Origin of the sequence: Enterocloster citroniae (genome assembly GCF_040545455.1) — a bacterium.
GTDB classification, from domain to species: Bacteria; Bacillota; Clostridia; order Lachnospirales; family Lachnospiraceae; genus Enterocloster; species Enterocloster citroniae.
Map to the genome: position 1 here is coordinate 57,672 of NZ_JBEPLZ010000017.1, position 57,671 is coordinate 115,342.

Here is a 57,671-nt window from a genome sequence, read left to right on the forward strand (position 1 = left end):
GATATGGACCGCGTCCGGCTGGAAATCCTCCAGGACCCGCGTAAGCTTCTGCCTGGCTTCCCTGGAATACAGGACCCGCAGGGGGTAGGCCAGGCGGCCAAAGCCCCTGGTGTGGAAGTCCATGTTTGATGTGTACTGGTTGATACGGTTTCCAAGGGTGCGGCCCGGTTCATCCATCCCAAAATACTGGACATCATGGCCCATTTGCTCCAGGCAGTTCCCGATCTGGATGATGTAAGTCTCAGAACCTCCTTTTGGCATTAGGAACTTATTTATGATCAGAATTTTCATTAATCTATCTCCTCATAATGCCAATGGGTCCGGCCCACGTACTCGGCCATCACCAGGTCCTCCTCCGTGTTGATGTCAATGGCTTCAAACTTGTCCACAAAGAATATGCAGGGTTTCCTGCCGATACGGCAGCGGTACCGCTGGAGGGAGTTTTTTGAGATGCCGTATAGGCCCGTGGTTTCCTCAATGATCGGCTGCATATCCTGGCTCCTGGGCAGGATGCCCGGGCGGTAATTCACCGGATGGGTATCCAGCCAGTAAAACCCGTGGTTTTTTAATGCCGTAAAACAGGAGTCATAGGTTTCGCTGTCCACCAGCGCGTTGACGCAGCCTTTTATGGAGTCCGGCTGAAGGTACGGCGCGGTGGCAAACAGCTGGAAATAGTAATCATATTCCGGGTGGAGCTGCTGATGGTAAACTAACAGGTCGTTCCCATTGGCGGTATTCTGGGCAAGGGCTTCCAGGCGCTCGATCACCTGAAGCCCATGGTCCAGGGCATATTCAGTGATCTCAGGGCTGTTTGTGTCAATATAGATGGCGTCAAAACAGCATGCTTCCATGGCATGGCTGATGATATATTCATATAACTTTCTGCCGTTAAGGACCCGGAAGTTTTTGCCGGGAACACGTTCCGAATTGGCTTTAATGGGAATAAAACAGGCAGTTTTCATAAGACGGTTCCTCCTTTATCATACCTTGCTCCGAAATCCCAGGCTCCAGGCAATCTTTTTAACCACATGATACACCCGCATGAACAGAGGGCCGGAGGCGCTGATCAGCAGTACGCTGATCACATTGATCCATTTTTTCGGATATTGGTCCCTTGTAAACAGATACTGTTTTGCATGTTTTCTTACATCTTTGGAAATCTCCTTTACCTTTTGATGGCGGAACAATCCAAAGTGGGCCAGGCGGTTCAGGATATCGATGCAGGTTTCCACATGTTTGAAGGCAAATGCATGCAGCACCGCGGATGATTCCCTGCTGATACAGGTGTAAACAGCCTTTTCCGCTTCATACAGGATCAGGTAGTTGTCATTAAATGCATTGACATGGTACATCTGCCTGCAAAGGGAATTGGGGTTCTCGGCATACATGTACACCAGCCTGGGATCCACACAGATACGGGTGCACTGCTTCAGATATTCCGTCACAAAGACCAGGTCCTCCCCATGGGTATAGCCGGCAGGGAACCTGATGTGGCTTTCCTCCATCCTCTCCCTTACAAAAATCTTATTCCATAACACGCCGCGAAAGGCCGGGTTCCTGAACACCTGGATAAACGCCGCATCCCGCCCCATGGTCTCAGGCGCTTCAAAGCGTTTTTCATACTTCACGCCATTCTTTTCATTGATATATCCGAACACGGCCAGGTCCGCTTTGTTGGATGATATGGTATCATACATGGTTTTTAATGCATGGTCCAAAAGTTGGTCATCCGCGTCCATAAAGATAATATATCTTCCCTGTGCCAGGTCCAGTCCGGTATTCCTGGCCCATGACACGCCCTTTCTCCCCTGGCTTACCAGCCGGATCCGGCCGTCCCCAAAGCTGCCGGCCACAAGGCAGGAGTCATCGGCGGACCCGTCATCCACCACAATGACCTCCAGGTCCTCAAATCCCTGGTCTAAGACGGAGCCAATACAGCGCTTTATGTATGCCTGGGCATTATACATGGGAATAATAATGGAAATCTGTTTCGTCATCTGTTTCATCATTTGTATTGTCATATCACCTGTTCCAATCTGACCCTTGGGAACACCTCCAGCTCACCGCCCCTGGTGGCATTGAATATCCCAACTCCCCTGCTGCCCGCTGCCGCCAGTGCGCTTTTATAAGCCGCTTCCGCCATCTCTTGATCATAGACGGCAAGGACGATCTTCCTCTTTTGCTCCACGGTCTCATAGATGTCCTTGTATCTTGGGTCAAAATGTGACCGGACCGCGGCATCATATGTGATCCTCCTGTTTTTATCAATGGTATGTGGAAAGTGGTGGTCCATTCCCAGAAGATAGATCCTGGTAAACCCCATATACACTGCCAGCTGGATGCTGGAGTAGGTGACCGTGGTCCCGTCAGCCACTTGCCTTTCGCAGTCAAATGAAAAAGGAAGCCCCTCCTTCCTCCACAGGGCCGCCCGGTTATCCATCAGGTATGGATTGGAATCCGGAAACCGGGTCCCGGTCTTTTTCATGGAGTTATAGCCGATAAAGCAGCTGCAGGGATCCACCCCGGCCTTCCCTCCTGTGATATTCATTTGTTCCGCCTTCAGCATGTCCTTGTCCTGGCAGACATAAAAGGTGGGCCGCCACAGGGTCCTGCCATACATGAGGTAAATGCGGTTGGCCCCAAAGGTGTATTCCTGTTTCAGCAGATCCAGGTCCTCGGGTCTTAAGCTGGGCCCGTTTCCTATGATAAAACACCGTTTTCCCTCATATCTTCCCCTGAATGCCCTGATCCTGTCTCCATAGGCGGTCTGCCCATATGACCGTTTCATAATGCGGAATGAGATTTCCCCCATTCCCGCCACGGCCCGCCTGCGAAACGCTGATAAGATATCAGAGCGTACCACAGCGGCTTTAATCCGCGCCTTGATGTTCCCCTCCTTCATTGCCCGTTCCTTCATCTTCCCTCCCCCGCCGCATCCTCCGGCATCTGTCCTGCAGCCAATTCCTGTCTGAATATTTTGCAACTGTTTAATACCAGTTCACATCCACGATCACGATCTCCGGTTTGTTATTGATCCTGGGTATCTTATGGCTCTCTCCCAGCCCCCTGCTGACAATGACCACGGATCCATTTACTTCGTGCTGCCCTTCTGTGAACGGGGGGAAAAATCCCTGTTCCGTTGCGTATACCCCGCCTATATAAGGCAGACGGACGATTCCTCCATGGGTGTGGCCGCATAACGCCAGGTCAACTGGCATGTCCTCCAGTTCCCCCATAAAATACTCGGGATAGTGGACCAGAAGCAGCTTAAAGTCCTCACTCCGGACATATTCATCCATAAACTTCTTTCCCCCATACTCCACATAGTTGTAGGGTTCATTGATCAGGCCGCCTATACAGATCTCATTGCCATTTACCTGAATCATCTCTGCATGGTTAAAGAGCATATGGACACCGGTCTTTTCTATATCATCCCTGATACCGGTCTTCCGGTGGGCGTAATCCACCAGCTCGTGGTTTCCCATCACATAGTAGACATCAGTGATCTCCACCAGCTGCCTGCACAGGTCCAGGACCACATGGTAATCGTCATTGTGCTCCATGTTCATATCCCCCGTGACCGCAATGATATCCGGCGACAGGGCGTTCACCCTTTCAACAAGATCCCGGTTCTTTTCCCCGAATTCCTTCAGGTGCAGGTCTGAAAGCTGGACGATACGGAACCCCTCCTTGACCTTTTCCGACTTTACATGGTAAAAGGAAAGTTCCAGCGTGTTCTGGTCCGCCTGTATTTTCTGCCAGGCGGCAAACAGGAGAAGCGCAGACAGGAGAACGGCCAGCAGCCATTTAATGACGCGGCGGAGTTTCCCCATAAGCCCCTTTTTCAGCACAAATCCGGGGTTCACAAAAAACAGCCTGACCGCGTACACCATACTCTCCGGGTACCGGTGGGCCTGCTTCCATAATCTCCAGCATATCTCATTCAGCATGTTGGTACGGGCCGCTTTGTTTTTCTTAAAATCCTTTTTGTACTTCCGGTAAACTTTCTGGTATCCCCGGATCCCCTTCATGGGATGGGAGGTGATCCTCTCCCCCTTATGGATCCTCATATTAAACAGGGGGACATCCACCCCTGCCCCCTTGTACCTTTTCAGGATCCGCAGCCACATTTCATAGTCCTGCCTGGCTGGGAGGGCCACGTCAAACATTCCGCAGTCATCCAGCGCCGACCTTCTTACAACCGCCTGGGAAGTGGTTCCCACGGTGTCATTTTCCAGCATCCCGTCAAAATCCACGGTTTCTTTAAAGGTCCCCTCCCGGTGGTATAAACGCCTGTGTTCCATGTCACCGTCTTCAAATACATAGCCCTGGCAGAACACCAGTCCCACCTGCGGATCTTCAAAACAGGGGATCTGCATTTCCAGCTTTTTCGGTTCCCAGAGATCATCATCATCCAAAAACGCAATAAACTCACCGCTGCCGGCCTGGATCCCGGTATTTCTCGCAACCTGGGCCCCGGAATTATCAGGCAGCTTTATATACCGGACCTGGGGGTATGCCTTCAGCCCTTCCTCAATCTGCAGGGACCTTTCTCCCTTTCCCCCATTGTCATCCACCACAATGATCTCCATCCGGGCGTATGTCTGGGCCAGCACACTGTCCAGGGCCTCCTTCAGCATGGAGAATTCCCGTTTATACGTGGTGATTATTACACTGACTAAACCTGTCTCCATCATCTAACCTATCTTTTCCCCTTCCATTTCATATGCTTTTGAAATGAGTTTATTGATCTGATAAATCCCCGTCTTTTTTGAGTCCGCGATCCGGGCTTTCATCTCTATCATGACCCCGGGATTCCCCTCGTTGAACTGCTTAATGGATTCGCTTAATAAACTCAGCATGAACTCCGCTTTTTCACCGGTACAATTGTCAAGAAGGCACAAAAACTGGTTTGCCCCATTATAGCCGATAAAGCCGTATTCCCTTGATAATGCCTTCAATGTATCTCCAATTTCTTCCAATATTTTATCTCCGGCAGCATATCCGATGGCGCGGTTCACCTCTCTCAGGTTGTCAATGGAAAGCACCACACAGGTAAATGTCCCCAGCGCCCCTCTTTTCTTAATGCTCTCGATCCGCTCATCACAGCTTAAACGGCTTGGGAGTTTGGTCTTTCGGTCCACGTACAGGGTGTATTCCACAATATCCCCGATCCGCCCAATGACGATCGCCCCGCAGCACCCGATCCCGAAGAACAGCACAAAAGCCATCGCCATATAGATCTTCAGGTTCAGCTGGGAAAATGCATCCACGCTGTTCTGCATTGCAATGTTCTTGCTGACCAAATAGCCGTTATACTCCCGGCCGGTCTGGGCCACGATCTCATGGAGGGAATTCAGCTTTTCGGCCAGACGGTTGATCCCCTCCATCAGCTCCTCATCGCTTATGCCCTCATTTATGCGCTCACTTTCGGAAGCCGCCCCGCTGTCCTCTGCCTGAAAACACGACAGGATATACTGCTTTTCCTCGATCTGCTGCTCCAGGCTGAATATCTCTTTGTTATAATCCACATACCGTGAGATCAGGGTATCATAGGTATTCTCACTGTATAGGATATTTCCCTCCTGGTCCTTTCTCTCATAAATGTCCTGAAGGATGATGGAATTGGCAGTCTCCGCATCCTTTGTATCCGTACTGTACTCCTGGGCTTCCAGGATCTTTGGGTTGTACTGGGCAATGGTGAGGAGAAGTTCGGCAGACTGGGCCTTCATTTTTTCCAGCTGGATCTGAAGGCTTTCAATCTCTGCATTGTTCTTTTCAATGAGAACCGCCCTGTCCCTTGTTTTCTGTCCCGACAGCACGTTCACATACAGCCGGTCCAGGCTCACTGCCTCCAGCAGCTGGTAGGACGTGATCAGATCATAAAAGCTGTATCCTGTCCTGGAGGAACGGAAGCCGGCCTGGTTGCTGTCCAGATACTCCAGTATCTCACCTATGGACTGCTTCATGATCTCAATGATCTCAATATAATCGTAATTGTCATTGCCTATATTCACCACATTGTTTGGTATGACCGCCCTTGCAACATACTTTTCGCTGTAAAAATCGAAATAACTGCTGAGCACGGTGTTCAGCATATTTTTTGCAAAGTCCTCGGAGTAATCGCTTTCCACGGAAAAGGTAATATAATAGTCTGTGGGATACTCCTCATACTCCTCCCCCTCTTTTAGGATCGCCTCCTTCCGTTTCTGCTCCTCATCTGAGACAATGGGCTCCACCTTTATCCTGCTCCTGACAAAATCCACACTGACATTGCTTTCCAGCTTTTCAATTGCATCCGCAACCACATTGGGGGAGTATATTTCACTGACATCAATGTCGGCTCCCGATGGGGTTTTTCCGCTTTTAGCATCCAAATTTGTGTAGGAAATAATTGCGTAAGCAGTGTACACCTGCTGCCGGCTGAAGTAGCTGTAAAAAACCACGCCTCCTATGACCGTACATAAAGCGATCAGGTATTTCCAGCTGCTTACATACCGGACAATCTGGAAATCTTTCACTTCCCATCCTCCCTTGCATTGCGCTTTTTCTCATTGTGCATTACAGCCATTGCCGCCATTGTTGTAAACGCAGCCCCTATGATAACGGCCCTTACAAAACCCATTCTGGTAAGAGGGCCGACCTCGTTATCCTTTACCGTGACATAGTCCTTGTTTTTGTACCTGGAATATTCCATGTCGATCTGTACGGCCTGCCGGGAAATATCCCTTAATTCCAGATCAATGGCCTGGATCATCCCTTCCGCCTTTGTAAGGTCATCCGCCTGGTTTACGGATACGCTGATATGGTCAATGATGGATTGCCTGTTTTTAATATCCGATTGTTTCTTTTCCGCTATCTCCTCCGCATCCACTGCATATTCCGCCAGATGGTCGATGCCCGTCTTTGTCTTGGACATATAAAAATCCTGGTTTTTGTCCACGGAGGGCACCAGCACCACCCCTGTCATCTTCGGATCGTACCGGTCAATGCAGCTTTTATATAAACCGTATGTTTTGGTGTTAATGGAGTATATGTTTCGGTCCTTATAATTTTTGTAATCCAGCAGGTCCACATAGGCCTGCCTGTTTTTGTATACCCCCTTCTCTGTGACAAATGAACGGAAATTAGCAAGGTTGATCTGAAGGAGATTATCGATCCGGGCCCCGATATCCTGAAAGGTGATGCCGTCATCTGAGATAAAACTTTTATTCTCATCAATCCTGCCATTCACATAATTCTTCAGCTGGATCAGTTTTGTGTTGTAGTAGCTGGCGATCTGGCGGTACTCCAATCCCTCCAGGTCCGCCGGTTCATATTGGAGCACGGAGAGATTGTCCGTATAATTGGCATAAAAATATTCCAGGTAAGCATAGGCAACCATCTGAAGCATGGACCGGGCATCCACGGATGTTAAGTCCCCGTTGGCCGTATATGTGACCTTATACTGGGTAGCAATATAGTCCCGGCCGCTTTTTGCAGGCACCTGGATGGTTATATGCTCTCCCAGCTCTTCCGGGGTTATCTCCGTGACCCCGGCCAGGGTAAGGGCCCGCCTGAGCACCTCCTCCGACTTGATCTCATAGGCGTTAAACCGGGACCCGTTGGGATTCAGTCCCTTGGATGCCCTCTCATAATTGTAGGCAAACCAGATGGTTGAGACTTTAAAACTGCTCTCATAAAACTTACATCCCAGCACCAGCACGGTTGCCGCCATACACAGCATCAGTTTCCACTTGTACATTCGGATCGTATTCAGGAATACAAACATACTGCTTTTATTGATCATGTGCCGTCTCCCCCTTCTTTTGTCTTGCGGTGTTGGTCTGTGTATGCGATCACGGTGATATGCGCCATCATGTTGATGGAATAATAAAAAAATGTATTGTCAGTTATGTATGTGACAAAAGAATATACCACTGTCATCAGCATGAATGCAGAGGCGCGTGATCCGAATTTCTTTCTCACAGCCATGACCTTATACCAGGTATTGCTCCACAGCCAGTAAATAAATCCCCAGAATCCCAGTTCTATAAAATGGGTCATGATATCGTTGTGGGCCATGCCCGGAACATAGGGACCCACATTATATTGTTTGTAGTCGTATCTTATTTTGAAAATATACCGGATCCCATATCCCAAAAATGAGGGGGACATTTCATAGTACTCTTTAAAGAAATCGTATATGTACCCCCTGCTCATGGTATCGATCCCCAGGTGATCCATAAGCGGCTGATACCAGCCCTTTTTTATGAGGAACAGATACAGATAGGAAAATACAAACAACCCTGCCACCAGGACTGCCACCAGGGCTGTCTTCATTTTTTCAGACACAACATCATACAAAAGTCCCACTGCAATCGCTGTGAGGATTGCCAGCACATCGATCCTCTTCAGACCTGTGGAAAAGAAAAATGCTGCCGCCATCAGCTCCCCAATGTGCCACTGCCTGTTTTTGATGCAGTACAGATAATACATTACAAACACGCCCAGCCCCTGGGTCAGGTCATGCAGCTCCAGCTTTCTCATGATCGGGCCGGTATTCTTTGAAAATGTGGTGATCAGCATCACATATTCCGACAGGACATTTCCCGCCCCATAGGTCTTTATAAGATCCAATGCAATGATGACAATGGTGGCGCATGCGGCATAGAGCATATAAGAAACGGTCCTTTTTCCAAACATATAGTACCCCGCGCCGGCGCACAATATATTTAAAAGCAGGCATACGATATTGATGGTCCCCCTGGTGACAAAGGATGTCTCCTGGCACCGGATCAGCCATATGGCCATGGATATCAGTCCAATGCCCATGACCGGGACCATCATGACAACAGAGATGGAATATAGAAACCGGATCTTAGGCATATCCACCGTGACCATGATCCATAAAGCACCCATGCCTATGACCAGCACATCCGCCGCATAGCGTATTCCCACAGGCAGGACCGGCAATCCCCCCTTATATTCAGCTGTGGCATAAAACGCAGCTGTCATGATCAGGATAAATATCCCTGCCATGAATCTTTCGATCCCTCTACTTTTTTTCACATCCAAATGATCACCTGGTCCCATTGTACGCTTTCCAAAAACACTGCAGCAGGAAAAAAGACGGCAGATTATAGGTCAGGAATAATATGACCCCGTATCGTCCGCTCTTTTTCCATATATGTTTATAACTGTGCTTTCCCAGATATTGGGCATAGGCCGTGTGCTTGACCAGCCGGTTCCACTGTACCAGCTTCTGCACCCTGGCGCCTGTCCATCCGGGATTAAAATAATATAAGCGCAGGATCTCGCAGTAATTCCTGGTCATCTTATATTCAAACGCCTGCTTCCATTCCCCGGGTTTTCCCTGTATGTATCGGTACAGCGCCTCATTAAACGCCAGTATATGATCCTGGATCCCAGGGTTATACCGGTTGCAGACAGAGGAGGGGTTTTGCCGGTAGTGGTAAAACACCCGGTCCAATACCCCCATGCGCGGGGCTGCTTCCAGGGTCTGAAGATTAAACATGGTGTCCTCCATCCTGCGCAGGTCAGGCGGGAACATCAGATGCCCTTTTCCCAGGAAATCCGCCCTGTAAAACTGGGTGCACACCGAACCAAAGGAGCAGGGCAGGCTGCAGTATGAAGGATCCATAAGTCCCAGACAGATGGTATCTATGACCTCCGGGCCCAGATCCCGGTACTCTGACCAGCCGTATCCATAGGAAATGGACTCCTGTCCGTATTCCTCCTGATACGCAACGCAGAGAATATCCAGCTGATGCTGCTCCAATTGCTCCGCCGCGCTTTTAAGCGTATCCGTCTGGATCCAGTCATCGGGATCCACAAAATACAGCCATTCCCCTGACGCCCTGCAGATTCCCTGGTTCCTTGCCTCGGAAACGCCCCTGTTCTCCTGGTGCACCACCACGACCCGCGGATCCCTCCGCCCGTACTCATCACATATCCTGCCGATATCCGTGGTGGACCCGTCATCAATGAGGATCACCTCATATCTTCCCCTGTAATCCTGTCCCAATATGGATTCCATGCACTGGTGGAAATAGGCTGGTTCCGTGTTATACACAGGAACCACAATGGAAAATTTCATTGTTTTCTCCCTTTTGTACAGACGGCTTCTGAGCCGTTTTCTTTACGTATTCTTCTGAAACATTCCGGCTGCCAGATCCCTGCAATAGCGGAACTCTTCCATTTTATGGAAACATACAACGGACAATATCATCGAGACACTCCCCGCCACCGCAAAGTAAACGCCCAGCCTTCCATAGGGAGATGCCAGGGTAATCCTGTCACAGAGCATTTTGCAGACCAGGACCGAAGACAGGCCCGCTGCGGAAATCTTTACCATAAGCCCTTGATAATAGGCCGGATCCATGTAGAAGAACTCCCGGTAGAGCAGCCTGGTCTTTAAAATGATCTGGATGACAAGGGTGCACGTGGTCCCCAGCATAATTCCCAGAATCCCCCATCTCAGCCCCAGCGCCACGGAGACAATCAGGTTTATGCTGCTTCCGGCAATGGATATGTTTTTATCCTTGGAAAATAATCCTGACACCAGCATCATCCGCCACAGCGGCTCCCTGACCACATAGTAAAAAAAGTTCACCACAAAGGAGTATTTCAGGATATCGTCCATAAGATACTCCCTTCCAAACAGGATCTCCACAAAGGGATCCGACATGCACATGATGCAGGATGCGCAAAATGATGTGACCATAAAAATAATGAACGTCATTCGGCACAGGACCTGGTGGCACCGCTCCCTGGTCTCAGACACTGCCAGGTTCCCAATGCTTCCCGCCGCCGCATCGGGGATCAGGAGCAGTATCCTCCTTACATTGGAAATGATCAGGGAATAGTTGGAATAAAGTCCAACCTGCAAGGTTCCCACCAAAACAGAGATCAGGATATTGTCCGTGGAATTGGTGATCTTGCCTGATAATGTCCCGATAAACAGCTGCCTGATATGGAAGAATATCTTCTTCTGCTCCTCCTTTGGAAGTTTCCGTGCCTCTTTTAAAAAAGGATACTGCCGGTCCGCAATATGGGCGATGGCAATGTTATTGGCCACCGTGACGATCCCGTCAGACAACAGGTAGGCGATAAAATTTTGTGTGAGGATCAAAATCCCCAGATTGGAGGCCACGGTAATAAACCGAAAGACTGTATTGGTCATGGAGATCAGATACATTTTCTGGTCCGCGTCCAGAAGCGTCCTCTTATAGGAGAAAAAATAGGAGCTGACTGTTTTCAGCAAAAATATCACATACACCAGCCTCAAATATCTGACATTAAACGCCGCATCCTTGATCAGCCAAGGTACAAAGGGCAGGAAGACCAGGCCGGAGATCAGGATCACTCCTGCGATCATCCGGTATGCGCTCCTGTAAAACCACATCAGCTGTACCACCTTTTTCCTGTCATGTTCAGCCAGGGGCCGGTACAGATGATAAGTGATGGCAGAACCCACCCCCAGCTCCGCAAGGGACAAAACAGCGATCACTTCCGTAAATAACCCGTTCAGGCTCACTGCTGAAAGTCCCAGGATACGGACCAGCGCGGTTCTGGTGACCATGCTCAGCAGCACGGTAAAGATTATGTTGACCTCACCATAAAATAGATTTCGGATACTTTTTTCAGTTCTCATATTTGTACTGTGGTTTTCTTTCTTACATTTTCGTAGACATGCAAAAGTTCCTGTACTGCGGTATCCCAGCTGTAACGCTCCCTTACAAAGGACATCTGCCCTTCCCGGTCATGGAGATCCTCAACTTCGCCCAATATGGATTCCAGGCAGGAGCCCAGCACGGGGACATTCCCTTTTGGAAAATACCTGGCATATCCTCCGGCAGTCTCCACGTTCTCCTCTATGTCGCTGACCAGGCACCTGGCTCCGCAGCTCATGGCCTCCAGCAGGCTGATGGACATGCCCTCAATATCACTGGGAAGCACATAGACCCGGCAATTGGACATAAGCTCCTCCAGCACACGGCCCTGGACAAAATCCGTGAACAGGATTCTCTCATCCCCCTCTGCCATGCGGCGTATTCGGTTTACATAATCATTGTTTTTTGTAAGTTCACCCGCTATGACCAGGCGGGTTTGGGTATTCATGTTTTTATATGCTTCCAGCAGGTAGTGCAGGCCCTTTTCCGGTACCAGCCTTGACAGAAAAAGGATATAGGTGTTTCTCTTAAGGCCCCACCTGCGCCCGATCTCCTCCGGCTCCCGGCAGGGTATCATCTCCACCCCGTTAGGTATATAGACGGACTCCCTTCCATATGTATCCATAAAGTAGCGCTGGTTCCCACGGGACAACACCACCAGGGCATTGGAGTAACGGGCCGCATTTTTCTCCCCCCACAAAAGGTAACGGGTGGCAAACCTTCCCCATTTGGCCCTCTGCCAGTCCAGCCCATGTATGGTTGCCACCACGGGGATTCCCAGCAGTCTGGGCAGGAAGGTCATGGCGCCGGGCCCTTCCGCATGAAAATGCAGCACATCATACCCTCCGAACACAGCACGTATGGCAGCCAGTACGGAGTAGACAAATGCATTCAGGGACGGATGGGACAGGGTGGGGATCCGGATCAGGCGGATCCCCCTGTACTCCCTGGGAGCCCGGTCCTCCTTCCTGCTAAAATCCTGCCACCGGTTGTAACAGTCCACCTGATGTCCCATGGCTGCCAGGCGCAGGGCTGTCTCTTCCACCGCAATCTCGATCCCGCCCTCCCTGGAGGGAACCCGTTTATGTCCGATCATTCCAATCTTCATGCCCATCCCTGCCTTTATCCTCATCTTTATCTTTCTTAATCCGTAACTACTCAGTCACACAGGAACAGATCCCTGGTATATACCTTGTCCCTTACATCCTCCAGCTGCCTGTCATACCGGTTTGCCAGGATCACATCCGATCTCTGTTTAAACTCCTCCAGATCAGAGATGATCTCCATGCCTAAAAATGCTCCGGCTTTCAATGCGGGTTCATAGATAACCATCTTAACGCCCTTTTTTTCCAGCCGCCGCATAATCCCCAGGATGGAGGAATGGCGGAAGTTGTCCGAATCCGCCTTCATGGTCAGGCGGTAGATCCCTGCAACCTTTGGGGATCTGCTTAACACCTGTCCTGCAATAAAGTCCTTCCTGGTCTGGTTGGCCTGTACAATGGCTGTCATAATACAGTTGGGAATGCCCCCATAATTGGCCAGCAGCTGCCTTGTGTCCTTGGGCAGACAGTATCCCCCATATCCAAAGGAGGGATTGTTGTAATGGGTGCCGATCCTTGGATCCAGGCACACGCCCTCTATTATGTTCCTGGTGTTTAACCCGTACACCTCCGCATAGGTATCCAGCTCATTAAAAAAAGCCACCCTCATGGCCAGATATGTGTTGGAAAACAGCTTAACGGCCTCCGCCTCGGTTGCATCCATGTAGCGGACAGGGACATCCTCCTTCAGGGCCGCCCCCTTTAGAAGGCCGGCAAACATGCGGGCCTTCTCCATCTGGACAGGGTCCCCTGTATCCAGCCCCAGGATGATCCTTGAGGGATACAGGTTGTCATAAAGAGCCCTGCCTTCCCTTAGAAACTCCGGGGAAAACAGGATGCATCCGTCCGGGTACCTGGAACTGATCTCCTTTGTAAACCCCAGGGGAACCGTGGATCTTATGACAATGCAGGCGTCCGGCTGGATCCTTAATGCCGCTTCCACCACGGCTTCCACAGAGGATGTGTCAAAATAGTTCTGCTCCGCGTCATAGTCAGTGGGCGTTGCAATGATCACAAAATCCGCATCCCCATACGCTGCCCTGATATCTGTTGTGGCTGACAGCATCAGGCCTTTTTCACCCAGGCGGGATTCCAGCTGCGGGTCCGCGATCGGCGACCGCCCCCTATTGACCTTATCCACCTTTTCAGGCTGTATATCCACTGCGCATACAGGATTGTCCCGTGCAAGCAGCGCGGCATTGGACAGCCCCACATATCCCATGCCGGCCACCGCTATCTTTTGCTGTTTTTCCATCCGACCTTCCTCCTTGCCGTATTGGAGCGTGTTAAAGATTGTTCTTTGCACACTCTAGAGTGTGTTTGAAAATTGCTTTCTGGCAGCTGTGCGTCACAGTTTGTGGGGGATTTGGGCTAAATGAAGGCGGCGTAGCGGGCTACGCTAACTGAATTTGGCCCAAATAACCCGCGAAATGGGGCGTGCTTTGTCCTAAGGGGTACCGGGCAGAGCCTGGGGGATTCCTTAGGGCAGATGACGGGAATGAATTTACAAACACGCTCTAGTAGGAGACCACAGCCTCCGGTTCCAGGATCTCCGCCACCTCATTGGAACCATAGCTTACTATCTTTCCTCCTGAGCCAAGGGTCCACCTCTGGTCATTTCCGTCCGTCACCTTTGTATTCTTCATGATCTTCCCGCTGGAATTGATCAGGCGCTTTCCTTCCCCGGGTATATCAAATACCTCGTACTTTGCAGCGGAGTCCGCCTTTTGAAGTTTTCCCTTGTAGTAAAAGCTTCCGTCTTTTATACCCGTGATCCCTTTTCCCTTCAGGTCAAAATAATACCGGGACCGGGAGGAATCCATGCCATCGTCCACCATTGTTTTTCCAATAACGCATTTCCTGTCCCCCTCCGGCGCTCCGCAATAATAAAACTCGCCCTTCACCTCAACCAACCCGTATTGGGCGGCTCCATACATGTCAAATACGTAGTAGCTGTCGTGGATCTTTTCCACGGCGTAGCCGTCTTCCGGCCCGCATATGGGTTTCCCCGACCGGTCAAAGTAGTACCATTCCTTTTGCCCCGCGCTTCCAAGGTCGGGCGGTCCCTCCAGCTTTAACCATGTCCCGGCTGCCTTTTCTCCCTCTGTAAACGCCTTATCCCCCTCTGATTCCTGCTGGTAAAAATAGCGGTATCCCTTTATCTGCGGTGTTGTGCCGTTTAGCTTCACCCACCCCAGATGCATGATCCCCTTTTCATCAAAGCAATAAGTCACCCCATCCACCTTGACTTCCTTTTTCCAGCCTGAGGAACGTTTTTTATTCCCCGTGGACCGGTTAAAATAAAAATAGGCGTACTGTCCGTGCTCCTGCACATAATCCAGCACGTAGGACTGATCCAGCCAGCTGTCCGGGATCTTCAGCCACTGCCATCCCGCGGCCCTGGCGCCGTCCTCCCCGCAGTAGTAATAGGAATCCTCGTCATCATCACGGTCAGCCTCCTTTGTCAGCCAGCCCGTACGCATCACGCCGGAAGAATTAAAACAGTAGGATTGCCCATCAATCTTATACCAGCCGTCACTGCGTACATATCCATCGCTGCCCGCGTAGTACCAGTTATTGTACTCCGAATTTCTGGAATCCAGGCCGCTCATGACAAACCACCGGTCCTGGTACAGGAACCCCTCCTCCCCGATGTAGCGTCTCCTGCCATCCTCGTCATTCATCCACCGCTTCCGGTAATTATAGCCGTTGGAATCAAAATAGTATTTCCTTCCCTCCAGTTCCTTAAAACCGCCTTTGAGCACCGCACCCGATTCTAAGGCATAGTACCAGCTCTCGGACACGGCGCCGGTGCTGCTGTTGGTATTCTCAATCTTAAACCAGCCATCCTCCTGAAGGACTCCATTTTCATCCAGATAATACCGTTCCCCGTTTCCGTCCGTGTACCAGCGCTTTCTGTAATTCAGGCCGTTGGTGTCAAAAAAGTACCAGTTTCCGTCCATCTCCCTCCAGCCGTTGCGCCAGAGCACGCCGTTGGAGCCGCCGTAATACCAGTTGGTATATTCCTGTCCATTGCCCCCCGTGCCGGAAATGGAGAACCAGCCGCTTTGGCGGGCTCCGTTTTTATCCGCATAATACCGGTCATCGCCCAGGTTAAACCATCGGTTGCGGTAGGCTATGCCGTAGGTATCAAAATAGCAGGTCATGCCTTCCACTTCATGCCACCCGTCCCTTAAAAGGGAGCCGTCCCCGGTCACGTAATACCAGTTGCTGTAGGGGTTCCCCCTGCTGTCCACTTTGTCAATGGAAAACCAGCCCGGGGCCTTCCTGGCCCCTTCCTCATCCACGTAATACCGCTTGTCCTCCAGATTAAAGAATGCCTTTCTGGGAGAATTGCCCCACTCATAGAAATAGTAGTCCTTTCCTCCCAGCTCATACCATCCGTTTCTCAGAATGATTCCGTCATTTCCCGCGTAGTACCAGCTGGTGACAGGGGAGGCTGAGGGCAGCGACGGCTTGGATACAAGGCTGAACCACTCATTTTCATACCTGGAACCGTCTGAGCGCACACGGTACCGGGCTTCTCCCACATTGACCCAGCGGTCCGCAGCGATCCGGCCGTTGTCCCCCACATAGCGCATGGTTCCGTCCGGCCAGAGAACCCATTGGTTCACCAGTTTTTTATCGTGTTCCACATAGACCCACTCCTGGGCCGAGTCCTGCTGCCAGCCATCCGCTGCCTTTGCAGGGATAGCCGGCATGATCAAAACCGCGGCAGCAAATGCAGCTGTCCCGATGATCATTTTTATGTATCCCATTTTTCTCCCCCTCCCGGCTTCTTATCCCTCTCTGTATTTCCCATATATCACATCCAGATAGGGAACCGTGTCAGAAGCCCATGGATATTCCGGCATATAGCTTCCGGTGTAAGCGGACAAATACTTCCTGTCCCCTTTCATAAATTCATATACATCGCATGTAAATAACCCTGGATCGACCAGATAAACTCCCCGTCTGTGGATCACCAGCTCCTCACACCCATGTTCCTTCAGGATCCTGCGCAGGCGGTGAGCCACCACCCTTATATTCTGCTTGGCCGTATCCTCCGGCGTCTCTTCATACAAAAGGTATGCCAGCTGTGCCAGGGAGGCGCTGCCTCCCCTCTTATGCACCAGGATCGCCAGAAGCTCCTTGGCCCTGCTGCTGGAAAAGTAGATAGCCCTGCCATTGATCCATACATCAAACCCGTTAAAGGTCTGTATGAAAATATCTTCTGTTTCCGGCATTTCCCGTTCTCCTCTTTTCCCCTTAAGACAGCACATCCTGATGGCCTTTATCCACCATCACCCGTATGATCCGGTCCACATATTCCCTGCACTTGTGCCCGTCCCGGGCCTCCACCATTACACGCATGACAGGTTCCGTACCGCTTTCCCTTACCAGGACGCGCCCCTCTGTTCCCAGTTCCTGTTCCACGCGGTTCACCGCATCCTGCACATCCCGGTCCTCCCTGGCCGCCTGTTTGTCCTTTACACGGATATTCTCAAGGACCTGAGGATAGATGTGGACCGGCTCCGCAAGCCTGCTAAGGGGCTGCTTTTTCTCCAGGATCACCTCCATCATCTTGATGGCTGTGAGAATACCGTCCCCTGTGGTTGCATATTTTCGGAAAATAATATGGCCCGACTGCTCACCGCCGATGCGGTAACCGTTTAAGGCCATGTTTTCATACACGTATTTATCTCCCACCGCTGTTTTCTCATACTCAATGCCCGCTTCATCCAGGGCTTTATACAGGCCGAAGTTGGACATGACCGTGGTGACGATCTTATTCCCAGCCAGCTTCCCCCGCTCTTTCATATAGCGGCCATAGATGTAGAGGATCAGGTCCCCGTCAACCAGATTTCCCTTCTCATCCACACAAAGGCACCTGTCCGCATCTCCGTCAAAAGCAAAGCCCACATCCAGTTTCTTTTCCTTCACAAATCGGATCAGGCCCTCCATATGGGTGGAACCGCAGCCTGTGTTAATGTTCAGTCCGTCCGGTTCATTGTTGATCACATAGGTGGATGCCCCCAGGGCGTCAAACACGCTTTTAGCGATCATCCATGCGCTCCCGTTGGCACAGTCCAGTCCCACCTTCATGTTCTTATAGGAGCGGGTGGCCAGGGAAATGAGATAGCCCGTGTACCGGTTCCGGCCCGCGGCATGATCCACGGTGCGGCCGATCCGCTCCCTGACCGCTAGGGGTATCTCCCCGGAAATGCCGTCCAGGTATGCTTCAACCTGAAGGATCGTGTCCTCATCCATCTTCTCCCCCTGGGCGTTGATGAGCTTGATGCCGTTGTCATAATAGGGATTGTGGCTGGCCGAGATCATAACGCCGCAGTCAAATCCTTCCGTCCGGGCCACATATGAGACACTGGGGGTTGTGGTCACATGGAGAAGATAGGCGTCCGCGCCGGACGCTGTAAGCCCCGCTGCCAGGGCATACTCAAACATATAGGAAGAACGCCGGGTGTCCTTTCCGATGACAACCCGGCATGTCTTATGTTCCCTGTCCACTTGTTCCCTGTCTCCTTGTTCCCTGTCTCCTTCTTCCCTGCCATCATGTTCCCTGCCATAGTACCAGCCCAGGAACCGGCCGATCTTGTATGCGTGCTCCACTGTCAGTGTTTTGTTGGCTTCGCCGCGGAAGCCATCGGTGCCGAAGTATTTGGCCATGAGTTTTTTTCTCTCCTTAATCTGTAATGTTGTGTAGTGTCCTGATCAATTGATAGACCCCATACCCTATGATTGCCCCTAACGTGTTATGGAACATGTCATCGAACTCAAAGAGGCCACGCTTTGTAATAAGCTGAGTCAGCTCAATGGTAAGGGAAACCGCAAAGGCTGCCGCTGTAACTGATGATAATTTCATTTTTGCGCACGCCGTGGGAAGAAGCGCCCCAACCGGCAAAAGCATCATCACATTCCAGAAATTTTCTGCTATCAGTTTTGTCCTTCCCGCCATGATCTCCCTGTACGACCAGAACAGCGTCAACTCATATCTATATGCCTTTCCCGGTTCCCGGCCAAATACGGTGGATGCAAACACCAGTACGAGATAAAAGACCAGGATAACGACCGCCCCACACTGTGCCAGCGCCGGCCTGCACCTGTGACAGGCACAAATGTATATCAAACCGGCGGTTGCGGCCAGTGCCAGGGCGGCCAGAATCATATTGGGGGTCAGCGATGCCAGGGCTGATGATAAATAATAATCGATATCGCATACCTGCCTTACATTTTTTACTGTATTAAATCTACGGTTGCGATCCTCGGCTCAAAGCAGCAGGCGGGCCTGACGCAAACTATCCTCACACCGCTTGCCCTTTGAGGGCCAACCTTTACAAACGTTGCGATCACACTGGTCCTTCCATGTAATCCCAATGGCCCGATATCCGACTCGTTGACCCGCCTGGTAATTTCCGCTTCCATCTCCGACTGCACATCATAGCATCCATCCGCTTGTGCCTGCAGCATCATGGATGCCGCCTCAAAATGAGAACGCCCTATGCCCACAGCAAGTGTACAGGGTGAACATCCCAGCTGGGCAACTCCTTCTGTTGCCCATTTCACGATCTCATCAATGACCACCTGGGTGTTGTGCTTATGGAACACCCTGTATGTCTTGGCCCTGATCGCCGGCCCGCCGCCAAACATCATGATATGGAGCCGGACCACATTATCCCCGCATGTTCTAAGAAGAATGGGTGCTGGTTCAACACCGGCAGGATCGGGATCCAGACCGCCGGACTGGTCGATCCTGCGGTTATCATCTCCCATAATCCCCATGGGGCGGCCGGGAAGTTCTCTCAACCCGCTTGCGATTCCATCCCTGATCGCATCCAACATCCTTCCTGTCACAAAAACGTCAGGCCCTACCTCCAACACAAGATGAGGAATACCCGTATCATCACAGAGAGGACTGTGGTTTCTCTCAGCAGCTTCCGCATTTTCCAGGATTGTTTCAAGAACCCATCTGGCCTTCTCATTTTTTTCATGTTTGATCGCCCTTTCATAGGCATGCTTCTTATCCTCCCGAAAGGTTGACCCTGCCTCCACAAGGGCACTTCTTACAAGTTCCACTGCCTTTTCATAATCAAACGTGCTGCTCATAAATACTCCTTCCATGGGCAGCTGCAATGATTGCGGGATACCGTTCAACCTTCAGCCGGTACAGTGCCTCCATTCCCAATTCCGGAAATGCCACCAATTCCTGCCCCCTTGTCTTATCACCCAGCAGGGCCGTTACCGGCGGTATGACTGCATAAACGGCATGGTTCTGGTTTAACGCCTCAATGGTTCCTCTGCCGATTTCACCCTTGCCCAGATGCAGCTTTACACCTGCCTTAGATAAGGGCCCAATACTGCTCTCAATTTCCAGTTTATTGCTGGAAGTAGGACCAACCCCCGCCGGGCTTACGGCGGTGTGAAATATCACACTGCCTTTTAGTTCAATGCCATGATCAAAATTTTCATTCTCCCGGATCATTTGTACCACCTTGGGCAGAACAGCATCGCGGCCGCAAAATATACTGCCGGATATATATACCGTGTCTCCAATCGTCAGCTTGGCAATACACTCCTCAGTAATGGGCGTATTGATCTCCATTGCCATATGTCCTCCTTGTAATGATGTACATCTGGTTCCTGTTATGATTCGTTGACAGCAAACAGCTTAATATAAGCCCCTTCGTTTTCGATCACGCCAAATGCCCTGGCACGGTTGCACACTTTTCTGGCCCAATTGGTATGCGGCTTAACTTCATTCATCTTGTTAGCCCCGGATCCCTTGACAACGCCGCCTTGTGTATGTCCCAGGATCATACAGGCATCATCATACTCTTCCTTTGTAACAGCCATCAACGCGTTAACAAACTTTACATGAGTGGGATGGATGACAGTGCGGCCTACAAAACCATTGGCCTTATCAAGGATCACCTCCCGAAGCAGACCATCGATCTCATTGTTTACAATAGGCAGCCGTTTCATCAGATAATCCTCCAGTCCGTGATGGGGAAGTTCCTCAAACATCATTGCTTTGGGAGCACGGAAATATTCCCAGACCGGTCCGGAAATCACATAATCATTCTCACGGCCGCAGACATTTACAATATCTGCAAGGCACTCACGGACGGTCATGATGTCATAAATGGAATAATCCACACCGCGGCGCACGCCAAATACCGATGAGAAGTCGGTTCCGCCCACACGCACCTGCAGAACAAGGTCATGGTACTTGTCAAGGATCTTCTTAATGCCCACCAGTTCCTGCATACGGCTTTCTTTATAAGCCACTTCCGGGTCTTCAATGATCGGCATGCCATAAAGGATCTCTCCAAACCGCTCATTTAGATCTTTTAGATAGGCATAATATTCATATCCGTTCTCAGCATTGAATTTAGGGAAATTGATACCGCAGAGAAAGCGCACCTGTCGTTTTGTCAATGCATCCCCAAAGCGTTTAAACTGGGCAAGATTGCGGATGCGGACAAAGATAAGAGGTATCTTTTCAGGGGACAGGGCTCCTGCATCAACAGCATCGGCAACGGTATCCAAAAGCCTATGTACATTTGCCTCAGCAGCTTCCACCTGATCCACCGGGCAGGCATCCTCAAAGCAAAGGACAATGGTGGTCAATCCGGGCATTGATCCGGAAATGATCTTGGGGGCAAAATCCTTTGTCCCAGGCATATACATGGTTGCGCCTAAACAATACTGCAGCATTTCACGTTCCGTGTACTTGTTAAAATCCTCCGGCTCCACAACAAATTTAAAATCAGGGTTATACAAATGGTGTCTCATAAGTCACTTTATTTTCCTTTCTTTTATCTATTCAGTAATCCGGGTCCGCCTTAGACAAGGCTCCCCCGTGGAGACCATACAGCCTCCGGGTAATATTCATCGATCATTCTCTTTACAAGAAGACACTGCTTTGCGCGCTTTCTTGCATCATCCTCCGTGCTGTCCCAGCTGTGGGTAGCAGCCACAGAGCCTCCTGTTTTGAGATAGATAGGCGCGGCAACCCGGATCATCTCCGGAACTTCATAATGGCGGATAAAGCCGCCTGTAGATTTAGGATTCTCCGTATGGATATCAATGGGGATGTCAATTGCCTGACGCAGCGATGCCAGCATTTGAAGCTGGATGTCGCGCACAGGGTTCAGCGAGTCCGCGCCAATGGATTCCAAAAGCTTACCTGCCGCAGGATTGCCATGCCCTGCATGAGCCGAAAGTTTAAAATGGCAGTCATCTGGTATCTCCCCCGCCTTCCTCGCTTCATTGAGTACATAAAGACAGCCCTCGTCATAGACAAGGAAGCCTCTGCAGCCCAGGCGTGCCGCCCGTTTTACATCTTCGATCGCCCTTACGATCTGCTCCTGTCCGCGCAGGCGGTATCCCATTCGCACCCCCTCCTCCGTATGCACGGAAGCGGATGTGTCAGTGGTCGCTCTCGGACCAATGGCAAGGATCAGGTCTGTCTGCCACTGATTGGCATACTCCACCATTTCTGTAATCTCATCATCTGTCATACGCATGATACCCTGGGTCTGGGTAACACGGTGCAGGTAAAGTCCATAGGAATCCATTGCCTCCAATAGAGCGATCATAGCTTTGGGCCCCTGGATACCAGGAACCTCAAAGCGGTACTGCCCGCCGTCAGCAAACCGCTTCTTAGAGTCAGGGAGATGGTATGCATCACCGCCCGGGAGTCCAATTGATTTTAAAAATTCTCTTGTTCTTTCCATACTGTTCATTCAATGATCCTTTCCCTCAATCTTTGTTGAGTTCGTATATCAAACCGTCAACCGCCTCTTTATGTAAGAAATCAAGGGGCGGCAGCTTTCCACTAAGCCCCTTATGGATCCGGACGTCTATGAAAGAGGCCTGACCACTATTCTTTAAATCATCCAAAGCTTTGATCAGTTCCTCCCTTGTGCCCACAGGTTTTCCGATCGTCCGGTAGCCGCACGCCTGGGCAATTCCGGTGAGATCCACCAGATGACCGGCAGAAGGCTGCCCGCCCACGGATTCATGGGCACCGTTATTCAAAACAATATGAATGAAGTTGGGTACATCCAGTTTACTGACCATGGTCATAGCCCCAAGGTGCATCATCACTGCCGAGTCGCCGTCCAGACAAACCACCTTCCTGTCCTTCTTCTCCAGTGCAATTCCAAGGGCAACCGAAGATGTGTGTCCCATGGCTCCTACATTCAGGAAATCATGGTCCTTACCTTCCTTTCGCTTCTCCCTCAAAAAGAAGAGTTCTCGGGTAGCCCGCCCCGTGGTGGCAGCATAAATCGTCTCAGAAGGCAAATGGTCAAGGATGATCTCAATCGCCTCTTCCCGGTTCATCGGATACCTGTCATCCCTGTTGTCTGTCTTTTCCCCGGCCATAACCCCCTTTGGAGCAATCAGTGCGTAAGGCTTCCGGTTCTCACGGGCATAAGAGACAGCTGCGGCCAGTACATCTCCTATCTTCCCGTTGTCATCCTCCAGCACGGTATAAGGGATGTGCATAATATCCAGGAGGCCGGGGGTGATCTCCCCCTGCAGCTCATGCTGCGGCCAGTCGCCTGTACCCGGCCGTCCCCGCCAGCCAATCAGCAGCAGCATAGGTACAGCATATACATGCTTGTCCGCCAATGACACAAGAGGATTTACCGTATTGCCCATTCCGCTGTTCTGCATATATACCAGCGGTATCTCCTTTGAGGCAAAATAATACCCTGAGGCAATCCCTATGGCATTGCCTTCGTTTGCCGCAATAATCGTTCGGTCCGGTGCGTTCTTTAATATATGATTGCAAAAACCATTGAGATATGAATCCGGTACCCCGGTAAAAAAGGTTACACCATTCTTTTTCAATTCATCCAACACTAGATTTTGATCTAACATCTCTCCTCCTACTACTCTTTTGCAGTGCCTTTATAAAATGTGAAGTACTCCGGGCTGTCCGCTTTACACAGTTCCCAGGCTGAAGAAAAAGCATCGGCCACATCTGAGGGCAGCGGACCTGCATTCACAGCTTCCATATTCTGCTTTAAGTGGCTCAGCTTAGACGCTCCCACCAGGATGGCATCCCCCCGGCGTTCATTCAACATGGAGTGATACGCCAGCCAGCGGTATACCGCCTCAATGATGCTGATGCCATTCCGTTCACATGCTGCTTTTATCACATCCGCCGCATCAAAGTAAGACTTTTTCCAATACCGTTTCTGGTAGTTGGGCCGATGTGTAAACCGCCCTTCCGCCGGTGTTTCCTCAAACCTGCCATACCGTCCTGTCAGCAATCCACCTGCCATAGGATTGTAGGCATAGAACCGCATCCCAAAGTAATCCAGGGCTGTATTTAATTCTGTTTCCGCTTTTCTGGTCAGCGGATTATAGATGCCCTCATAGACTGTTGGCAGTACCCAGCCATGTTCCCTGCACTTGTGGTAAACATCTGCCGCCAGCCAGGCGGGGAAGTTGCTGAGTCCAAGTTCTTTATATTTTCCCTGATCATAAAGAACAGCGCAGGCTTCCAGTACGGACTCCACAGGAGTATTCAGATCAGGAAAATGAAGATAAAATGTATCCACGCTGTCAATCCCCAATCTGTCCAGGGACTCGTTCAGCTGTTTAAAGGCAGCTTCTCCGTCCAGTTTTCCGGATATCCTGGGGTTGACCTTGGTAGAGATTTTTATTTTATCCCTACCCATTTTCTTTATCACTTCCCCCAAAAGGGCCTCACACCGGCCTTCGTTGTACACATAAGCGGTATCCAGTTCTTCATATCCGGCATGGAGAAACGTCTGGATAAATGCCTCCACGTCCGGATGAAACACGGATTCGCCAAATGTCATTGTGCCGAGAACCAGTTTTATTTTCTTATTCATCTGCAGGCTCCTGCCTTTCCGTTATAAACAGTTCCAGTATTTCTCTCACAGACACATTTTCCCGGTAAACAGTATCAAAAATACGGCTGCCGGCTTCCCTGCCGATGCCTGCATAATCCATCAGCCCATGGTACCGTTCCTTAAACTCCTCATCACTCAGCGGATTTTCAGGCTCCCCTTTGGGGAAGTCAACACGTTTTTCAAGTGTCCTGTTATCCGTGGTTTTAAGCTCCACTACCGCAGCCTGAACCGCTGGGAACGCTGCGCTGATTTCCTCATCCGGGACAACCGTTACCCTCTTTGTCAGATCAAGGACAACCTTGTCCTGAACACCTGCTTCACTAAACTCCTGCAGGCCTGCTTTACCGTATAGGAAGCCTGCCGCTGCGCTGTAAGGTATACTCATCTTTGCCGAATAGGATCCCAGGATATCCACATGGTCATGGCCGCTGACAGCCAGTGAATACGTTTTGATATGAATGCTCTCCACATCCCCTGCTGTCAGGCCATACTCATTTCTCAGCTCAATGACGGCTTCAATGGAAGGGTGCGTGTAACGGCAGGAGGCATATGGCTTTGTGTAGGTCTTTTGGATCGCGTATGTACCATTCAAAACCACGGGCTTTAACTCTATATCCTCTTTTCCTGTCATCATCCTGAAATAGCCGCGGTTTCCCCCCAGTGGATCCGGATGTCCCTTAAAACCTGCTTTTGCAAGCTGTATAGAGGTGAGCGCAAGCAATGCAGCCTTTGCCACATTGTAGGGTTTCAGTTCCGAGCCGTCATCCAGGACTTTTAACATCCCCGTAGCGGATACACATGCTGCCGCAAACGCGTTGTACCTCTCTTCTTCCGAAAAGTCCAGCATATAGGATGCTGCTATCGCTGCCCCCAATACACCGCAGGTACCGGTTGCATGATAACCAAGTGCTTTATGTCCGGGCTGGATGGAAACAGCCATTGTATAAGAAGTTTCATAACCAATAACTGCAGCCTTCAGCATATCCTCAATCTTTACATCATACCTCTGGGCCAGTGGAAGAAGCAGTGAAAAAATGGGAGAACCCAGATGTATGATCCCGGAGTTGGTTCCATCGTCAAAATCAAGTGCATGGGCATTTAAACCATTGAGAAATACGGCTTCTTTTAATGCCAAAGTCTCTTTTGTTCCAATTACCGTAAACTCTCCCTGTTCCGGATTAGCAAATGCAATATAGTCTTTAATCTTCTTATTTTGAAATTTTGCCCCTGCAGTTGTAACCGCAACATAATCAAGCAAGGATTGCCTTGCTCTATTTAAGACATTCTCCGGTACCATCTGCCTTTGAATCCTGTCTATTGAATTAATAAACCTGTTTGAAGTATTCACGCACCAATCTCCAATCTCATCAATTTACTTTTTATTCTTAATAGTCAACTGGGGGTCAATGCTGGAAATATGCCTCATAGCCATCTTTTGCCGACACAATTTCAACGCCCTTGCTTCTGGCATATTCAATTGCCTCCTTTAGCATTGGTACATACACCAGATGTCCCACAGTTCTTTCATATTCACTTCCATCGCTGTCAGTAAGTGGTTTTCCTTCCTGATCATACAATGGAATCACCTCATTATTTTCGTCATATACAGGCTGCCCATCTGTGTCCACTTCCACCAACTGACACCATTTTGTATTTGAAGTGTGAAACATCATAATTTCCCAACCACCGCAAACTGATACTGTGTCTATATATCTTTTAATATCTTCTAAATCATAATCTTCCCTGGACTTATCACCATCACCGGATGCAAAATCAATCCTATAGCGTTTTAGTCTATATGGATCCGAATCCTTTGAGTTGATCGTATTTCCTCCAATAATGATTCCAGCTTTAAATACAGATCTTGCTGCATTTAACATGCGTATCTCATATCCTGTACTGGATGAATAAACAAGAATATCTCCGGTTTCAATTCCCTCATCTAACAACTTATCTCTAGCTGTAGTCAACCTTTCCCTAATCTCTAGATCAGATAGCAATAACAGATCATTGGGGGTTGGATGGGAATAGGTATGGCACAACACCTCTGCCCCCATAGCATGACAGGTTTTAATATCCTCCCAAGTCATCCATTTGCTACTGCTGCCAATTCGAGTAGTCGTTACCGCAGTTGAAATACTTACCCCCATCTCATTACAGAGAGGAAGAATATCTTTTAGATAGAGGATTCCCCCGTCATCATCAATAATTGTTAGCATTGGATTTCCGTAATCGGGTAATGTAAAACTGATTTTAGGATTTAGAACCGTATCAATATGTTCCTCACCACTCGAAACCTGTAGTCTAACATCAATCCCGGAAAAAGAGCTCAAATCCGGTATCTTATAAACCGCACTCTCCTGTATTGCCAATAACCTGAATCCATCTGGATATTCTTCATTAAAAGCCCTGAAAACCAACTCCACTGGTGAATCTGAATTAAGTTCTACATATACAATTTCTCCTGTTGCCATCCACTCCGGGATACTGTTCTTTCCACCTGAAAGGGATACAAAACTGGCTTTTTCAGGTATTCCATAAATATGCCAACTACCATTCTCCCCTTCATAAATCATTCCATTCGACTCTTTTACTCCTTTTTGCAGCAAAGTCGGTTGTTTCGATACATCCGCTATCTCTTGATCAGAATGCCCCCCCCCCCCCACCTACAGCCGTCAGTGTTTCGTTCGTGTCTTGGGCATCTTTTTCCTGCATAACAGCACTTGTAGCATCAGCACTTTGAACTGCATGTTTCTCAGATATATTTCCTTTGTGTGCACATCCGACCAAAATCATATTTAAACTCGCAAGGCACAATACTAATACAACCAGTTTTTTCATCCTCTTACTCCTTTGTAAATACAGCATTAATATTAGTTTATACTGTAAGCTCAGGCAACAGATCATGCCTCATAATATCATTCCCATCCGTATCTAATACTTTTACAGAATCTACAAACGTTCTGTGTTTTTGGTTGAATTCTTCTATGGTATCTGCTTGTATCGTAACTCCTGCTACACGGTCACTACTGCTTGTAATACCATTAAACCTCATCCCCCTCGGTCTCAAGCAATGAAAATCAGATATGTTTCCCTCTTTCAGTTGTTCCTCAAACCCTTCCATGTGATCAAAAACGCCAGGCCTGCAATATATGAAGTCATTAACAATATATTTATTCTCAGGTGTGCAAACCTCAATAACCGGCTTAATTCCCATAGTTAGATCAACCACTGCTTTTATGACATCAACCCCACAAGAATGTCTGATAAGCAGGTATTTCATTCCCCCTCCAGTACGTGCACAAAATTCTAGAACAGACACTTGCTCTCCGTCTGTAATCATCTGTACCAGCATAGGTGCATTTTTAATCTCAAAAGCATCTGCAATCTGTTGAGAAACTTTTCTGATTTCAGCAAACAGTTTAGGAGAAGCATGCACTGGAAACCTGCCGCGGAAGATGACAAAACGATCATCATCCCTTATTTTTTCGCTGTTGGAAACGCACAGAATATGCACCGTTCCATCCACCACAAAAATATCTGCACTAATCTCTTCCCCGGCAAAGAATTCTTCTACCAATGCAGTTTTAGTACGACTGATCTGCACTGCATCATCAAAAGCGCATTTCAATTCTTCCATATTCCGCACTTTTCTCACCCCTTTAGAGCTATAAGCATCCACAGGTTTAACAATAAGAGGATATTGCAAATTCCTGATTCGGGACAGATCCAGTTCATTCATTACAACATACTGTGATGTGGGTACCCTATTCTCAACAAAAACCTTTTTCATCAGTTCCTTATCAGATACCATCTTTGCAGTCTTATAATCAAGATAGCAAGGAAGCCCCAGCATTTCCGATACCTGGGCTACAACTAAAAGCACCTGGTCCGCACAGCAGGTGATCAGAAAATCAACGCCTTCCTGAACAGCAATATTTCTCACCGCTTCTATATCAAAAATATTGACTTGGCAAAACTGATCCGCATAAGGGCGTGCAAGGGCGTTTTCGCTTCCATCTCCAAGTACTGTTGCAATATTGCGTTTTTTTAATTCCTTAATTAATGTTATTTGAGGCAAGCCCCCTGCCAACACAAAGGCTTTCATATAAACATTTCCTCCCAGTTTTCTCATTTTAAGTAGCAGTGCCACTACACTTTCCTATATCTTTTAACAAATCCTAGTATTTCTTGGCGTTTCGTTACAGCTGCAATTCCTGAACATAGAATGAGTACCATGATAAATCCCCAACGAATCACTGTGAACCGATAAAATATCAGCGAAACCGGAATTAATATTACAGATACCAGAAGTTCTGCAGCCAAATCTTTTGCAGGAAGTATCTTACTGATATCCATCTTGATGGTTATGATATAATGCATCATAATTAATAAGATCTGGCAGAAAACTGTCACATAACATGCGGCACGGTATCCCCACATCAACACCCCCACTATATCCAAACCAATATTAATAACTGCTACAATAGAAGTTAGAATTGCTGCATAATGTGTTTTCTTATAAAATGTTTCAAGATTTACAAATTGTGATGTCAAAGCCGTAAACACTCCACACAGCATATTTGCGGGAAGAACATATACGGATTCCGCATAACTTTTACCCCCCAATATCCTTACAATCTCAGGGCCAATCATTAATACACCGAACGTACAGAACAGAATAAAACACATATAGACCCGAAATGCCTTTCTGATAGCAAAATAGTCCTGATTGTCCTGTTTATCATAAAACCATGGCGCCCAGGCATTATTGAGGGACTGAACAAAAATCAGCATGATATGTGCGCATGTTGTCGCAAGCACAAGCCATGCAACCTCGTCCGATGAACACAAATGCTGCACAATCACCCGGTCTGAATTTAAAAGGATCTGACTTCCAAGAAAACTAAATACTAAAGGGAGTCCCATGGCCAATGCATATTTCCAGGATTTCAGACGTATGACTGCACTTTTTTTTATAAAAAAAACATAGAATATAACACCGGCAATAATATATGGAACATACTGTCCAATAATCCTGCCAAGCAGCCGATCATCCTCCAGCCAATACACCAGAGCCACTGCTATCAGAGAAGATCCCACTACTAATGCAAAGGATATGGCGGAGCTAAGCTTATATTTGTATTCAACTCTCTGTTTTGCCTGAAACATTAAGAAAACAGGTTGTGCAAACAGATAGGCAAACATAATAAGGATATACTTCCGGTCTAGGAGAAGAAGCCTGTGAAAGAATTCCGGAAAAATTAAGTATAACGCCAGCGCAACAGCTGTTATCATACTACTCAGGACCAGACAGGATGTAATGTAGCTGTCCAGTTCCCCTTCCTCTTTGTAATCAAATCTTGCCCTATTCAATGTCGCGTATATTTCCAGACCACAGATAATCAGAAAGGTGGATTGCCAGCTTGCAAATACAGAAAAATTCCCATATTGCTTTGTTGTCATCAGTCTGGTAAAAATAGGTGTGGTAATAAAGACTAGACCCCGCGTCAAAAAATTTGATACCACATACCAAAAACTTGACTTTAATAATATTTTTGTATTCACTGACTCAGTTGTTTTCATATGTGCCATCCTTCATTCCATGGACTCCCGGTCTTTATGGACCTTTTCAGAAATTTCTTATCATACGCATAGTGTCCATCCATTAGTACAATAATGTAGTACATCATATAAAAGGTTCCATGTGTATGAGCCGTAAAAAAGGAAATAACTACAATAATACAAGTCAACCAAAAGTATGCTCCTTTTAGCTTAAATAATCCCTGGACATAAAATGCATACGAAAGAAAGATCCCAATAAGCCCATACTTATACAACGTTGCATAAAATCCTGACAAATTGAATTCTATCTCACTGACATTATCTGTCACTCCAAATATGAATGACTTACCTGACAAGCCTCCGACCAGCATCCTTGCCAGCCTGACCCTTCCGTTGATCGCCGTTGATTGATTGCCTGATCCGGAATTAAAAATCCGTATTACAATATTCCGAAAAATATCCACCTCAAAATACATTACAGTCAACACAGTAAGAAATACTATTAAAATCCCCACATTCTTAGGCGAAATCAAATTCCGGATCCTTGCTATATTCTCATCACTTTTCCCGTTTTTATATAAAGCAAAATACACCCCCCATAATCCTATTGCCACACCAAGTCCCATACCTGATGTGGAAAGGACCATGCCCGCCGTAATAATAAACGCCATCTTCATCCTCCATGGCTTCATATTAGGAGATAATAAAAGCAAGCACAGGACAGGGAAGCAGTAGATAAATAGATGAGAGGGCTCCAAAAAGAAGGCACTTGGTCTATAAAAACCATTACTTCTGCCTGTTATATTAATTAAGCCGGTTTTAGCCCCAAGTATCCATATACTGCTTTCCGGAAGCAGGAGAGATGTGGGGACAAATTGGAGATGAAAATGCAATAGATAATATAGTATGTATTGTATGATCAAACAAACGCCTGCAATGCAGCTTATATGTGTTGCAGATTTTACAAAATACCGAACATTAACACAGCCACTTGCAATTGCAAAAAAGAAAACCATCATAAACGCACCATACAACAGTTTGCTAAAGCTTATATCGTGAGAAAATGTCTTATAAAGCTGGAACAACATCAAAGGACTAATCGCCAACAGACACCTTGAATCAAATTTCCCATTTACCATTTTCTTCAGCAGCTTTAGCAATATATATGGCGATATTACAAGAAGAGCAGAAAAACCAGCATTCTTGTAAAAGCCCTTATAATGCTGCAAAATACAGCTGATTGCAAGAATAAATGCACAAAACCGATCAACCAGCGAGTTATTGTCAATACCATAAGTGATGAATCCATATTTATATATTTTAAAATACCTATTTTTTATATACATACATTAAAATCTCCTGCCAACCTATGCCCCAATGATGTCTTCCTCATTGCCCTTTTTCCGTTACTTCAGCTTCCTCCTTTATAATTTCATGCCTCGGTCGTGTTTCATTAAGATTTGTTCCATTAAACCTAATCCTATCGGAGTTCGTTCTCATTTCACTTTTAGAAAGCATAATCTTAATTGTTTTTAATACCATTTTGACATCAAGGAGGAAGCTGACATGTTCAACATAATATATATCGCTCTCAAACTGTACATTCCACGTCCAGGACGCCGCAGTCAATTTGTCATCTCCACCAATCTTCCAGCACCCAAGTCCAGGGCGAACACTATGACGATACTTGTGACGCTCATTATAAAGTGGTAAATATTCAATCATCAATGGACGTGGGCCTATGATTGACATAGTCCCATTAAACACATTAAAAAGGCTTGCTAATTCATCTAGAGAATATCTTCTCAATATACGGCCAAATGGCGTAATACGTTTACTTGGATGAAGAAGTTTTCCATTCTTATCACACTCATTAGACATGGAGCGAAACTTATATACACCGAAAATTTTTCCATCTTTTCCTGGCCTCTTATCAATATAAAAAATAGGCTTTCCATGATACACCAGTTCTAGAATAGAAATAACCACTAACAATGGACTCAATACAATGATTGCAATCCCGCTCAGCAGAATGTCAAGCAACCTTTTTATATATTTTGAATAAATTGTATTACGTGGTTTTGGGATATCTGTTCTTATTTCCATTTGCTCGGCAACATCTTTGTTCATCCCCATTAATCCTTCCTATCTTTCAACTTTTTATTGTTACTCAAAACACCTATGTATAATATCTATCACAACATCCTGTTCCTCTGCCGTCATCTTGTTGTCACTGGGAAGGCACAGTCCTCTCTCAAAAATATCAGCGCCCACATCCACCACATCCTCCTCTTTGATATAGACGTTACTTCCAGCCCTCCCCGAGCCAAACCTGGTAACAAATCCATGCATTCGGTAGACAGGCTGCATATGCATCGGTTTCCAGATCGGACGGCCTTCTGCGTTAAAAGCGGCAAGGGCCTCCAAAATCTCTGCAGGGCAGGACCTTCCCGGCTCGCTGATATAAAGCGAGTCCTTTTCACCGCGGACCTGCGGACACATTGCTTCCTTTTTAATGGTCAGACAGCTCAGCCAGTAGTTCGGCACACTGTTCTCAGCGTCAAAGGGATTCATCTCCACAGGGAGGTCGATTAAGCCTTCTTTGTACCTCTTATAAATTGCTTTCTTCTGCCTGATATGTTCTTCCAAATAAGGAAGCTGTCCGCGAACAATACCTGCTATGATATTGCTCATGCGATAGTTGAACCCCAGCTCCTCATGTTGATACCACGCCGCATCCTCCCGGCTCTGTGTGGACCATTTTCTTGCCTTGTTTGCATCCTCCAGGCTATCGGTCAAAAGCATTCCCCCGGAACTGCCGGTCACAATTTTGTTGCCATTATAGGAAATTACTGACTCTGTACCGAACATACCGGTCTGGACGCCCTTATATGTGGCACCAAAGGACTCGGCCGCGTCTTCCACAATCAGCGCTCTATGCTTCTCACAGATAGCCTTGATCTCATCAACCTTTCCAGGAGTTCCATACAGATGGGCTGTTACAACCAGCTTCACATCCGGGTAAATCTCAAACGCCTTTTCCAGGGCAACCGGGTCCATGTTCCAAGTATCATACTCCGTATCTATAAAAACAGCCTCTCCTCCCTCATATGCTACGGGATTTACCGTTGCGCCAAAGGTCATATCAGAACAGAATACTTTGTGTCCTTCCAGGGAACCTTTGCCTATCTTTGACTGTCCGTAGATTCGCTCAGCACAGAGTCTAACAGCAAGGTGGAGTGCTGCCGTGCCGGCTGACAGTGCAACAGCATATCCACGCCCGACCTTTGCAGCAGCAGCAGACTCGACTTCATTTATATTTTCTCCAACCGTACTCACCCAGTTTGTTGTGATTGCCTCGTCTACCCATCTCTGCTCATCACCGTGCATAGTAGGGGAAGAAAGCCAAACCTTACTCTCAAACGGCTTGATCCCTTGAAATCTTGGGTCAGATAAGAATTTATTAGTTACCATGTTTATATTCTCCCTTGGATTGTTTTCTAACGATCTCCAGTCCTATTTTTACGTCAATTTTTCTTCCGAACATGTCCATCTGCACAACAGCAAACCGTTTGTGCCGGTCAATAAATGTGATCTTTCCTTCCATTTTCTTAATGGGGCCGGAGGTAATAATCACCTGATCTCCCACAATGTATCCCCGGGACATTTCAAACAGATGATCGCGGCCGCCTGTATCTGTCAGCATTTTCCTTTCTTCCTCCCTTAAAGGTATAAACCCCGCACCATCTCCAAGGATCTTTGTAAATTCCGGTATTTTTTTCAACTCCTGAAACAATTCATCCACCCGCTCTGTAATGAGGAATACATAACCTGGGAATAAAACAGACCGCTCCTTATGCCATTCACCCTGATAGCGTTTCATCCGTTCACAGTACGGGATAAAACATTCTGTCAGCACTGTCCTGTCCACAATCTTTTTGATCAAATGCAGAACAGACTCTTCCCTTCCGGTCCTCACCTGCACTGCATACCAGTTTTCCATTCCCATATCCTCCAGCTTTTCAGGGACTTTATCCGTTCTCAGTTCCTCGATCCTAATTGATTTCACGGTTTGTTGTTCCACTCAAAAGGGCATGCTCCGCCATCCCATGGACAAGACCTGCCGCCTTACGTTTCTCCAAAGGATCCGGCAATCTTTCCATAGAAAAAGGCTTACCCTAAGTGGACAAGGGGACACACGGCTTTGCGCCACAGATTTGCGCTTCTGCGGCATGTGTCCCCTTGTCCACTGAGAGTAACAATATAACAGGTATGACCTCAGAATGCGGCAAAGCGACAATTCTGCTTTCATACCCTTTTCATCCTACTTTAATCCCAATTGATACATTGCAACCTTCTTATGCCCGGTCAACCGGTCTGCGTTCAAAGCCACAACACCGGATTCCCGGCCCGCTGCAGCCTCTGCGGCAGCAAGATCTGAGTCCATACCCTTGTAATGGTATTCCGGCACCAGCTCATGTACCAGCTGGCGTACGTTTCCTGTCTCGCTTTTGGCAGCCTCCCCCAAACGGTGAAGCGCCCGTTCAAACCTGTCATAATCCATTTCTATGGGCTTTCCTATGAAAATGCGCTCATTCTCCGTCTTCTGGAGACCTTCTTCATCCATGAGCAGCTCCTCATACAGTTTTTCCCCGGGTCTGAGTCCGGTAAAGCAGATATCAATGTCCTTGTACGGCTCATAGCCGGACAAACGGATCAGGTTCTCGGCCATGTCCAGAATCCGGACCGGATTTCCCATGTTCAGGACAAATATTTCCCCGCCCTTTGCATAGGCTCCTGCCTGTATCACCAGGCTGACCGCCTCCGGTATGGTCATAAAGTACCGTATGATATCCTTATGTGTCACAGTTACCGGTCCGCCGCTTTCAATCTGTCTTTTAAACAGCGGGATGACACTTCCGTTGCTTCCCAGAACATTTCCAAAGCGGACCGCAACAAACTCCGTACTGCTTTTCTGGTTGCTCATCTGCACAACCATTTCACAGAGCCGTTTGCTTGCGCCCATAATATTGGTGGGATTGACCGCCTTATCCGTGGAAATGAGAATGAAGCGTTTTACCCCATATTTGATGGCTGCCCTGGCTGTCTTATAGGTTCCCATCACATTATTTTTAATGGCCTCACAGGGACTGTCCTCCATCAGAGGCACATGCTTATGGGCCGCTGCATGATATACAATGTCCGGCCTGTATGTACGGAACAGATATTCCAGACGGTTTGTATTGCGCACGGAACCGATCAGCACCACCAGATCCATCTGCGGGTACTTACGTCTCAGTTCCTGCTGGATCTCATAGGCATTATTTTCATATATATCAAATATAATGAGCTGTTTTACCTTGTGTCCCGCCAGCTGCCTGCACAGCTCGCTGCCAATGGAACCACCGCCCCCGGTGACCAGGACTACCTTATCCTTTACATAGCCCATGATCTCATCCAGATTGGTACGGACCGGCTCCCTGCCTAAAAGGTCCTCGATCTCTACCTTCCGGAGCCTGGAAATATTCACCTCGCCGTTCATCAGCTGATATACGCCGGGAAGTGTCTTAACCTGGCATCCTGTCTTTTGACATATTCCAAGAATATTTCGTATCTGCTCAGGCGCGGCGGCCGGGATGGCAACGTATATCTTATCTATTTCCTTTTCTTTTACAAGCTTTGCGATGTCTTGCCTGGTCCCCATTATGGGAACACCATCGATCATCCGGCCCTGCTTGTCCCTGTCGTCATCCACAATGCACACAGGCAGGCCGTGGATCTTCTCACTGCCCTTCATCTCCCGGACAATAAGGGTCCCTGCCTTTCCTCCGCCAATGATCATGACACGGGGAGGCTCTTCCTGGTCCATCGCCCGGTTCAGCCTGTTTACGATTCTCTGCATCACCTGAAAACTGCTGCGCCCCCACATGGACGCTGCCGTCATAAGCACAAACCACAGCACATAATAGCTTCTGGGCATCCGTGCATCAAACAGCAGTATCCCAACCGGCTGCACCAGTGCAGCCGACAGGCAGGACAGGCCTACCAGTACCATTTCCCGTATACCGGCTGTTCCCCACATGATGGCGTACAGGTGTCCCCCGTAAAATACGAGGGACACCACTGCCATCTGCAGGAAACCGTACTTCCACAGTTCCCTGGCATACTGGATCGGGACGGCCGACAGGTTCAGGTCAAATCTAAGCCCCAGAGCCAGGCATGCACAAATCCAGACCATTGCCATGTCATAGGCCCAGAGGACCCCCATTCTTACCCGTTTGCTATGGGGCAGACATTTTTCTAAAACAAGTTTGTTTTTACATGCCACTTTCATACCCACCTTTTTTCCAGCCGCTCAGAGCATTGGCATTAACGTTTGTAAATAACCGAAACCGTACCTGAGTTTGGAATGTTAAAATAGAGCATCTTGGACGCTGTATCGATCCTGGTTGGCTGTATTACAGTCCAGGTTCCGGTTAAGTTATTGTAGAAAAGCACCTGTACATTTCCCAGTCCGTCAACCAGGTTGGGGATATACATAGGAACTTCCACTGCCCCTGCCTTCTCAGCATTGGTTGAGGCATCCTTTGTAACGATTGCCTGGGTTCCAACCAGTGCACTGTACCCGGTCAGGTCCACGCCTGGAACAGCTTCATTCAGCGGACGCCCGCTGTTGATGCCGTTGATGGCGTTAACCACGCTCTCCGGAAGTCCGGCAACAGCGCTGCCAGTGTCCTTTACAAGTTCCAGAGCCGTATCGCCTACCACGGCCTGCCCCCTGCTGTTGGTCTGTACTCCTCCGCCAAACTGTACCGTGTTGGTGGTAGTCCCGGTTTTTGCAGTTGTGTTGGTGCGGGTTCCCGCGTCATAACTGCTTCCATCGCTGCCTCCATCGCTGATCACCGGGCCTGTTCCCGGGCTGTTAGCCGCAAACGTGCATACTGACTGTGATGCAGCCAGTGCAGCAACCAATGCGATTGTTGTGATTCTTTTTCTCATAGTTCTCACTCTTCCTTTCCATTGCATAATTTTGTATCTTTCTATCAATAAGTAGTTGTTGCTATACTTATTTTCCCTTTTTGTACCCGTCTATTCCTCCGGTCTGTAAAACAGTTCCAGGATCAATGGACGGATCTGATCCTTGTCAGGATAGTACTCATCATAGATTGACGTTTCCACAGCGTTACCCGGAAGTGTCAGCATATCGCCTATCCCCACATCCTGCCCCTTTTCAATAAATGCCAGGGCCATATCCAAATATCTGTCCTTTGTCATGTCTGTTATCATGTAAGGTTCTATTTCTTTCAGGATCCATGGCACAAAGCCATCATCCCGGCCGGCCTTTTTCCTGGCCGCCTTTAAAAAACCCTCTATATAGGATTTCTGCCGCTCCGTACGGCCGATTGCGCTTTGAGCCTGTTTTGTATCCCTGTAACGGATATAGGCTTCAGCCTGTTTTCCCCGGAGCGTAAGATCCTTTCCATAAATAAAGTCAGGATCCGCCTTTTCCAGTTCCCTGTCCTTTATGGTTACGGCAACGCCGCCCACCCCGTCATTCACAACCGGTATGACCGACATGCTGAAAGCCATATATCCATCTATGGAAAGCCCGTCAAGCAGCCTGCTCACCGCATCCGCCATGTACTGGCAGCTCTTTTCCCTTCCATCTCCATAGGCATACGCCAGGGCCAGATGCTGGATCCCCTGTCCCAGTTCATTGCCGCTTAGGTCTGTCAGAGTGATCTCCGTCATGGTGTCCCTGGGGATCATCAGGATTTTTACCCTGTCCCTTGCAGTGTCCTGAGCTATGAGAAAGATTCCGTCCGCCTGTCCCCCCTGTCCCGCTACCCTGGATTCCTCCAGGCTTCCGGTCCTGTCTATTCCCATACACAGGATGGCCTTTACATAAGTATTGCGCCGGTAGGTCTTTCCCTCATACTCGATCCTGTCCCCCATGCCCTTTGCAGTGGATCCGATCTGGTCCTGGCGCCACTGCGCCGCCTGCTCTGCCGATGCCTTCCTGTCCAGATATAACTGGCAGGTATGGTAAACAAAGAAAGCGAGGAGGACCACGCCGGCTGCTGTAAATACCTGCTTCCACCAGCTGCGGGTCTGATTCCGTTTTATTCTGATCCGTTTCATTCCATATCCTCATTCCGAATCCTGCCCGGCTTCATCTGGTCCGGCCTCATTTCACCTGGCCTCATCCAGGATCTGGTATTTCTCGCCCCCTCCGCCGTAAGTTTTTCCATAGTATCTTCCATAATATTTTCCATAATATTTTTTATAGTATCCATTATCGTAATCCGTCCCCACCCGGTTCAGCACAGCCCCCAGGATACGGCACCCGCTTTTTTCCAGCTGGCTTTTTACTTTCTGCACCAGATGGTAGCTGATGGTCCCGCTGTTAATAACGATCACGGCCCCATCACACAGGCTGGCTATAATGGCTCCGTCTATAAGGTTTGCCATGGGCGGCGTATCTATGATAATGTAGTCATACTTTAACCTGGCACGGTCCAGCAGTTCCTTAAACAGGGGATCCTCTAAGAGTTCCGATGGGTTGGGCGAATAGGGGCCTGCAAGGATAATATCCAGATTCTCCACATCTGTGCCATAACAGATCTCCTCCGCTGTTTTCTGTCCGCTTAAATACTGGGACAGCCCGCAGGGGTTTCCCTGGATCTCATGCCTTTTTACGATCACAGACTTGCGGATGTCCCCATCGATCAGCAGTACCTTTTTGCCTATACTCCCAAAGGAGGCTGCAACCGCAAAGGTCGTATCACTCTTTCCTTCACTGGGCAATGAACTTGTAAACATAATGGTCTTCAGGTTATTTCCGCAGAACTGGATATTGGTGCGGAGCGTCTTGACCGCTTCCTCGTAATGGTAATCTTTCCTGCCTGTATTTTTAAGGCTTAATGTCTGTCCCATTCCTTAATCCTCCCTGCCTTTTTTCTTCTGTCCTGGTTTCTGTTTTTTCCGGCTCTCTTTTCTGCCCCGGAACTTTATAGGCTGCTCTTTTTCCGCCTCACCGTTATCAGGTATGGCGGCCAGGACACTGATTCCCAGATACTTAGACACATCATCCTCAGACCGTATGGTGTCATTCATAATGACCTGAAGGGTTATGATTGCGCAGGATATCACGGCAAGCGCCATGCCTCCCAGCGCAGCGTTCCTTGTCACATTGGGGGAAGCCGGCTTGTCCGGGACTACCCCGCCTTCTATGATCTTGGGTGGTATCATTTCCATAATATCGCCTATGTAATCAGATGAGGCCCTGGCCACCTCGTCCACGATTGCCCTGGCCCTTACAGGGTCTTCATCCGATACCGTCATATTGAGGATACGGGTATCCGTGGGGTTGGTGATCGTAATCTTTTCTTTCAGCTGGTCATAGGTCAGATCCAGGCCCTGCTTTTCGATCACCTGTTCCAGTACCGGCCTGCTGGTTATCATGACACTGTAATCCTTTGTCAGCTGGCTGCCGATCTGCAGATCTGCCAGCGAAGTCAATGTTGTCTCCTTAGACAGAACGTACACCATAGATGTTGATGTATAGACCGGGTTTAATATCATCACGCTGTAAAGGCCCGCCGCCATACATCCCGCAATTGCGGCCAGTATGATGATCCATGCCTTTTTCTTGAACACATACAGCAGTTCCATTACATCAATCTCTATTTCATTTTCATCTCTGTCTTCGTATAGTTTGTTTTCCATCACTGTTACCTTTTCCACACTTTTTTCTTACAGCAGCATCCGGTCTGCCAGTATAAATTCGGGATTTTCCCGCAGGATCCGGATTGCTTTCTCCTCGCCCGCATTCCGTTTCAGCCACAATATCCCTTCCTGCATTCCAGGGGGACGGACCGCTATATTGTGCATGTCTGTTGCCAGGAAATGAATATACCCTTTTTTCAGATTCCGTCTGCACCACCGGAGTCTTTTGTCCATCCACACACCGGTAAGGCTTTTAAAATTCACCTGCAGATATGCACCATAATCGATCAGTTCTTTCAACAACTCATCCCGGGCAAGGCACGGATAACGTTCCACGTGCGCGATTACCGGAAAATAGGATGCCTGCACTAATTGACGGACTGCCCTGCTTATCCTGCCAAAGCTGTCCCCGGGTGCAAACTCCACCAGCACATACCTGCTCCCTGCCAGTGTCAGGGCCTTTCCCTCGCCCAGGTATTCCAGGATACTCTCAAAATACATGATCTCCTGCCCCAGGCTTACATGGTAATCACTGGAAATGCTGCCGGCTTCCCTCTCCAGGCGCCTGCACAGTTCTTTTAAACGGCCAACTTCCTGTCTGCGCGAAAAATGAGGGGTAGCTATCAGATGGCGTGTCCCCTGCTCATATGCCATCTTCAGCAGGGTTATGGTTTCCTCCCAGTCCCCAGCCCCGTCATCAACCCCCGGCAGTATATGGGTATGTATGTCCACCCATCCCTTATCAGAATTCATCTCCCTCATTCACTACCTCTTCCATCCACCCGTGGATCCCACGGATCACATCCATACCGCTTCTGAAATTCATCTGCCCTTTGGAATTCTTCAGGGTTCCCTGAATGCTTGCGTTCCGTCTGGAATACACCCTGATGGAGAAAATGTTCTTGGCGGAACATATGTTGTTAGGGTTAAACCTTACATGCTGGAGAGGTACAGGACTGTTCCTTTTTTCAGTCCCCTTTGCCCGTTTCCGCGCAGGCGGATTCTTGCTTAGATATCGGTATTCATTGCATTTGCGCGGAACACCGGCCATGTCCATAACGTTCTCAAGCTGAATCAGCATATTATCAAGCCCAAAAAAGTAAAAAGGTTCTTCGTAATAAAATGTCTGTAAATAACCTTTTGCGATTCCGTTATAATAATTTTCAATCACGATAAACATGGTGGCGGTATATTCCGGATACTGTCCTCCATCTCTCAGGATATCGTCCTCCGCAATAATCAAACCATCCTGTACTCCAGTGTCCATATGACCATCCTTTCCATGTGTAATATCATCCAACATATGAAAGCCACTGTTTAACATGTCCCCTTATTTTTATCCACCACGGAATAATCATTCTGCGGTATTTTGATGACAATGTTTAAATGAAAATCAAATAAAAATGGGTATTGTGACTTTTGAGTGGAACTTCAAAAGAAAAAATACCCATGACGAAAAGGCCGGTTCATGATTTTATCCTTCCCGGCCTCATTGTATTGGAGAAAAAACAGCTTTATGTATATTGACTCCCCCCACATTTTGTTATAAAATACATACAATGCAGGTTCTCATTATTTGATATGCAGACTCATCACCACAGAATGATTATTCTGTGGTGTTTAAATAAGTTGCCTGACCGCAGAATGATTATTCTGTGGTTTTTTATCGTCAAAACCAATTTTCATTTTTTCCATGATTTTTTCATACTGGCTGATGCTGGCTGTTACATAAATTCGGGTTGTTTCTATAGAAGAATGTCCCAGTATATCTGCAAGATTAGCCAGGTTCTTTTCAATGGAGTAAAAACATTTCGCAAACAGGTGCCTGAAATTATGCGGAAAAACCTTAGTTGGTTCTACCCTTGCATCCTTACATAACCGCTTCATGGCATGGCATATATTGCTCCGGTCTAAATTCCGCCCGCTTTTTGTCCTAAAAATACATCCGCTTTGTATATTCTGTATCCTGGTATATTCCTTTAACATCCTGACCAGTTTCTTGGGAAAAATAATGACCCGGTATTTTCCCTTCATATATATTTCCGCCTTTCCCAGCTTTATGGCTTCCACGGTCACAAAAGGAAGTTCGCTGATCCTGATTCCTGTTCCATATAAAACAAGCATCAGATAGTATAACTGCTTTTTGTTATTTCGGTCCGCTGCTTCCATAAGTTTTTTGTAATCCAGTTCCGTAAGTTCCCGCTTTTCATCAATATAGGCCCGTTTCTGGACTTTTAAAAATTTGACCCGATATTCTTCCAGATCCATAAATCTTAAAAAAACATGAATGGCAGAAAGTTTAACATTCACAGTCTGTGCTTTGTACCTGCCAGTCAGATGCTTTCGGTATAGCAGTAAATTCTCTTTGTTTAATTCCCTGTCCTGCATAAAGACCAGCATTTCATTGACATCGTACAGGTATTTGTGAATGGTTGCCGCAGCTTTTTCTTCATTACACAGATAGTCCCTAAATTCATCCATACACTCTTTTTGTTTCATAACTTCCTCCGTGAGTTCTGTTGCGCGGTTTCATTTGGTTGGTTAATTCTTAACTCTGCCTTATAGTTTTTCTATTTTAGAGTATTTTCATTCTTTTATATAGGAATTTTCCACATTTACCAAATTAATCCCTTTGTATGGCATGATAAATATTGCGCTACCAATATTTGTGGTCTAATCATCAACAAATATCATAATAAAAAATGAAGGATCACCGAAACTCCGATGATCCTTCATTATCTTTTTTCTCTACCCAATAATTAAAATTACACAAACGCGCCATGGTAATCTGATTAAACCCAAGTATTCCAGCGGTTGTCTTTTTTCCGTCCACACCCATCAAACAAACTTAGTCTGATTCATCAGCGGATGTCTCAACCGAATGGCCCCCTTTACAGGGCACGCCATCACACAGGAACCACAGTAGTAACATTCCCCCGGATACATCACAATGGGATGCTTTCCCTTTTCCGGTGAAGGGATCATAATATCCACCTGACAGACGGACGCACACTGGTTGCAGCCAATGCAGAGCTCCTGGCAAAAGGAAAGGGGCTTAACACTGCATGACACGGGCTCTGCCCGAAACTCATTCTTCTTCATATGCCCATGCCTCCTCCTTTATATAGTCCTGGTTGCAGGCCTCATACTGGGACTTTACGTCCCCGTAATACCGCTTTGGTACCCTTCTGCTGCAGATCTTTCCGTCCTCCTGGCAGATGGTGATAAAGCACTGGTCCTCCTGTGGATCCATCTGGGGATAATCACTGCGTTCAAAGCACAGAGGCGCTGAGCTGGATTTTCTCAGCAGACAGGCATTTAAGATCAGCTTGCACACTTCCAGGATATCCATCACCTCGTGGGCGCGCATCAGTTCATGGGGATTGGCACAGGAAAGGGCGGGCACATATTCCTTTTCATAACTTTCCAAAAGCTCCAGCCCCTGCATCAGCAGCATATCGTTCTTTACGCCGCCGCAGTAATTCTGCATGGCCTTGGAGATCGCCTTGTTAAGCTCCCTCCAGTCCATCCCGTCCTCCACAAAAAGAGGGGCGTAAAGCCGTTCCTTTTCCCGGTTCACATCCGCCCGGTCCGGCGCCGTAAGCTCCAGGGCGCTGCTGGCAGCTGCCGCTTTCCTTCCCGCGTAATAACCGGTAGCCGCTGCAAAACCACAGCAGTCCGAAGCGTAAAGCTGGTCGCCTGCCGCATAAAGCCCCTGGATATTGGTCTGCAGATCCCAATCATGGAAAATCCCTCCCGGCGCTCCAAACAGCTGGCGCTCCTGGGCCAGGAAGGCGGCGGACTGCCATCCGGTTCCATAGGACTGGAGACGGTGTTTTGCAGGGTCAAATCCGCGCTCTGTGAAATTCTCCAGAACAGGGATTTTTGTCTTTCCTTCCTCCCCCACCATCATGCCCCAGATCACCCGGCGCTCCTCATCCGGCATCCGGCTTAGATCCGCATAAAAAGGCAGCTGGTATCCCCGTTTCATCAGCTCCTCAAACTCCAGTGTCTCGGGTCCGCGGTATTCATATTTGGGATTGTCGATCACCCCGCCTTTCAGGAAGAATTTCTGCCCCTTGGCAGGATAGTACCGCTCTTTTACTGTTTTCAGTTCCTTTCCGTCCCTGTCCACATAAGGGATCTCCACTCCTCTGGCATCCACCATGGTGGCCGCATACCAGGTGTTATGGTTATTTCCCGTGCTGTAGGGAGGGAAACTCCTGCCCGCGGCTGAAAATTCCCCCTGCACGGATTTCTCCATCATGGTGAACTCCACTCCCGCCCTGTATCCCATGGCATGGCCGCTGCCAATACTCTGGGTTGGACGGAATTCGCTCAGTCCCACCTGATCGGAATCAAAGAGCCAGATCCTGGCCGGACGGGACATGGCAAGAATAGTGGTCCTGGCGCTGAATACCAGGAATTTTGCCGTATGCACATTCATGCCCATGGCGCCGATACAGCGCCTGGTTCCGTTTTCCTTTGCTGTCAGCAATGCCGTGGCCTCAGTCCTGTCATAGATCACCACTCCCAGGCGCTTCAGTTCCTTATAGAGTGCAGGCTTGAAGGTGCTTCCCCACACCCGCACCGTGAACTTATTCTCATAATCGTAGGCAAACATCAGGCCTGTTTTTTCATCCCGGAAATCCGCCCCCGCAAACTCCCCCTGTGTATCCCTGATCTTACCTCCAAAGGACTCCATGTCCTTAAGTCTGTGCCAGCCCTCCTGGCACTCTATGTAGTGGGCGATCCCGTTGCTGTACCCGTCCTGCTCATCAATGTAGGCATTGGCAATCTCCTCTGCCGTCACCTTGGAACAGGGATTGGTACAGGCGGACTCCCAGTGGTCAAAGCCGCTTCCCGCAGCTCCGCTCCTGACCGTTGCCCCTTTTTCCACCAAAACCACCTTTTTTCCTTTTCTGGCAGCTGCTATGGCTGCATAACAGCCCGCGATTCCGCCGCCCAGGACAAGGACGTCCGCAGACACCTGCTCCTCCTGGTCCATCTCATTGGGATAAGGCCATTTAAAATCCGACATATTACCTCTTTTCCGTGCCCAGAAACCGGTCCTGGTCAACTGTACACAAACTAATTTTTTGCTTTCCGGTCAGCCATACTGAATAGGATCAGGAAGGCTGCGGAAATCAGATACGCGATCATCAGTGAAAGATCCGTATTCATTTTCCCGTAAAGGGGGCCGGGTATACCAAATAAGAAGGACACCACTCCCACAATACCGCCGGCAATGGCAGCTGCAAACGCACCCTTTCTTGTGGCTCCCTTCCACACCAATCCGCCCAACAGGGGGATCAGAAGGCTTCCCATATAGGGGTAATTAAATATGATCATGGCATCCAGGATGTCCGTCATATGAAAGGCAAAAAAGATGCCTGCCAGGCTGCCCACAAATACAGTTGCCTGGGAGATCAGCTTGGACTTTGGAAGGTCATCCAGATTATCCACCTCGGGATGGAGGAATTTGTTATAAAAGTCCCTTGCAAAGGAAGCTCCCATGGACAGGATCACACAGTTGGCGCTGGACATGGCCGCTGCCAGGATGGCTGCGATCACGATCCCTGCCAGCACCGGCGGCAGGACTCCGGTTGCCGCTATGGTAAAAATACCGTCCGTAACGCCGGGGAACAGGCTTCTTGCAGCCACGCCGATGGTGGAGCAGAATCCGCCTATGATGATGACCAGGATACCGCCTATGATACAGCCGATCCTTGCGGTCTTTGCATCCTTGGATGACTGGATCCGTGAATAGGCATCATAGGAAACAGAGATGGACAGCAAAAAGGGAAGGACCAGATACACGAACCTTGAACCCATTCCGGCAGGGATAAAGGGAGTTGCAAAGATCTCGCCAACACTTCCCCCGGCTCCCACATACCGGATCAGGATCGCCACTGCCAGGATGGGTACGCCCACTGCGATAATGGCGGTCTGGGCCACATCGGTCAGCACAACGCCCCACATGCCTCCCACCGTGCAGTAAATCAAAATAACCACTGCTGTAACCACAACCCCTGTTTTAAAGGGGATCCCGAAACCGGCCAGAATACCGCCTGAAGCCAGAAGCTGGGCAATGAAGATTCCCAGAAGGCTGGGCACATTGCTGATCCAGGCCCACAGACGTATGGCCTTGCTCTCCCCATATCGCTGGGCAAAGTAATCCAAGGGAACATAACCTTCCTGTTCCCTGAGTTTTTTTGTGGTGACCAGTCCTGCGATGATCAGGCCCCCGCCGCATCCAAATGCATAATACATACCGGGCCATACCCCCAGGTCATAGCCGTTGGTGGCGCTGCTGAGCACGATCCCCACTCCGATCTGTACTGCTGCCAATGTTATGGCAGTCATGGTCACATTCAGCTTTCTTCCCGCCACCAGATAATCAGACGTTGCCTTATTCCTTCTTGCGGCAATGACTCCTATGAGAACCATTGCAGCAAAGTAGATGACACAGACAATTACTACAATTTTTTCCTTTTCCATACTCCATTTCCTTTCTTTTTCACTTTAAACCATTAAAGCCCATGTGTATTCTATCACTAAAGGCAAGATTTGGCAATATGCATTTTGCAAAATGCAAAATAATATGATAAACTGGATCGTGATCAAACATTTTTCTATGTGAAAGGCAGTAAACCATGGATTTAAAAAAGACTTTATCCGAACAGATTTATGAAATATTGAGAAATGATATTCTTACCCAGGCCATCCCCTGCGGCTCCAAACTGACCCTTAAAATCCTCCAGGAGCGTTTTCAGGTCAGCTCCACTCCTATCAGGGAAGCACTGACCCGGCTGACGGAAGAACAGCTTGCCTCCTACTATTCCAATATTGGTGTCTCCGTGGTCAGCCTGGATGAACGGGATGTAAAGGAAATCTACCAGTTCATGGGGGACCTGGACAGCCTGGCTGTAAGCTACGCCTCCCTCTATCCCGACCAGGAGCCCATTCTGGGAGAACTGCGGGAGAACCTGTCCCTGATGGATGCCTGCGGCCTGTCCTCCCCCAAATGGCAGGATCTCTCAGACCGTTTCCACCTGATCTTCTATGATTATTGTCAGAACAGCCGCCTGGTCCATTCCGCCCAGCGGATGCGCAGCCAGATGTCCATCCTGGCCTATCAGTATGAAAAACAGGCCCCAAAGCAGGACCTGATCTTAAACGAACACCATATGATCTTCCGTTTATACGAGGCAGGGGATCACCAGGGGGCCGTGGCCATGATGAAGGAACACCTCAGCCATTCCCTGGAATTTGCCCGGGAAATGCTGCATAGCCCGGCCTGATCTGTACCGGCAGTACTGACCTGCTTTTCTCCGGCCGGTGTTGACCTGATCTTCCCCGGCCGGTACTGACCTGCTTTGCCCCGGCCTGCCCCGTACCGGCTTTGGCCTTGGCCTGTCAGGACAGCCGGGCCCTTGCGATCTCCGCACACCCTACGATCCCCGGTTCCTCCAGGCAGGCGGGCTTAAACAGGATATCCTGAACCGCCTCAGGAACCAGGGCTTTATATTTATGGACGACCTCATCCAGGAACAGGTCCGATGATTTCATGCATCCGCCGCCCAGAACAAACACCTGGGGATTGATCACCATGGAAATAGCGGCAAACATTCTCGCCAGACCGGTGGTCATCCGGTCCACGATCTCCCTGGCCCGGTCATCACCCAACGCAGCCAGCCGGAACACCTCCCCCGCATCATTGATCCTGGGGCTAATGCCCTTTTTTCCCTGTTCCAATACCGCGCTGCCGCTGGCACATCCTTCCGCAGCCCCGGGAGCCAGTCCCCTGAAGGATCGATCCCCTTCCTCCACCAGGATACTCCCCACCTCTCCGGCAAAGCCCTGATATCCCTGGATAATATTGCCCTTCCAGATATATCCGCCTCCGATTCCCGTGGAAATGGTCACGTAATACATGGATTCCACATTCCCTTTGCAGCCGTGGATATATTCACCAAATGCCGCTGCATTTGCATCGTTTTCCACAAATACAGGGATATTCCACACATGCTCAATGGAGGTGATGAACTCCGGGGCCAGCATTCCCCCCGGCAGATTGGTGGCATGCTGCAGGGTTTTATCCGCCATGATCACTCCCGGGAAACACATTCCGGCTCCCTGTATGGGATACTCCTCCATGATCCTGCTTCCCATGGCTATGATCTGTTCCCTGAGCCTGTCCGCATCCGCCGCATCCTTTGTATATGATTCTCTCAGCGCAGCCACTGTCCCGTTCCGGTCCACAGCCCCCGCACGTATCTTGGTCCCGCCCAGATCGATCCCCATCCAGTACTCCATCAAATCCCTCCTATGAAAACAGGACACTAACAGGCGAACCTCACCTGACCATGCCCTGCAAACCACATCCGCTAAATTGTGTCCATATTACCACAATTGTCCCCCCTGCGTCAATCCCATAATGCCCCCATTCCGGGCTGCCGGCAGTCTCCAATCCGGTTATTGCAATTTCTCATAAACCCGGTTACAATGTATCCTTAAACAGGGCGGTCTTACGTTCCCCCGCTGTCATCCCCGCCCTATCCACTGCCAAAAGGACGGTTCCATGAATACCATCAGATACATTACCCTCAGTGGACAAGGGCACACACGCCCCAACTGACGTTTCCCGCTATAACCCTGGCGAAATGATATCCTTTGTGGTTCCTCTTTATGTTGGGAACACCACCATCGGCGCGGTTGGAATGGATATAGACTTTGATGCGGTCAAGGACATGGTGGATGCCACCAGGGTCTATGACACCGGATACGCCTTTCTCACAGATGACCAGGCAAATGTCAAGAGGAATTGCCGTGTACAAAGAACATGTGGACCTGACGGTCAGTGATGTATTTAAACGTGCGGACGAGGCCATGTATCAAAATAGGTTAATGATGAAGGAACGAAAACAGGCAGAAGACAGCCCCTCTGCCTGACGGTGTCACCCCAGGAAAAGAGCTGTCCTATCCTTGCCTATCCTCTTTTTTGGGGCAGTTCCCCGGGTATCCCCTGTTCCCTCTAATCCTCATTGCACCTCATTGCAGTGAATCATGTCCAGAAGCCGCCTAACGCTCTCCCCCGGAAAATCCTCCCCCGGAGGGTTGTCCAACAGGGACTGAAGGAACCGGCGGGCATTCCTGCTCTGGGGAAGCATGTATCCGGCCTCCCGAAGAATGTCCTCAGCCATCAGCCGGTTGGATTTCTCCATTGCCTCCGCCAGTTGCACAAGCACAGGATCTCCTCCCCGTGCTGCCAGGGAGCGTGCGGCACTCTCCTGCTCCGCCTTGCTCTCTGCCAGCGCCCTCATGGCTTTTACCACGGCTTCAGACTTGGGCTGCTGGGGCGGATACTCCAGGGGTACCATGGAAATGGCGCCTGATGGACAACTGTCCGCGCATACGCCGCAGCCAATACATTTATCCGGGTCAATGATGCTGTTCTCCGTATTGGTTGCCCCTGTGGGACAGACATACAGACAAAGACAGTCCTTTGTACACAGACGGATATTTCTCACAGCTAACTTTTTCATGCTTGTGACCTCCTCTCCACCTTTGACATTTTCCAGCTGGGAACCCTGCACACAGGGCAGATATCCGGCGGGGTATCTCCCACATAGATAAATCCGCATATATCGCAGACATACACATTGGTATGTTCCAGGAATCCGCTGCCCTCCCTCTCATAGCGTGCCAGAAGGGAATCCATCATAGCAGTCACCTTCCTGCTCCACACAAGGGCCCTCAGGGCGCCACGGTCCGTTTCACCCCCAGCCGCCTGGTCGGCGCTGGGAAATGCCGTGTCAAGGTCATATTCCGTCATTGCCTTCAAAGCCTTAACATCCCCTCCCCCGTCTGCCAAGGTCTTGTCCTTAAAATAGCCTGCCAGCCGCGTAAACAAGAGCGCCTCCTCCTTCAGATACTGCTTTTCACAGCCCCTGGCCAGATTGGAGCAGAGGGCGGACATTTCACCTGGCGTCAGTTCGCGCAGATCCTCCTCTTCCCCAGCCGGTCCGGCCTTATCCGGCCCGGATGACTTCTCTCCCGCCTGTTCTGCCTTATCCGGCCCGGATGATTTCTCCCCCGCCTGTTCTGCTTCCGGCAAAACCTGCTCCCTGAACATTTCCTTTGCAGCGCCGCACCAGGGGCATACCCAACCCCCGGGCAATTCCTCCCACCTGGTTCCCGGTGCAATTCCTGATGCCGGGATACCTGCGGCTTCATCATAAATAAAACCGCAAATACCGCATACGAATTTCTTCATACCTTGCCTCCTTCTGTCTGGCCTTCCGCCAGCCTGATCCGTTGTCTGATGATGATTTAATCATACCAGGAACAGAAAGAAAATACTGTGACTAAGTCACACAAACAATAACAATTATCATTATCATTTTTTCTTCATATAAGGCAAGGCTTTCCATGAAAAAACTGCCTGCACAGCCTGTTTCAGGCTGCCGGCAGGCAGTTTCGTGTACGTTCGGCAGTCATCAGTGACTGCAGCTTCCTCCATGTCCATGGCAGCTGTGTTCCCCGCCCTCATGGTGATGATTGCACATGGTATCAGGGTCATATGCCAGATTCCCCTTTAGCAGGGCATCCACCGCCTCATCAGCATTGCCGGAGGCACCCGGATACAGCTCGATCCCGGCCTGGGCCAGAGCGGTCCTGGCGCCTCCGCCGATCCCGCCGCAGATCAGGGTCTCCACGCCCAGGTTCTTTAAAAATACAGCCAGGGCCTCATGGCCGCTTCCGCCCGTGCCTACCACCTGGGATGACAGGACTTTGCTGTTCTCCACCTCGTAAACCTTAAATGCCTCACAGTGGCCGAAATGCTGGAATATCTGTTCATTCTCGTATGTTACTGCAATCTTCATCAAATTCTCCTCCTGGTCTGTTATTACAGCGGCGCTTCTGACACCGGCGCTTCCCGCAGTCCTTGCCGCAGCAGTTCCCTGACTCCGGACACAGACGGTAATTGCCGCCCCGGATCTGCAGCTGCCTTCCATTCACCAGACAGTCCGCCAGCTTTTTCCTGGCAGAATTGTATACTGCCTGGACCGTAGTCCTGGCCACCCCCATCTGCGTGGCGCACTCCTCCTGGGTACAGTCTAAAAGGTCAATGAGACGGATGGTCTCATACTCCTCCAATGTAAGCTCCACCCTGGTTTCAGACTCCTGATTCAATGGGCCAAACACATCTATGGTTGGCTGGGAACAGACTCTTCTGGCTTTAAACGGCCGCGCCATATGTATTCTCCTTATCCGCTGTTTTGTTATTGACTTATGTCATTAACTATAATCCCATTATTGACATATGTCAATATCTTTTTTCATAATATCTTTTTCAGTATATCCTTGATACTGCTGAATTTTCTTATCCCGTACCAGAATTTAATCCCGCAGCCCCGCCAAGCCCACGCCTGGTCCTGACAGCCAATAAAACAGGAAGACAGCCGCGCCGCCTTCCTGAGATCAAGATCCTTTGTCATATTTCGCCTATCATATTTTACTTATCATATTTTACCTATCATATTTTCTCTGTCCTATTTTTACCTGCCCCATACGGCGGAAGGTCATGTATAAGACGGCAGGAATACCTGTCCCATTCCTCCTATGAGATGGCCCAGCCCCAGGCTGGTGACCATGGCCTGTTCGATTCCCTCCATCTGGCCGGAATCCAGATGACCTATGTATTCCTTCAAACGGTTCCGGTCAATGGTACGGATCTGCTCTGCCAATACAGTGGAATCCTGTTTTAATCCTCCGCGCATCCTGCGGATACACACATGGGTGGGAATGGCTGCCTTAGTGGAACGGCTGGTGATAGCGGCCACAATCACAGTGGGGCTGTATTTATTTCCCACATCGTTCTGGATCACCAGCACGGGCCGGATCCCTCCCTGCTCCGAACCCACAACAGGCGACAGGTCAGCATAATATAAATCCCCTCTCATAACGGTTTTGGTTATATTCTTATTTTCACTATTCATAACATTACCTCACTGATGGATAAATGGTGTTTTCTACTGGAGAGTATCACCACTTTGGAGGCAATTAAACATATCAGTGCTGAATATAACCTTTTTTTTCTAATTCATCCTCAATCATCTGAAGATACCGTTCCTCCCCCGCCGCCACCGTATGGTAGTGGCTGCCGCCTGTGAGAGCTTTCAGGGGCTGGTCACGGGAGGTTTTCATATTAGCCACAAACTCAGCTGCATCCAGGCGGTTATTAATGATCAGGTCCACGGTTATGTGTCCGTACAGTTCATGCTCCACGGATACATCCAGCACCTTTCCGCCATAATCCACAATGGTCTGCAGCTCATCCAGGGTGTCCTCCGTGGCATGGTTTACACGAAACACGCGCACACAGGTCCCTGCACCCATATCGGGATTATGGAACATATATCCCCGATAGGTTGACATGATCTCTTTGTTATCCGCCCTGAGAAGGGCAATATCCTGGACGATCACCTGGCGGCTGACTCCCAGCCTGCCTGCCAGCTCCGTACCGGACACCGGAGCTGTCCTGTTCTCCAGTATTTCCAGGATGTTCATCCTGCGCTTTTCACCCTCTGTCATCATTCTGCCTGCAGGCATTTTATCTCCCTCCAATCATATCCTCCACTGTGAGGAATGTCCCTTCGTAGCCCAGGAGTTTGCACAGTCCCGTCACATGGGGCTGCTCCAGACGGGCCTCAAAAAGGGCATCCATCTCATAAAACACCGTTCTCCCTGTTCCCCGGGCCAGAACGCGCCCATGGGCCATTACCAGGATCTGCTCGAAATACTCTGCTGCAAAATCCATATCGTGAAGGATGGCCAGTACGGTTTTCCCCTCCCGGCTCAGCTGGTGGACCATGGCTCCGATCCGGCTCTTTCCCCCTGCGTCCTGGGCTATGGTGGGCTCATCCAGGATCAGGACCTGCGGATCCATGGCCAGGACCGAGGCAATGGCCACCATTTTCCTGTCCGATAGATCCAGGTCATAGGGATTTTCATTCTGAACAGTTAAAATTCCCGCTGTATCCAGGGCTTTTATTGCCATTTCCTCTGCCCTCTTCTTATCCATTCCAAGGTTCAGCGGACCTACCATCACCTCGTCCAGCACGCGGCTTTTAAAGATCTGGTCATCCGGGTTCTGGAACACATATCCTATCCTTCCGGCCAGCTGGGCCACGGTTCTTTTTCCTATGTCCTCTCCCTGCAGCAAAATCCTGCCCTTGTCCGGCTTTAACAACCCCTTCAGCAGCTTTACCAGGGTAGTCTTTCCCGCACCGTTCTGTCCCACAATGGCCGTGGGCCTTCCGTCCAACTCCAGGTTTAGTCCCTCCAGGACCGGACTGCCCTCTACATAGGAAAATCCCACATCCTCAATGGAAAATACAGACGGGCCGGCCTCAGGCTCCTGATCTGCTTTTTTTATCCCCTGCAGCTGTGTCGGAAAATATTCCCTCAAAGCCAGAGTCTGTTCCAATGTCACCGGATAACATTCCTGACCGACTTCTGGATTGCGTTCCGGGCAGTTCACTGAGAAAGCCCTGCTGACCCGGGTATATACCGGAGGCTCCACCCCCAGTTTCTTTAAGTCATCCCTGGCAAATATGCGCCCCGGCGTATCATACGCCACCTGTTTTCCATTGTGGAGAAGAAGGAGCCTGTGGCAATAGGAAGCCAGCTTCTCCATCTTGTGTTCCACCATCACAATGGTGATCCCGGATTCTGCCAGCCGGTCCACCACCCGGAACACATCCTCGCTCCCCTGGGGATCCAGCTGTGAGGTGGGTTCATCTAACACCAGGATCTCCGGCTCCATGGCCAGGATACTTGCAATGGCCACCCTTTGGATCTGCCCCCCGGACAGGTCAAAGGGGTTCCTGTCCCTGTAAGCGCCGATCTCCAAACGTTCCAGGCTGCGTTCCACCCGATTCAGGATCTCTTCCCTGGCTACCCCCATGTTCTGCAGCCCGAAGGCCACCTCCCCAAACACCGTATCCCTGGCGCCCGACAGCTGATTAAAAGGATTCTGGAACACCAGCCCCACTTTCCTGCAAAGCTTTGACACAGGGGTCCGGGCCGCCTCCATCCCATCGATGAGGATATGTCCTCCGTATGCCCCTCCGAACATGGTGGGCACAAGACCCACCAATGCCTGGCACAGGGTGCTTTTACCGGCTTTGTTCTCCCCCAGGATTCCAATGAACTGGCCTTTCTCAATCTCAAAATCCAGCCCGTCCAGGGCCAGTTTCTCCGTGTGGGGATATCTATATTTCAGATTCTTAACCTCAATCAACGACATGGATCATCCTCCATATAACAGAACCTGCAATGATCAGACACATGATCAGGATCAATGCCTTGTCCCTTCCGCCCATCTTTCCGTCTGTGAGAAAGGTCTTCTTTTCTCTGGAATCAAACCCTCTGACCTCCAGCGCAATGGCCCTCTCCCTTGTATTGATCAGGGAACTGCTGACCACGGGCGCGATAAGCGGGATGAACGCCTTTGCCCTCACAAACAGGTTTCCTTCCGTCTCCATCCCCCTGCTCCGCTGGGCATCCATGATGGTATTCATAGTGCCCATCATCTGGGGTATAATCTGAAACACGGAACTTATCATATAACCAAACTTGGGGGAAAAACCGATCTGTTCCAGGTCATCCACCAGCTGATCCGGCTTTGTGGACAGCACAAAGGCCGCAAATGCCAACAGCATGTTCAGTATATTAAACCCGATCCTGGCCGCGTACACCAGTCCCTCCCGGTAGAACTTAAACGGCCCCAGAACAAACAGCACGTTCCGGTTGGCCTGGTTAAACAGCCCATGGATCAGAAACACAGTGGCAATGATCGTAAAGGAAAATGCGATCAGGGGGAAAACTCTGGCTGCAATCCTGCCACTGACCAGAAGGCACAGGCTCATTGCAATGAAGAGGACAAACACCCACATTTTCCCTGTGATCAGGGGCACCGTGACTGCTGCCAGGATATAGAACAGTTTTGCAAAGGGATGGAGCCTTGTAAGGTATGTATCCTGCTCCACATAAAGGCTTATGCTTTTCATAAATACCCCTTTCTCTTATCTGCATGATATCCGAACACGCCCTAATCCAGGCGCTCCACCTTGTTATCCACGTCATACAGGGATGTAAGCTTTTTAGGCAGGCCATTTATAATGGCAAACACTACCAAAAGGGTGATCAGCTTATCAGGCACATCCACAATCACCTCGTCCAGCAGTGAACCCAGGAATACAGGCATCTTTGCTGCCTGTGACCATGCAAACACAGCATCTCCCCAGACATTTCCCGTTGTCCCTCCCCAGAAAACAATATTTAGCGGGGTGGAGATCACCACCGCGGTCAGGCCTGCCACACATGCGGTCAGGACAGCTCCCCTCAGTCTTCCCATCTGGCCCAGCCGTGCCATGATACCCACTGCCACACCAATGCCCAGGCTGGTGAGTGCATAGATTAACGTAATGGTGTCCCCTGTGGTAAATCCATAGATCAGGTTATTGGCCGCTCCGCACACTGCTCCGATGACCGGCCCTCCTAACACTGCTCCGATGCATGTGCCGATGGAGTCCAGCCACAAGGGCAGTTTTAAAACGGAAGCAAACAGCTTCCCAAGATAGTTGATCCCGATGCACGCAGGAATCAGGACAAAACAGGCTGCATTTAATTTAGTTTTAAACAAATGGTTCATACTCGATCCTCCCAGACTTTTTTTGCTGTCCAGAGGATTTTAACCCAAAGAAGCTGTCTTGTCAACCTATTACAGCTGACAAGACAGTTCTCTTAAGAGTTTATTATTTTATAAGTCCAGAATATAGAAATCACTGTCCTCATAGGGATGATCATAGACCAGAGGCAGCTGGTCCTCCCCGATCTTCTGAAAGCCGGCCTTTTCATAAAACCGGTGGGCACGTCCCGTGTTCTTTGGCGTATCTAAAAGCAGGCTTTTTATATGGCGCTGCCGGGCAAACTCCACCAGCACATCATACAGCCGGCGGCCCAGATGCACAGGCTCTCCACGGTATTCCTCATACACAAAGAACTTCTTTAACAGGCCAAGCCCTCCTCCGCAGTCCATCAGGCCGATACTGCCCACGACCCTCTCCTGTTTTACAGCCACCCAGAAGTTCCCGCCTCCATCCAGATACGTTTCCTTTATATGAAGCAGCTCGGGCTGGTCTTCCACCGTGACCATAGGGCGTGTTCCGTCATTCTGGCAGTGTAAGACCAGCTGAATGATCTCATTTGTATCATTTTCAGTAAATGTCCGTATCTCTATCATATTAACAGCTCCCTTCTAATCTCCGTCCAATGATGCTGGTTTTTCGTTCACTTTCATCCGTTCACCGGCATCTGTCCTACAGAAATCTTTCTTAAATTATGATAACATAAAAACAGCTTTATAAAAACCGAAATATCTGAACCATTCATTTAATCATATTGAACTGTTAACTATGCGGCACGGCATCCCTTGTTGCCTTAATCTATTTCCTTCCCTTCCAGCTGTCCCCTTTTATCCCTGTATGATGTGTGGAGCATCTTCTCCGCCAGCTCACTGAGGGGCTTCTTATAAAACTCCTGATACAGGACCTTGATCTTCTCATTCTCATGGCTCAGGCGGACGGTCATGGCGCCATCCCTCTTGTATAAGCTGTCTATACGCTTTTGCCGCAGGGCATCCCCCTCAAACTTCTTATCCTTTGGCTGCCCTCCGCCGCCGATACAACCGCCGGGACATGTCATGACTTCCACAAAGTGATACTGCTTTTCCCCGTTCCTCATTTCCTCCAGGAATCTGCGCAGGCTGGCGGTCCCATATACGACCGCCACATTTACGGTCATATCTGCGATCTGAAGGCTGGCTTCCCTTACCGCCTCCATGCCCCTTACCGGTGTCAGTTCATACAATACCCCAGGTGCCTGTTCTCCTGTTATGTATTCGTAAGCGGTTCTTAAGGCCGCTTCCATTACGCCTCCCGTATTTCCAAAGATAACGCCTGCGCCTGATCCCTGGCCCATAAGCCGGTCATAATCCGAATCCTCCAGGGATGAAAAGTCGATCCTCTTCATCCTGGCCCACCGCGCCAGCTCCCTGGTAGTGATCACATAGTCCATGTCCCTCATATCATCCTCGCCCAGGTATTCCCCTGCCGCTTTCATCTCCTGCCTTCGGATCTCGTATTTCTTGGCAGTGCATGGGGTGACTGCCACATTCACGATCTTTTTGGGGTCGATTCCCATCTTCCGGGCAAAATATGTCTTAATGGTAGGCCCCTGCATACCGATGGGGCTCTTTGCCGTAGATATATGGGGAAGCATGTCCGGATAATAGATTTCCGCAAACTTGACCCATGCAGGACAGCAGCTGGTAAACTGGGGCAGCGGACGTCTTCCTGTTGTTATGCGGTCGATCAATTCGCTGGCCTCCTCCACAATGGTCAGATCAGCAGCAAAATTGGTGTCCAGAACATAGTCCACTCCCAAGGTGCGCAGCAGGGCCACCATCTTTCCCTGGACAAAGCTGCCCTCCTCCATGCCAAACTCCTCTCCCAGTGCCGCACGCACGGAAGGGGAGGTGGATACAACCACGATCTTGTCCGGGTCCATAACCTCTGCGGCCACCATTCCATACTCCGGCTGTTCCCTGATGCTCTCCA

Annotated in this window: 58 protein-coding genes (2 of these 58 cut by a window edge); 3 read left to right on the forward strand and 55 right to left on the reverse strand. The window is 49.2% G+C overall.

Annotated elements, in window-relative coordinates; genetic code table 11:
- The 13 genes from ABID13_RS19400 to ABID13_RS19460 form a co-directional block, all read right to left on the reverse strand.
- Window positions 1–291: the beginning of a glycosyltransferase gene (locus ABID13_RS19400; protein ID WP_048929656.1), read on the reverse strand. Its footprint begins 921 nt before the window's first position; the window shows 291 of its 1,212 coding nt (coding positions 1–291); it begins with the start codon at window positions 289–291; the stop codon falls past the left edge of the window.
- On the reverse strand, window positions 291–962 hold the full coding sequence (locus ABID13_RS19405; RefSeq protein WP_045092709.1) for an acylneuraminate cytidylyltransferase family protein: 672 nt from the start codon (window positions 960–962) through the stop codon (window positions 291–293). The genes ABID13_RS19400 and ABID13_RS19405 overlap by 1 nt, the downstream gene beginning before the upstream one ends.
- An 18-nt stretch (window positions 963–980) precedes the next feature.
- Window positions 981–2,021 (reverse strand): glycosyltransferase family 2 protein, encoded by a 1,041-nt coding sequence (locus ABID13_RS19410; RefSeq protein ID WP_007861460.1) that lies wholly within the window; start codon window positions 2,019–2,021, stop codon window positions 981–983.
- Entirely contained in the window at window positions 2,018–2,917 is a 900-nt protein-coding gene (locus ABID13_RS19415; protein ID WP_007861462.1) for a 6-hydroxymethylpterin diphosphokinase MptE-like protein, read from the reverse strand. Before ABID13_RS19415 ends, ABID13_RS19410 begins: the two co-directional genes overlap by 4 nt.
- 70 nt (window positions 2,918–2,987) lie before the next feature.
- Entirely contained in the window at window positions 2,988–4,697 is a 1,710-nt protein-coding gene (locus ABID13_RS19420; RefSeq protein WP_048929655.1) for a glycosyltransferase, read from the reverse strand.
- Window positions 4,698–6,521 carry a diguanylate cyclase domain-containing protein gene (locus ABID13_RS19425; RefSeq protein ID WP_045092708.1) on the reverse strand — a complete coding sequence of 608 codons (1,824 nt, stop codon included), beginning with the start codon at window positions 6,519–6,521 and terminating at the stop codon, window positions 4,698–4,700.
- Entirely contained in the window at window positions 6,518–7,789 is a 1,272-nt protein-coding gene (locus ABID13_RS19430; protein WP_048929654.1) for a hypothetical protein, read from the reverse strand. The genes ABID13_RS19425 and ABID13_RS19430 overlap by 4 nt, the downstream gene beginning before the upstream one ends.
- Complete coding sequence (locus tag ABID13_RS19435; protein WP_242849245.1) at window positions 7,786–9,051, reverse strand: O-antigen ligase family protein; 1,266 nt, start codon at window positions 9,049–9,051, stop codon at window positions 7,786–7,788. The genes ABID13_RS19430 and ABID13_RS19435 overlap by 4 nt, the downstream gene beginning before the upstream one ends.
- A 10-nt stretch (window positions 9,052–9,061) precedes the next feature.
- Window positions 9,062–10,099: a glycosyltransferase family 2 protein gene (locus tag ABID13_RS19440; protein ID WP_048929653.1), complete on the reverse strand. Its 1,038-nt coding sequence runs from the start codon at window positions 10,097–10,099 to the stop codon at window positions 9,062–9,064.
- A 42-nt stretch (window positions 10,100–10,141) separates the two neighbouring features.
- A complete protein-coding gene (locus tag ABID13_RS19445) occupies window positions 10,142–11,656 on the reverse strand; it encodes a lipopolysaccharide biosynthesis protein (protein ID WP_048929652.1) in 1,515 nt (504 codons plus the stop codon).
- Window positions 11,653–12,807: a glycosyltransferase family 4 protein gene (locus ABID13_RS19450; protein WP_242849244.1), complete on the reverse strand. Its 1,155-nt coding sequence runs from the start codon at window positions 12,805–12,807 to the stop codon at window positions 11,653–11,655. The genes ABID13_RS19445 and ABID13_RS19450 overlap by 4 nt, the downstream gene beginning before the upstream one ends.
- 26 nt (window positions 12,808–12,833) lie before the next feature.
- Window positions 12,834–14,030: a nucleotide sugar dehydrogenase gene (locus ABID13_RS19455; RefSeq protein WP_048929651.1), complete on the reverse strand. Its 1,197-nt coding sequence runs from the start codon at window positions 14,028–14,030 to the stop codon at window positions 12,834–12,836.
- Complete coding sequence (locus ABID13_RS19460) at window positions 14,009–14,116, reverse strand: hypothetical protein (protein ID WP_354021186.1); 108 nt, start codon at window positions 14,114–14,116, stop codon at window positions 14,009–14,011. The genes ABID13_RS19455 and ABID13_RS19460 overlap by 22 nt, the downstream gene beginning before the upstream one ends.
- Here ABID13_RS19460 and ABID13_RS19465 point away from each other — a divergent pair.
- Window positions 14,090–14,182: a DUF6783 domain-containing protein gene (locus ABID13_RS19465; RefSeq protein ID WP_322746753.1), complete on the forward strand. Its 93-nt coding sequence runs from the start codon at window positions 14,090–14,092 to the stop codon at window positions 14,180–14,182. The two genes, ABID13_RS19460 and ABID13_RS19465, sit on opposite strands and share 27 nt — an antisense overlap.
- Window positions 14,183–14,292: 110 nt before the next feature.
- Here ABID13_RS19465 and ABID13_RS19470 read toward each other — a convergent pair whose 3' ends face one another.
- From ABID13_RS19470 to ABID13_RS19615, 30 genes are all read right to left on the reverse strand, one after another.
- Window positions 14,293–16,539 (reverse strand): PspC-like choline-binding domain-containing protein, encoded by a 2,247-nt coding sequence (locus ABID13_RS19470; protein WP_416390425.1) that lies wholly within the window; start codon window positions 16,537–16,539, stop codon window positions 14,293–14,295.
- Between the two features lie 36 nt (window positions 16,540–16,575).
- On the reverse strand, window positions 16,576–17,022 hold the full coding sequence (locus ABID13_RS19475; protein WP_048929649.1) for an AfsR/SARP family transcriptional regulator: 447 nt from the start codon (window positions 17,020–17,022) through the stop codon (window positions 16,576–16,578).
- 22 nt (window positions 17,023–17,044) lie between these two features.
- Window positions 17,045–18,460, reverse strand: coding sequence for a phosphoglucosamine mutase (gene glmM, locus ABID13_RS19480; RefSeq protein ID WP_048929648.1), 1,416 nt, complete (start codon window positions 18,458–18,460; stop codon window positions 17,045–17,047).
- Window positions 18,461–18,476: 16 nt separating this feature from the next.
- On the reverse strand, window positions 18,477–18,959 hold the full coding sequence (locus tag ABID13_RS19485; protein WP_048929647.1) for a VanZ family protein: 483 nt from the start codon (window positions 18,957–18,959) through the stop codon (window positions 18,477–18,479).
- A 68-nt stretch (window positions 18,960–19,027) separates the two neighbouring features.
- Window positions 19,028–19,897 carry a fumarate hydratase gene (locus ABID13_RS19490; RefSeq protein WP_048929646.1) on the reverse strand — a complete coding sequence of 290 codons (870 nt, stop codon included), beginning with the start codon at window positions 19,895–19,897 and terminating at the stop codon, window positions 19,028–19,030.
- Window positions 19,881–20,399, reverse strand: a complete 519-nt coding sequence (locus ABID13_RS19495; RefSeq protein WP_082173848.1) for a fumarate hydratase C-terminal domain-containing protein — start codon at window positions 20,397–20,399, stop codon at window positions 19,881–19,883. The genes ABID13_RS19490 and ABID13_RS19495 overlap by 17 nt, the downstream gene beginning before the upstream one ends.
- 35 nt (window positions 20,400–20,434) lie before the next feature.
- Window positions 20,435–21,586 (reverse strand): HpcH/HpaI aldolase/citrate lyase family protein, encoded by a 1,152-nt coding sequence (locus tag ABID13_RS19500; RefSeq protein WP_048929645.1) that lies wholly within the window; start codon window positions 21,584–21,586, stop codon window positions 20,435–20,437.
- 50 nt (window positions 21,587–21,636) lie between these two features.
- Window positions 21,637–22,539 (reverse strand): hypothetical protein, encoded by a 903-nt coding sequence (locus tag ABID13_RS19505; protein WP_048929644.1) that lies wholly within the window; start codon window positions 22,537–22,539, stop codon window positions 21,637–21,639.
- A gap of 16 nt (window positions 22,540–22,555) precedes the next feature.
- Window positions 22,556–23,683 (reverse strand): phosphonopyruvate decarboxylase, encoded by a 1,128-nt coding sequence (gene aepY, locus ABID13_RS19510; protein ID WP_048929643.1) that lies wholly within the window; start codon window positions 23,681–23,683, stop codon window positions 22,556–22,558.
- 11 nt (window positions 23,684–23,694) lie between these two features.
- Window positions 23,695–24,666, reverse strand: a complete 972-nt coding sequence (locus ABID13_RS19515) for an aldo/keto reductase family protein (RefSeq protein WP_197092174.1) — start codon at window positions 24,664–24,666, stop codon at window positions 23,695–23,697.
- The gene (locus tag ABID13_RS19520; protein WP_048929642.1) at window positions 24,659–26,035 is read right to left on the reverse strand and encodes an MmgE/PrpD family protein; all 1,377 of its coding nucleotides are present in this window, start codon (window positions 26,033–26,035) and stop codon (window positions 24,659–24,661) included. The genes ABID13_RS19515 and ABID13_RS19520 overlap by 8 nt, the downstream gene beginning before the upstream one ends.
- Window positions 26,036–26,090: 55 nt before the next feature.
- Complete coding sequence (locus tag ABID13_RS19525; RefSeq protein WP_354021176.1) at window positions 26,091–27,263, reverse strand: polysaccharide deacetylase family protein; 1,173 nt, start codon at window positions 27,261–27,263, stop codon at window positions 26,091–26,093.
- A gap of 67 nt (window positions 27,264–27,330) precedes the next feature.
- Window positions 27,331–27,528, reverse strand: coding sequence for a hypothetical protein (locus tag ABID13_RS19530; RefSeq protein ID WP_354021177.1), 198 nt, complete (start codon window positions 27,526–27,528; stop codon window positions 27,331–27,333).
- A 37-nt stretch (window positions 27,529–27,565) separates the two neighbouring features.
- Window positions 27,566–28,795 carry an ATP-grasp domain-containing protein gene (locus ABID13_RS19535; RefSeq protein WP_048929640.1) on the reverse strand — a complete coding sequence of 410 codons (1,230 nt, stop codon included), beginning with the start codon at window positions 28,793–28,795 and terminating at the stop codon, window positions 27,566–27,568.
- A 44-nt stretch (window positions 28,796–28,839) separates the two neighbouring features.
- Window positions 28,840–30,273, reverse strand: coding sequence for a lipopolysaccharide biosynthesis protein (locus ABID13_RS19540; RefSeq protein WP_045092693.1), 1,434 nt, complete (start codon window positions 30,271–30,273; stop codon window positions 28,840–28,842).
- Entirely contained in the window at window positions 30,270–31,598 is a 1,329-nt protein-coding gene (locus ABID13_RS19545) for a hypothetical protein (protein ID WP_045092692.1), read from the reverse strand. Before ABID13_RS19545 ends, ABID13_RS19540 begins: the two co-directional genes overlap by 4 nt.
- Window positions 31,599–31,641: 43 nt before the next feature.
- A complete protein-coding gene (locus ABID13_RS19550) occupies window positions 31,642–32,388 on the reverse strand; it encodes a sugar transferase (protein WP_052665747.1) in 747 nt (248 codons plus the stop codon).
- Between the two features lie 30 nt (window positions 32,389–32,418).
- Window positions 32,419–33,726 carry a DegT/DnrJ/EryC1/StrS family aminotransferase gene (locus tag ABID13_RS19555; RefSeq protein WP_048929639.1) on the reverse strand — a complete coding sequence of 436 codons (1,308 nt, stop codon included), beginning with the start codon at window positions 33,724–33,726 and terminating at the stop codon, window positions 32,419–32,421.
- A complete protein-coding gene (gene loaP, locus ABID13_RS19560) occupies window positions 33,716–34,255 on the reverse strand; it encodes an antiterminator LoaP (RefSeq protein ID WP_045092690.1) in 540 nt (179 codons plus the stop codon). The genes ABID13_RS19555 and loaP overlap by 11 nt, the downstream gene beginning before the upstream one ends.
- Window positions 34,256–34,576: 321 nt before the next feature.
- A complete protein-coding gene (locus ABID13_RS19565; protein ID WP_048929885.1) occupies window positions 34,577–36,520 on the reverse strand; it encodes a polysaccharide biosynthesis protein in 1,944 nt (647 codons plus the stop codon).
- Window positions 36,521–36,621: 101 nt separating this feature from the next.
- Window positions 36,622–37,251 (reverse strand): hypothetical protein, encoded by a 630-nt coding sequence (locus tag ABID13_RS19570; RefSeq protein ID WP_007866113.1) that lies wholly within the window; start codon window positions 37,249–37,251, stop codon window positions 36,622–36,624.
- A 90-nt stretch (window positions 37,252–37,341) separates the two neighbouring features.
- A complete protein-coding gene (locus ABID13_RS19575; RefSeq protein WP_007866116.1) occupies window positions 37,342–38,394 on the reverse strand; it encodes an LCP family protein in 1,053 nt (350 codons plus the stop codon).
- Between the two features lie 51 nt (window positions 38,395–38,445).
- A complete protein-coding gene (locus ABID13_RS19580) occupies window positions 38,446–39,189 on the reverse strand; it encodes a CpsD/CapB family tyrosine-protein kinase (protein WP_007866119.1) in 744 nt (247 codons plus the stop codon).
- Between the two features lie 3 nt (window positions 39,190–39,192).
- The gene (locus ABID13_RS19585; RefSeq protein WP_007866124.1) at window positions 39,193–39,981 is read right to left on the reverse strand and encodes a YveK family protein; all 789 of its coding nucleotides are present in this window, start codon (window positions 39,979–39,981) and stop codon (window positions 39,193–39,195) included.
- A gap of 27 nt (window positions 39,982–40,008) precedes the next feature.
- A complete protein-coding gene (locus tag ABID13_RS19590) occupies window positions 40,009–40,743 on the reverse strand; it encodes a CpsB/CapC family capsule biosynthesis tyrosine phosphatase (RefSeq protein WP_007866127.1) in 735 nt (244 codons plus the stop codon).
- Window positions 40,724–41,248: a hypothetical protein gene (locus ABID13_RS19595; protein ID WP_007866129.1), complete on the reverse strand. Its 525-nt coding sequence runs from the start codon at window positions 41,246–41,248 to the stop codon at window positions 40,724–40,726. The genes ABID13_RS19590 and ABID13_RS19595 overlap by 20 nt, the downstream gene beginning before the upstream one ends.
- Before the next feature lie 353 nt (window positions 41,249–41,601).
- Window positions 41,602–42,480 (reverse strand): tyrosine-type recombinase/integrase, encoded by an 879-nt coding sequence (locus ABID13_RS19600; RefSeq protein WP_048929637.1) that lies wholly within the window; start codon window positions 42,478–42,480, stop codon window positions 41,602–41,604.
- Window positions 42,481–42,819: 339 nt separating this feature from the next.
- Window positions 42,820–43,083, reverse strand: a complete 264-nt coding sequence (locus ABID13_RS19605) for a 4Fe-4S dicluster domain-containing protein (RefSeq protein WP_052665833.1) — start codon at window positions 43,081–43,083, stop codon at window positions 42,820–42,822.
- Window positions 43,070–45,022, reverse strand: coding sequence for an FAD-dependent oxidoreductase (locus ABID13_RS19610; protein WP_045093458.1), 1,953 nt, complete (start codon window positions 45,020–45,022; stop codon window positions 43,070–43,072). The genes ABID13_RS19605 and ABID13_RS19610 overlap by 14 nt, the downstream gene beginning before the upstream one ends.
- Before the next feature lie 50 nt (window positions 45,023–45,072).
- Window positions 45,073–46,482: a sodium:solute symporter family protein gene (locus tag ABID13_RS19615; RefSeq protein ID WP_007866202.1), complete on the reverse strand. Its 1,410-nt coding sequence runs from the start codon at window positions 46,480–46,482 to the stop codon at window positions 45,073–45,075.
- Between the two features lie 155 nt (window positions 46,483–46,637).
- Here ABID13_RS19615 and ABID13_RS19620 point away from each other — a divergent pair, with 155 nt between their 5' ends.
- Window positions 46,638–47,285, forward strand: coding sequence for a GntR family transcriptional regulator (locus tag ABID13_RS19620; protein WP_007866204.1), 648 nt, complete (start codon window positions 46,638–46,640; stop codon window positions 47,283–47,285).
- A gap of 115 nt (window positions 47,286–47,400) precedes the next feature.
- Here ABID13_RS19620 and ABID13_RS19625 read toward each other — a convergent pair whose 3' ends face one another.
- Window positions 47,401–48,300 (reverse strand): ROK family protein, encoded by a 900-nt coding sequence (locus ABID13_RS19625; protein ID WP_007866206.1) that lies wholly within the window; start codon window positions 48,298–48,300, stop codon window positions 47,401–47,403.
- A 513-nt stretch (window positions 48,301–48,813) separates the two neighbouring features.
- Here ABID13_RS19625 and ABID13_RS19630 point away from each other — a divergent pair.
- The gene (locus ABID13_RS19630) at window positions 48,814–48,936 is read left to right on the forward strand and encodes a hypothetical protein (protein ID WP_270289348.1); all 123 of its coding nucleotides are present in this window, start codon (window positions 48,814–48,816) and stop codon (window positions 48,934–48,936) included.
- Between the two features lie 89 nt (window positions 48,937–49,025).
- On the opposite strand, the gene ABID13_RS19635 is transcribed toward ABID13_RS19630, so the two are convergent.
- The 11 genes from ABID13_RS19635 to ABID13_RS19690 all read right to left on the reverse strand — a co-directional run.
- Entirely contained in the window at window positions 49,026–49,529 is a 504-nt protein-coding gene (locus tag ABID13_RS19635; protein ID WP_048929634.1) for a 4Fe-4S binding protein, read from the reverse strand.
- Window positions 49,526–50,260 carry a rubredoxin gene (locus ABID13_RS19640; RefSeq protein ID WP_048929633.1) on the reverse strand — a complete coding sequence of 245 codons (735 nt, stop codon included), beginning with the start codon at window positions 50,258–50,260 and terminating at the stop codon, window positions 49,526–49,528. The genes ABID13_RS19635 and ABID13_RS19640 overlap by 4 nt, the downstream gene beginning before the upstream one ends.
- A 223-nt stretch (window positions 50,261–50,483) precedes the next feature.
- On the reverse strand, window positions 50,484–50,870 hold the full coding sequence (locus tag ABID13_RS19650; protein WP_007866232.1) for a NifB/NifX family molybdenum-iron cluster-binding protein: 387 nt from the start codon (window positions 50,868–50,870) through the stop codon (window positions 50,484–50,486).
- On the reverse strand, window positions 50,842–51,243 hold the full coding sequence (locus ABID13_RS19655) for a DUF134 domain-containing protein (RefSeq protein WP_007866235.1): 402 nt from the start codon (window positions 51,241–51,243) through the stop codon (window positions 50,842–50,844). Before ABID13_RS19655 ends, ABID13_RS19650 begins: the two co-directional genes overlap by 29 nt.
- Before the next feature lie 326 nt (window positions 51,244–51,569).
- Window positions 51,570–51,986 carry a type II toxin-antitoxin system PemK/MazF family toxin gene (locus tag ABID13_RS19660; RefSeq protein WP_048929632.1) on the reverse strand — a complete coding sequence of 139 codons (417 nt, stop codon included), beginning with the start codon at window positions 51,984–51,986 and terminating at the stop codon, window positions 51,570–51,572.
- 73 nt (window positions 51,987–52,059) lie between these two features.
- Window positions 52,060–52,599 (reverse strand): transcription repressor NadR, encoded by a 540-nt coding sequence (locus ABID13_RS19665; protein ID WP_045093465.1) that lies wholly within the window; start codon window positions 52,597–52,599, stop codon window positions 52,060–52,062.
- A gap of 1 nt (window position 52,600) precedes the next feature.
- Window positions 52,601–54,298, reverse strand: a complete 1,698-nt coding sequence (locus ABID13_RS19670; protein WP_048929631.1) for an ABC transporter ATP-binding protein — start codon at window positions 54,296–54,298, stop codon at window positions 52,601–52,603.
- On the reverse strand, window positions 54,285–55,061 hold the full coding sequence (locus ABID13_RS19675; protein WP_048929630.1) for an energy-coupling factor transporter transmembrane component T family protein: 777 nt from the start codon (window positions 55,059–55,061) through the stop codon (window positions 54,285–54,287). Before ABID13_RS19675 ends, ABID13_RS19670 begins: the two co-directional genes overlap by 14 nt.
- Before the next feature lie 41 nt (window positions 55,062–55,102).
- A complete protein-coding gene (locus tag ABID13_RS19680) occupies window positions 55,103–55,705 on the reverse strand; it encodes an ECF transporter S component (protein ID WP_007866247.1) in 603 nt (200 codons plus the stop codon).
- Window positions 55,706–55,813: 108 nt separating this feature from the next.
- Complete coding sequence (locus ABID13_RS19685) at window positions 55,814–56,296, reverse strand: GNAT family N-acetyltransferase (RefSeq protein WP_045093468.1); 483 nt, start codon at window positions 56,294–56,296, stop codon at window positions 55,814–55,816.
- Window positions 56,297–56,493: 197 nt separating this feature from the next.
- Window positions 56,494–57,671: the 3' portion of a [FeFe] hydrogenase, group A gene (locus tag ABID13_RS19690; RefSeq protein WP_048929629.1), read on the reverse strand. 208 nt of this gene lie beyond the right edge of the window; only the last 1,178 of its 1,386 coding nucleotides appear in the window; the start codon falls outside the window, past its right edge; its stop codon occupies window positions 56,494–56,496.

Coding starts and splice junctions, on each gene's coding strand:
- ABID13_RS19540 (WP_045092693.1), bottom strand. CDS start 30,273: ATGAAAACAACTGAGTCAGTGAATACAAAAATATTATTAAAGTCAAGT.
- ABID13_RS19430 (WP_048929654.1), bottom strand. CDS start 7,789: ATGATCAATAAAAGCAGTATGTTTGTATTCCTGAATACGATCCGAATG.
- ABID13_RS19455 (WP_048929651.1), bottom strand. CDS start 14,030: ATGGAAAAACAGCAAAAGATAGCGGTGGCCGGCATGGGATATGTGGGG.
- aepY (WP_048929643.1), bottom strand. CDS start 23,683: ATGTTAGATCAAAATCTAGTGTTGGATGAATTGAAAAAGAATGGTGTA.
- ABID13_RS19495 (WP_082173848.1), bottom strand. CDS start 20,399: ATGGCAATGGAGATCAATACGCCCATTACTGAGGAGTGTATTGCCAAG.
- ABID13_RS19655 (WP_007866235.1), bottom strand. CDS start 51,243: ATGGCGCGGCCGTTTAAAGCCAGAAGAGTCTGTTCCCAGCCAACCATA.
- ABID13_RS19555 (WP_048929639.1), bottom strand. CDS start 33,726: ATGGTAACTAATAAATTCTTATCTGACCCAAGATTTCAAGGGATCAAG.
- ABID13_RS19595 (WP_007866129.1), bottom strand. CDS start 41,248: ATGGACACTGGAGTACAGGATGGTTTGATTATTGCGGAGGACGATATC.
- ABID13_RS19535 (WP_048929640.1), bottom strand. CDS start 28,795: ATGAAAGCCTTTGTGTTGGCAGGGGGCTTGCCTCAAATAACATTAATT.
- loaP (WP_045092690.1), bottom strand. CDS start 34,255: ATGGAAAACTGGTATGCAGTGCAGGTGAGGACCGGAAGGGAAGAGTCT.
- ABID13_RS19530 (WP_354021177.1), bottom strand. CDS start 27,528: ATGAAAAAACTGGTTGTATTAGTATTGTGCCTTGCGAGTTTAAATATG.
- ABID13_RS19505 (WP_048929644.1), bottom strand. CDS start 22,539: ATGAACAGTATGGAAAGAACAAGAGAATTTTTAAAATCAATTGGACTC.
- ABID13_RS19665 (WP_045093465.1), bottom strand. CDS start 52,599: ATGCCTGCAGGCAGAATGATGACAGAGGGTGAAAAGCGCAGGATGAAC.
- ABID13_RS19600 (WP_048929637.1), bottom strand. CDS start 42,480: ATGAAACAAAAAGAGTGTATGGATGAATTTAGGGACTATCTGTGTAAT.
- ABID13_RS19515 (WP_197092174.1), bottom strand. CDS start 24,666: ATGAATAAGAAAATAAAACTGGTTCTCGGCACAATGACATTTGGCGAA.
- ABID13_RS19440 (WP_048929653.1), bottom strand. CDS start 10,099: ATGAAATTTTCCATTGTGGTTCCTGTGTATAACACGGAACCAGCCTAT.
- glmM (WP_048929648.1), bottom strand. CDS start 18,460: ATGGCCAAATACTTCGGCACCGATGGCTTCCGCGGCGAAGCCAACAAA.
- ABID13_RS19635 (WP_048929634.1), bottom strand. CDS start 49,529: ATGAAAAAGTTAGCTGTGAGAAATATCCGTCTGTGTACAAAGGACTGT.
- ABID13_RS19415 (WP_007861462.1), bottom strand. CDS start 2,917: ATGAAGGAACGGGCAATGAAGGAGGGGAACATCAAGGCGCGGATTAAA.
- ABID13_RS19490 (WP_048929646.1), bottom strand. CDS start 19,897: ATGAGCAGCACGTTTGATTATGAAAAGGCAGTGGAACTTGTAAGAAGT.
- ABID13_RS19625 (WP_007866206.1), bottom strand. CDS start 48,300: ATGGAGTACTGGATGGGGATCGATCTGGGCGGGACCAAGATACGTGCG.
- ABID13_RS19610 (WP_045093458.1), bottom strand. CDS start 45,022: ATGTCGGATTTTAAATGGCCTTATCCCAATGAGATGGACCAGGAGGAG.
- ABID13_RS19640 (WP_048929633.1), bottom strand. CDS start 50,260: ATGAAGAAATTCGTATGCGGTATTTGCGGTTTTATTTATGATGAAGCC.
- ABID13_RS19485 (WP_048929647.1), bottom strand. CDS start 18,959: ATGATTCTGGCCGCCCTGGCACTGGCCGCAACCGCCGGTTTGATATAC.
- ABID13_RS19475 (WP_048929649.1), bottom strand. CDS start 17,022: ATGCCGGAAACAGAAGATATTTTCATACAGACCTTTAACGGGTTTGAT.
- ABID13_RS19585 (WP_007866124.1), bottom strand. CDS start 39,981: ATGGAAAACAAACTATACGAAGACAGAGATGAAAATGAAATAGAGATT.
- ABID13_RS19660 (WP_048929632.1), bottom strand. CDS start 51,986: ATGAATAGTGAAAATAAGAATATAACCAAAACCGTTATGAGAGGGGAT.
- ABID13_RS19570 (WP_007866113.1), bottom strand. CDS start 37,251: ATGAGAAAAAGAATCACAACAATCGCATTGGTTGCTGCACTGGCTGCA.
- ABID13_RS19620 (WP_007866204.1), top strand. CDS start 46,638: ATGGATTTAAAAAAGACTTTATCCGAACAGATTTATGAAATATTGAGA.
- ABID13_RS19470 (WP_416390425.1), bottom strand. CDS start 16,539: ATGATCATCGGGACAGCTGCATTTGCTGCCGCGGTTTTGATCATGCCG.
- ABID13_RS19675 (WP_048929630.1), bottom strand. CDS start 55,061: ATGAAAAGCATAAGCCTTTATGTGGAGCAGGATACATACCTTACAAGG.
- ABID13_RS19680 (WP_007866247.1), bottom strand. CDS start 55,705: ATGAACCATTTGTTTAAAACTAAATTAAATGCAGCCTGTTTTGTCCTG.
- ABID13_RS19500 (WP_048929645.1), bottom strand. CDS start 21,586: ATGAGACACCATTTGTATAACCCTGATTTTAAATTTGTTGTGGAGCCG.
- ABID13_RS19580 (WP_007866119.1), bottom strand. CDS start 39,189: ATGGGACAGACATTAAGCCTTAAAAATACAGGCAGGAAAGATTACCAT.
- ABID13_RS19410 (WP_007861460.1), bottom strand. CDS start 2,021: ATGACAATACAAATGATGAAACAGATGACGAAACAGATTTCCATTATT.
- ABID13_RS19575 (WP_007866116.1), bottom strand. CDS start 38,394: ATGAAACGGATCAGAATAAAACGGAATCAGACCCGCAGCTGGTGGAAG.
- ABID13_RS19590 (WP_007866127.1), bottom strand. CDS start 40,743: ATGAGGGAGATGAATTCTGATAAGGGATGGGTGGACATACATACCCAT.
- ABID13_RS19525 (WP_354021176.1), bottom strand. CDS start 27,263: ATGATTTATGAAGGGGAGAATGGTAGTTGGCATATTTATGGAATACCT.
- ABID13_RS19605 (WP_052665833.1), bottom strand. CDS start 43,083: ATGAAGAAGAATGAGTTTCGGGCAGAGCCCGTGTCATGCAGTGTTAAG.
- ABID13_RS19685 (WP_045093468.1), bottom strand. CDS start 56,296: ATGATAGAGATACGGACATTTACTGAAAATGATACAAATGAGATCATT.
- ABID13_RS19615 (WP_007866202.1), bottom strand. CDS start 46,482: ATGGAAAAGGAAAAAATTGTAGTAATTGTCTGTGTCATCTACTTTGCT.
- ABID13_RS19650 (WP_007866232.1), bottom strand. CDS start 50,870: ATGAAGATTGCAGTAACATACGAGAATGAACAGATATTCCAGCATTTC.
- ABID13_RS19420 (WP_048929655.1), bottom strand. CDS start 4,697: ATGATGGAGACAGGTTTAGTCAGTGTAATAATCACCACGTATAAACGG.
- ABID13_RS19550 (WP_052665747.1), bottom strand. CDS start 32,388: ATGGGGATGAACAAAGATGTTGCCGAGCAAATGGAAATAAGAACAGAT.
- ABID13_RS19445 (WP_048929652.1), bottom strand. CDS start 11,656: ATGAGAACTGAAAAAAGTATCCGAAATCTATTTTATGGTGAGGTCAAC.
- ABID13_RS19670 (WP_048929631.1), bottom strand. CDS start 54,298: ATGTCGTTGATTGAGGTTAAGAATCTGAAATATAGATATCCCCACACG.
- ABID13_RS19565 (WP_048929885.1), bottom strand. CDS start 36,520: ATGGGGGTCCTCTGGGCCTATGACATGGCAATGGTCTGGATTTGTGCA.
- ABID13_RS19450 (WP_242849244.1), bottom strand. CDS start 12,807: ATGAGGATAAAGGCAGGGATGGGCATGAAGATTGGAATGATCGGACAT.
- ABID13_RS19405 (WP_045092709.1), bottom strand. CDS start 962: ATGAAAACTGCCTGTTTTATTCCCATTAAAGCCAATTCGGAACGTGTT.
- ABID13_RS19545 (WP_045092692.1), bottom strand. CDS start 31,598: ATGTATATAAAAAATAGGTATTTTAAAATATATAAATATGGATTCATC.